The sequence below is a fragment of the Proteus sp. G2300 genome (assembly GCF_009915965.1).
In the GTDB taxonomy this organism is placed as follows: Bacteria; Pseudomonadota; Gammaproteobacteria; order Enterobacterales; family Enterobacteriaceae; genus Proteus; species Proteus vulgaris.
The window spans coordinates 403,701-456,243 of sequence record NZ_JAABNK010000005.1; the positions used below are offsets into that span (position 1 = coordinate 403,701).

The 52,543-nt window shown below is 35.4% G+C and carries 41 protein-coding genes and 1 pseudogene; 25 read left to right on the forward strand and 17 right to left on the reverse strand.

What is annotated here, in order from left to right:
* Positions 1-266: 266 nt before the first annotated feature.
* From tkt to fbaA, 4 genes are all read left to right on the forward strand, one after another.
* Positions 267-2,261, forward strand: a complete 1,995-nt coding sequence (gene tkt / locus GWI97_RS04060; RefSeq protein ID WP_087803018.1) for a transketolase — start codon at positions 267-269, stop codon at positions 2,259-2,261.
* Positions 2,262-2,518: 257 nt separating this feature from the next.
* Positions 2,519-3,538 (forward strand): erythrose-4-phosphate dehydrogenase, encoded by a 1,020-nt coding sequence (gene epd / locus GWI97_RS04065; RefSeq protein ID WP_036932701.1) that lies wholly within the window; start codon positions 2,519-2,521, stop codon positions 3,536-3,538.
* 87 nt (positions 3,539-3,625) lie between these two features.
* Positions 3,626-4,789, forward strand: coding sequence for a phosphoglycerate kinase (gene pgk, locus GWI97_RS04070; protein WP_036932700.1), 1,164 nt, complete (start codon positions 3,626-3,628; stop codon positions 4,787-4,789).
* Positions 4,790-4,854: 65 nt separating this feature from the next.
* Positions 4,855-5,934, forward strand: a complete 1,080-nt coding sequence (gene fbaA / locus GWI97_RS04075; RefSeq protein ID WP_036932699.1) for a class II fructose-bisphosphate aldolase — start codon at positions 4,855-4,857, stop codon at positions 5,932-5,934.
* A 262-nt stretch (positions 5,935-6,196) separates the two neighbouring features.
* Here fbaA and dtpB read toward each other — a convergent pair whose 3' ends face one another.
* Together dtpB and hpaC are read right to left on the reverse strand one after the other, a co-directional pair.
* Entirely contained in the window at positions 6,197-7,684 is a 1,488-nt protein-coding gene (gene dtpB, locus GWI97_RS04080; protein ID WP_161681120.1) for a dipeptide/tripeptide permease DtpB, read from the reverse strand.
* A 598-nt stretch (positions 7,685-8,282) separates the two neighbouring features.
* Positions 8,283-8,801 carry a 4-hydroxyphenylacetate 3-monooxygenase, reductase component gene (gene hpaC, locus GWI97_RS04085; protein WP_036932697.1) on the reverse strand — a complete coding sequence of 173 codons (519 nt, stop codon included), beginning with the start codon at positions 8,799-8,801 and terminating at the stop codon, positions 8,283-8,285.
* 591 nt (positions 8,802-9,392) lie between these two features.
* Between hpaC and hpaR the strand changes: the two genes are divergently transcribed.
* A complete protein-coding gene (gene hpaR, locus GWI97_RS04090) occupies positions 9,393-9,830 on the forward strand; it encodes a homoprotocatechuate degradation operon regulator HpaR (protein ID WP_087803020.1) in 438 nt (145 codons plus the stop codon).
* Positions 9,831-9,904: 74 nt separating this feature from the next.
* Here the strand turns inward: hpaR and betT are convergent, their stop codons facing one another.
* Both betT and GWI97_RS04100 read right to left on the reverse strand, forming a co-directional pair.
* Positions 9,905-11,908: a choline BCCT transporter BetT gene (gene betT, locus GWI97_RS04095; protein ID WP_087803022.1), complete on the reverse strand. Its 2,004-nt coding sequence runs from the start codon at positions 11,906-11,908 to the stop codon at positions 9,905-9,907.
* Between the two features lie 359 nt (positions 11,909-12,267).
* Positions 12,268-12,903 (reverse strand): hypothetical protein, encoded by a 636-nt coding sequence (locus GWI97_RS04100; RefSeq protein ID WP_036932694.1) that lies wholly within the window; start codon positions 12,901-12,903, stop codon positions 12,268-12,270.
* Positions 12,904-13,170: 267 nt separating this feature from the next.
* Between GWI97_RS04100 and GWI97_RS04105 the strand changes: the two genes are divergently transcribed.
* Positions 13,171-13,845, forward strand: a complete 675-nt coding sequence (locus tag GWI97_RS04105) for a DUF421 domain-containing protein (protein WP_036932693.1) — start codon at positions 13,171-13,173, stop codon at positions 13,843-13,845.
* A gap of 84 nt (positions 13,846-13,929) precedes the next feature.
* On the opposite strand, the gene rnz is transcribed toward GWI97_RS04105, so the two are convergent.
* Together rnz and rtcR are read right to left on the reverse strand one after the other, a co-directional pair.
* Entirely contained in the window at positions 13,930-14,847 is a 918-nt protein-coding gene (rnz, locus tag GWI97_RS04110; protein WP_036932692.1) for a ribonuclease Z, read from the reverse strand.
* A 9-nt stretch (positions 14,848-14,856) separates the two neighbouring features.
* A complete protein-coding gene (rtcR, locus tag GWI97_RS04115; RefSeq protein ID WP_036932691.1) occupies positions 14,857-16,446 on the reverse strand; it encodes an RNA repair transcriptional activator RtcR in 1,590 nt (529 codons plus the stop codon).
* Positions 16,447-16,994: 548 nt separating this feature from the next.
* On the opposite strand from rtcR, the gene GWI97_RS04120 reads away from it, so the two are divergent.
* Together GWI97_RS04120 and GWI97_RS04125 are read left to right on the forward strand one after the other, a co-directional pair.
* Positions 16,995-18,134: a slipin family protein gene (locus GWI97_RS04120; protein WP_373364695.1), complete on the forward strand. Its 1,140-nt coding sequence runs from the start codon at positions 16,995-16,997 to the stop codon at positions 18,132-18,134.
* Entirely contained in the window at positions 18,131-19,354 is a 1,224-nt protein-coding gene (locus tag GWI97_RS04125) for an RtcB family protein (RefSeq protein ID WP_087803026.1), read from the forward strand. The genes GWI97_RS04120 and GWI97_RS04125 overlap by 4 nt, the downstream gene beginning before the upstream one ends.
* A 427-nt stretch (positions 19,355-19,781) precedes the next feature.
* Here the strand turns inward: GWI97_RS04125 and mrpI are convergent, their stop codons facing one another.
* A complete protein-coding gene (mrpI, locus tag GWI97_RS04130) occupies positions 19,782-20,342 on the reverse strand; it encodes a phase variation DNA invertase MrpI (protein WP_161751849.1) in 561 nt (186 codons plus the stop codon).
* Between the two features lie 676 nt (positions 20,343-21,018).
* On the opposite strand from mrpI, the gene mrpA reads away from it, so the two are divergent.
* The 10 genes from mrpA to GWI97_RS04180 all read left to right on the forward strand — a co-directional run bounded on the left by mrpA (position 21,019) and on the right by GWI97_RS04180 (position 30,620).
* Positions 21,019-21,546, forward strand: coding sequence for an MR/P fimbria major subunit MrpA (gene mrpA, locus GWI97_RS04135; protein ID WP_036932684.1), 528 nt, complete (start codon positions 21,019-21,021; stop codon positions 21,544-21,546).
* A 96-nt stretch (positions 21,547-21,642) separates the two neighbouring features.
* The gene (locus GWI97_RS04140; RefSeq protein WP_141124310.1) at positions 21,643-22,191 is read left to right on the forward strand and encodes a fimbrial protein; all 549 of its coding nucleotides are present in this window, start codon (positions 21,643-21,645) and stop codon (positions 22,189-22,191) included.
* Between the two features lie 21 nt (positions 22,192-22,212).
* Positions 22,213-24,828, forward strand: a complete 2,616-nt coding sequence (locus GWI97_RS04145) for an outer membrane usher protein (protein WP_036932680.1) — start codon at positions 22,213-22,215, stop codon at positions 24,826-24,828.
* A gap of 54 nt (positions 24,829-24,882) precedes the next feature.
* Positions 24,883-25,641, forward strand: a complete 759-nt coding sequence (locus GWI97_RS04150) for a fimbria/pilus periplasmic chaperone (RefSeq protein ID WP_036932679.1) — start codon at positions 24,883-24,885, stop codon at positions 25,639-25,641.
* Between the two features lie 13 nt (positions 25,642-25,654).
* Positions 25,655-26,200 carry a fimbrial protein gene (locus GWI97_RS04155; RefSeq protein ID WP_036932678.1) on the forward strand — a complete coding sequence of 182 codons (546 nt, stop codon included), beginning with the start codon at positions 25,655-25,657 and terminating at the stop codon, positions 26,198-26,200.
* An 11-nt stretch (positions 26,201-26,211) separates the two neighbouring features.
* Positions 26,212-26,697 carry a fimbrial protein gene (locus GWI97_RS04160; protein WP_036938661.1) on the forward strand — a complete coding sequence of 162 codons (486 nt, stop codon included), beginning with the start codon at positions 26,212-26,214 and terminating at the stop codon, positions 26,695-26,697.
* Positions 26,698-26,707: 10 nt separating this feature from the next.
* Positions 26,708-27,256, forward strand: coding sequence for a fimbrial protein (locus GWI97_RS04165; RefSeq protein ID WP_036932677.1), 549 nt, complete (start codon positions 26,708-26,710; stop codon positions 27,254-27,256).
* A 21-nt stretch (positions 27,257-27,277) separates the two neighbouring features.
* Positions 27,278-28,105 carry an MrpH family fimbial adhesin gene (locus GWI97_RS04170; RefSeq protein WP_087803028.1) on the forward strand — a complete coding sequence of 276 codons (828 nt, stop codon included), beginning with the start codon at positions 27,278-27,280 and terminating at the stop codon, positions 28,103-28,105.
* 20 nt (positions 28,106-28,125) lie between these two features.
* Positions 28,126-28,446 (forward strand): helix-turn-helix domain-containing protein, encoded by a 321-nt coding sequence (locus GWI97_RS04175; protein WP_036932674.1) that lies wholly within the window; start codon positions 28,126-28,128, stop codon positions 28,444-28,446.
* 599 nt (positions 28,447-29,045) lie between these two features.
* Positions 29,046-30,620 carry an AbgT family transporter gene (locus GWI97_RS04180; RefSeq protein ID WP_036932673.1) on the forward strand — a complete coding sequence of 525 codons (1,575 nt, stop codon included), beginning with the start codon at positions 29,046-29,048 and terminating at the stop codon, positions 30,618-30,620.
* Between the two features lie 58 nt (positions 30,621-30,678).
* On the opposite strand, the gene GWI97_RS04185 is transcribed toward GWI97_RS04180, so the two are convergent.
* A complete protein-coding gene (locus tag GWI97_RS04185; protein ID WP_123821944.1) occupies positions 30,679-31,062 on the reverse strand; it encodes a DUF1992 domain-containing protein in 384 nt (127 codons plus the stop codon).
* A 133-nt stretch (positions 31,063-31,195) separates the two neighbouring features.
* Between GWI97_RS04185 and GWI97_RS04190 the strand changes: the two genes are divergently transcribed.
* Both GWI97_RS04190 and arnT read left to right on the forward strand, forming a co-directional pair.
* The gene (locus GWI97_RS04190) at positions 31,196-31,534 is read left to right on the forward strand and encodes a carboxymuconolactone decarboxylase family protein (RefSeq protein WP_036932670.1); all 339 of its coding nucleotides are present in this window, start codon (positions 31,196-31,198) and stop codon (positions 31,532-31,534) included.
* 395 nt (positions 31,535-31,929) lie between these two features.
* A complete protein-coding gene (gene arnT, locus GWI97_RS04195; protein ID WP_036932669.1) occupies positions 31,930-33,576 on the forward strand; it encodes a lipid IV(A) 4-amino-4-deoxy-L-arabinosyltransferase in 1,647 nt (548 codons plus the stop codon).
* Between the two features lie 461 nt (positions 33,577-34,037).
* Here the strand turns inward: arnT and GWI97_RS04200 are convergent, their stop codons facing one another.
* The 7 genes from GWI97_RS04200 to GWI97_RS04230 form a co-directional block, all read right to left on the reverse strand.
* On the reverse strand, positions 34,038-35,390 hold the full coding sequence (locus tag GWI97_RS04200; protein WP_036932666.1) for a TolC family outer membrane protein: 1,353 nt from the start codon (positions 35,388-35,390) through the stop codon (positions 34,038-34,040).
* A complete protein-coding gene (locus GWI97_RS04205; protein ID WP_226905401.1) occupies positions 35,390-36,718 on the reverse strand; it encodes an HlyD family type I secretion periplasmic adaptor subunit in 1,329 nt (442 codons plus the stop codon). The genes GWI97_RS04200 and GWI97_RS04205 overlap by 1 nt, the downstream gene beginning before the upstream one ends.
* A 13-nt stretch (positions 36,719-36,731) precedes the next feature.
* The gene (locus tag GWI97_RS04210) at positions 36,732-38,471 is read right to left on the reverse strand and encodes a type I secretion system permease/ATPase (RefSeq protein ID WP_087803032.1); all 1,740 of its coding nucleotides are present in this window, start codon (positions 38,469-38,471) and stop codon (positions 36,732-36,734) included.
* A 165-nt stretch (positions 38,472-38,636) separates the two neighbouring features.
* Complete coding sequence (locus tag GWI97_RS04215; RefSeq protein ID WP_103005068.1) at positions 38,637-40,037, reverse strand: serralysin family metalloprotease; 1,401 nt, start codon at positions 40,035-40,037, stop codon at positions 38,637-38,639.
* Between the two features lie 312 nt (positions 40,038-40,349).
* Complete coding sequence (locus tag GWI97_RS04220) at positions 40,350-41,960, reverse strand: M10 family metallopeptidase C-terminal domain-containing protein (RefSeq protein WP_115370437.1); 1,611 nt, start codon at positions 41,958-41,960, stop codon at positions 40,350-40,352.
* A 186-nt stretch (positions 41,961-42,146) separates the two neighbouring features.
* The gene (locus GWI97_RS04225; protein ID WP_036932663.1) at positions 42,147-43,379 is read right to left on the reverse strand and encodes a nucleoside permease; all 1,233 of its coding nucleotides are present in this window, start codon (positions 43,377-43,379) and stop codon (positions 42,147-42,149) included.
* 84 nt (positions 43,380-43,463) lie between these two features.
* Positions 43,464-44,282: a purine-nucleoside phosphorylase gene (locus GWI97_RS04230; RefSeq protein WP_103005071.1), complete on the reverse strand. Its 819-nt coding sequence runs from the start codon at positions 44,280-44,282 to the stop codon at positions 43,464-43,466.
* A 206-nt stretch (positions 44,283-44,488) separates the two neighbouring features.
* Here GWI97_RS04230 and GWI97_RS04235 point away from each other — a divergent pair, with 206 nt between their 5' ends.
* Together GWI97_RS04235 and GWI97_RS04240 are read left to right on the forward strand one after the other, a co-directional pair.
* A complete protein-coding gene (locus GWI97_RS04235; protein WP_036932661.1) occupies positions 44,489-45,685 on the forward strand; it encodes an ROK family protein in 1,197 nt (398 codons plus the stop codon).
* A gap of 273 nt (positions 45,686-45,958) precedes the next feature.
* Complete coding sequence (locus tag GWI97_RS04240; protein ID WP_036932660.1) at positions 45,959-46,843, forward strand: helix-turn-helix domain-containing protein; 885 nt, start codon at positions 45,959-45,961, stop codon at positions 46,841-46,843.
* Here the strand turns inward: GWI97_RS04240 and GWI97_RS04245 are convergent.
* On the reverse strand, positions 46,837-48,093 hold the full coding sequence (locus tag GWI97_RS04245) for a M20 family metallo-hydrolase (RefSeq protein ID WP_036932658.1): 1,257 nt from the start codon (positions 48,091-48,093) through the stop codon (positions 46,837-46,839). The genes GWI97_RS04240 and GWI97_RS04245 overlap by 7 nt on opposite strands.
* Positions 48,094-48,749: 656 nt before the next feature.
* On the opposite strand from GWI97_RS04245, the gene GWI97_RS18320 reads away from it, so the two are divergent.
* Positions 48,750-49,205, forward strand: a complete 456-nt coding sequence (locus tag GWI97_RS18320) for a helix-turn-helix domain-containing protein (RefSeq protein ID WP_237585380.1) — start codon at positions 48,750-48,752, stop codon at positions 49,203-49,205.
* 23 nt (positions 49,206-49,228) lie between these two features.
* Complete coding sequence (locus GWI97_RS18325) at positions 49,229-49,603, forward strand: hypothetical protein (protein WP_237585381.1); 375 nt, start codon at positions 49,229-49,231, stop codon at positions 49,601-49,603.
* Here GWI97_RS18325 and GWI97_RS04255 read toward each other — a convergent pair.
* Positions 49,582-50,373: a helix-turn-helix domain-containing protein gene (locus GWI97_RS04255; protein WP_036932656.1), complete on the reverse strand. Its 792-nt coding sequence runs from the start codon at positions 50,371-50,373 to the stop codon at positions 49,582-49,584. The two genes, GWI97_RS18325 and GWI97_RS04255, sit on opposite strands and share 22 nt — an antisense overlap.
* A gap of 838 nt (positions 50,374-51,211) precedes the next feature.
* On the opposite strand from GWI97_RS04255, the pseudogene GWI97_RS18180 reads away from it, so the two are divergent.
* Positions 51,212-52,543, forward strand: a pseudogene (locus GWI97_RS18180) (beta strand repeat-containing protein); the annotation flags it as partial.

The window sequence follows — 52,543 nt, forward strand, 5'->3', positions numbered from 1 at the left end:
TTATCTTGATTAGTCACATCAAGCTAAGGTTTAATAGCTGCTTCTCAATTGCGCAAATAATTATGTTTTTTGTTTTTTGTTGCGCAATAATGCAGTGATGTAATGTTATTTTCCGCTTTTATCGTAAAAAATGCTGTGTAAATCAAAGAATTATTGTTTTAAGCTAATTACGATAACCACCTTTGTGGATTTTTTATATTGCGGTTTTTTGCCTGCATTGAGAGAATCAGCTATCTAGATGCTTTTTATCCGACTTGGAGTAGAAAATGACCACTCGTAAAACCCTTGCTAATGCGATCCGTTTTTTAAGTATGGATGCTGTGCAAAAAGCGAAATCAGGACACCCTGGCGCCCCTATGGGTATGGCTGATATTGCAGAAGTATTATGGCGTGATTTTTTAAATCATAACCCGACTAACCCTAACTGGGCTGATCGTGACCGTTTTGTATTATCTAACGGCCATGCTTCAATGCTGATTTATAGCTTACTGCACCTGTCTGGTTATCAAGTTTCTTTAGATGATTTGAAAAACTTCCGTCAATTGCATTCTAAAACACCAGGTCACCCAGAATATGGTTATACCCCGGGTGTTGAAACAACAACGGGTCCTTTAGGTCAAGGTATTGCAAATGCAGTGGGTTTTGCAATTGCAGAACGTACATTAGCGGCTCAATTTAACCGTCCTGGTCATGATATCGTTGACCACTACACCTACGCCTTTATGGGTGATGGTTGTATGATGGAAGGTATCTCTCACGAAGCGTGTTCTTTAGCTGGAACATTACAGTTAGGTAAACTGATCGCATTTTATGATGACAATGGTATCTCTATTGATGGTCAAGTGCATGGTTGGTTTACCGATAATACAGCAGAGCGTTTTGACGCTTATGGTTGGCATGTCATCAGTGGTATTGATGGTCACGATGCAGCAAGCATCAAAGCAGCTATTGAAACTGCAAAACAGATCACTGACAAACCTTCACTGCTGATTTGTAAAACCACTATCGGTTTTGGTTCTCCTCATAAAGCAGGTACTGCAGATTCTCACGGTTCTCCATTAGGTGATGCAGAAATCGCTGAAACACGCAAAGCGTTAGGTTGGGAATACGGCGCATTCGAAATTCCACAAGAAATTTATAAAGAGTGGGATGCGAAAGAAGCAGGTAAAGCAAAAGAAGCAGCATGGGATACTAAATTTGCAGCCTACGCAGCACAGTTCCCTGAATTAGCGGCTGAATTCAAACGTCGTATTTCTGGTGAATTGCCAGCTAATTGGGAAAAAGATTCCAAAGCATTTATTGAAAATCTGCAACAAAACCCTTCAAGCATTGCAAGCCGTAAAGCGTCTCAAAATGCATTAGAAGCATTTGGTAAAGTATTACCAGAATTCATGGGTGGTTCTGCGGACTTAGCACCAAGTAACCTGACTATGTGGTCTGGTTCTAAAGCATTAAACGAAGATAAAGCGGGTAACTACATCCATTACGGTGTACGTGAATTCGGTATGTCTGCAATCATGAACGGTATTGCATTACACGGCGGTTTTGTTCCTTACGGCGCAACCTTCTTGATGTTTATGGAATATGCACGTAATGCTGTACGTATGGCTGCTCTGATGAAGATCCGCAGTATCTTTGTTTATACTCATGACTCTATCGGTCTGGGTGAAGATGGCCCAACTCACCAACCTGTTGAGCAAATGGCAAGTCTGCGTGTAACACCAAACGTGAGCACATGGCGTCCATGTGACCAAGTTGAATCAGCTGTTGCATGGAAATATGCAATTGATCGTAAAGATGGCCCAACAGCTCTGATTTTCTCTCGTCAAAATCTTGCACAGCAACCACGCACTCAAGAGCAATTGGCAAACATCGAGAAGGGTGGTTACATCCTGAAAGATTGTGACGGTACGCCAGAGCTTATCTTTATCGCTACGGGTTCAGAGGTTGAACTAGCCGTCAATGCTTACGATCAATTAACTGCAGAAGGTCGTAAAGTTCGAGTGGTTTCAATGCCAGCAACGGATGCGTTTGATAAACAAGATGCAGATTACCGTGAAGCAGTATTACCAACATCTGTGAAAGCACGTGTTGCTATCGAAGCCGGTATTGCTGACTACTGGTTCAAATATGTTGGTTTAGATGGTGCGATTGTAGGTATGCACAGTTTTGGTGAATCAGCTCCTGCAAATGAATTATTTGAAGAGTTTGGTTTCACTGTTGAAAATGTGGTCACACAAGCAAAATCTTTACTGAAATAATCAATAAGTGTTAACAAGAGCACATTTTTGGGAAGAATTTCTCAGATGTGCTCTTTTTTTATCCTTCCATCTTTGTTTACTATTGCGATCTTCTCGCATTTCTCGTAATCTGATTATCAGTAAGCTGAACCGTTTCAGTTATCTCTAAAATGTCGGTGACTGCACAATTTCTAGATTTACTTGATTTATCGTTGTTGATTAGTATCGTGCTCTATTATTCTAAGCGGTTGCAAATTACTAGTTATCAAGGAAGTCACATGACAATCAGAGTCGCTATTAACGGTTTTGGTCGTATAGGGCGTAATGTGTTAAGAGCGCTTTATGAATCAGGTAAACGGGCTGAAATAACGGTTATTGCAATAAATGAATTGGCTGATGCGCAAGGTATTGGGCATCTTCTCAAGTATGACTCCAGCCACGGACGTTTTGCTTGGGATGTACGAATTAATAACGATTTATTGCAAGTAGGTGATGATACTATTCGTCTCTTTCATCACGCTGATATTACTGATTTACCTTGGGGTGAACTTGGTATCGATGTCGTACTTGATTGTAGTGGTGCTTACGGCTCTCGTGTTGATGGCGAAGCGCATATTGCACAAGGTGCCAAAAAAGTGCTCTTTTCTCATCCCGGCACAACAGATTTAGATGCAACAGTGGTTTTTGGTGTTAATCAACATGAACTTAAAAAAGAGCATCGTATTGTTTCAAATGCATCTTGTACAACAAATTGCATTATTCCCATCATTAAAATGATGGATGATGCGTTTAATATAGAATCAGGAACAGTAACAACAATCCATGCAGCCATGAACGATCAACCCGTGATTGATGCATATCATAAGGATTTACGCCGTACTCGTGCCGCAGGACAATCTATTATTCCTGTTGATACGAAATTGGCCGCAGGAATTACTCGGATTTTCCCAAAATTTAAGGATCATTTTGAGGCAATTTCTGTACGAGTTCCTACAATTAATGTGACGGCAATTGATTTAAGTGTGACTGTAAAAACAGCTGTAAATGTGTTAGATGTCAATCGGTTAATTCAAAAATCAGCAACTGGCGCATTTCGTGGTATAGTGGATTACACAGAATTGCCATTAGTCTCAACTGATTTTAACCACGATCCTCATAGTGCTATCGTTGATGGCACACAAACAAGGGTCAGTGGGCAACACCTGATCAAGACGTTAGTCTGGTGTGATAATGAATGGGGCTTTGCTAATAGAATGCTTGATACAACGTTAGCTATGGCTGCAACTGGTTTTAAATAATCATGTTTTAATGACGGTGTCGCGTAATATTACAACGCACTGAACAGAAGATTACTAAATTTTAGAGAATCAATGAGAGGATTCATCATGTCTGTAATTAAGATGACCGATTTAGACCTAGCGGGTAAACGAGTTCTTATCCGTGCTGACCTGAACGTTCCAGTTAAAGATGGTAAAGTGACTTCAGATGCGCGTATCCGTGCTTCTTTACCAACAATTGAAGCCGCGTTAAAACAAGGCGCTAAAGTGATGGTAACTTCTCACTTAGGTCGTCCTACTGAAGGTGAGTACAACGAAGAGTTCTCTTTAAAACCAGTTGTTGACTATCTGAAAGACAAATTAACCGCACCAGTTAGCCTTGCTAAAGACTATTTAAATGGTGTTGAAGTCAATGCAGGTGAGTTAGTTGTTCTTGAAAACGTTCGTTTTAACAAAGGCGAAAAGAAAGACGACGAAACACTGTCTAAACAATACGCTGCATTATGTGATGTATTCGTAATGGATGCATTCGGTACGGCTCACCGTGCTCAAGCATCAACTCATGGTGTAGCTAAATTTGCACAAGTTGCTTGCGCGGGTCCACTGTTATCAGCAGAGCTTGAAGCATTAGGTAAAGCATTAGACAAACCAGCTCGCCCAATGGTTGCGATTGTTGGTGGTTCTAAAGTTTCAACTAAACTGACTGTATTAGATTCTTTATCAAAAATTGCTGACCAATTAATTGTTGGTGGTGGTATTGCAAATACCTTTATCGCAGCAGAAGGTCATCCAGTAGGCCGCTCTTTATATGAAGCAGACCTTGTTGATGATGCCAAAAAGCTAATGGAAAAATGTGATATTCCAGTACCAAGCGATGTTCGTGTTGCGACAGAATTCTCTGAAACAGCTGAAGCTGTTTTAAAATCAGCAAGTGACATCAAAGATGATGAACAAGTACTGGATATCGGTGATGTAACAGCTGAACGTTTAGCTGAAATTCTGAAAAATGCAAAAACTATCCTGTGGAATGGTCCTGTAGGTGTGTTTGAATTCCCTAACTTCCGCAAAGGGACAGAAATTATCGCGAATGCGATCGCAGAAAGTGAAGCGTTCTCTATCGCTGGTGGTGGTGATACGCTGGCTGCGATTGATTTATTTGATATTGCAGACAAAATCTCTTACATTTCAACCGGTGGTGGTGCTTTCTTAGAGTTCGTTGAAGGGAAAAAACTGCCCGCTGTTGCAATGTTAGAAGAACGCGCTAAACAGTAATTAAGTCAGCTCATTTACAGGTAGAAAGTTACTTTCTACCTGTTCCAAATATAGGATCTTATTACATGTCTAAAGTTTTTGATTTCGTGAAACCGGGTGTCATCACGGGTGATGATGTACAAAAAGTATTTGCAGTAGCAAAAGAAAATAAATTTGCTCTACCTGCGGTTAACTGTGTAGGTACTGACTCAATTAATGCTGTGTTAGAAGCTGCGGCGAAAGTTCGTTCTCCTGTTATTGTACAGTTCTCTAACGGTGGTGCTGCATTTATCGCAGGTAAAGGCCTTAAATCAGATGTACCACAGCAAGCTGCTATTTTAGGCGCAATTTCTGGTGCGCATCATGTACACCAAATGGCTGAATATTACGGTGTGCCTGTTATTTTGCATACTGACCACTGTGCAAAAAAATTATTACCATGGATTGATGGTTTGTTAGATGCAGGTGAAAAACACTACGCGAAAACAGGTAAACCTCTGTTCTCTTCTCATATGATTGACTTATCAGAAGAGTCATTAGAAGAAAACATTGAAATCTGTGCTAAATATTTAGCGCGTATGGCTAAAATCGATATGACTTTAGAAATCGAATTAGGCTGTACTGGTGGTGAAGAAGACGGTGTTGATAACACGGGGATGGATAGCTCAGCGCTTTATACTCAACCAGAAGATGTTGCTTACGCATACGAAAAACTGAGTGCAGTAAGTCCTCGCTTCACTATCGCTGCTTCTTTCGGTAACGTTCACGGTGTTTATAAACCAGGTAACGTTCAGTTAACGCCAAAAATTCTCCGTAATTCACAAGACTACGTATCAGAGAAATTCAACCTGCCACACAATAGTTTAGATTTTGTTTTCCACGGCGGTTCGGGTTCTTCAGCAGAAGAAATCAAAGAAGCAGTTGATTACGGTGTTATCAAAATGAATATCGATACTGATACTCAGTGGGCAACTTGGGATGGTATTTTACAGTTCTACAAAAAGAACGAAGGCTATCTACAAGGTCAGTTAGGTAACCCAGAAGGTGCAGATAAACCTAACAAGAAATACTACGATCCACGTAACTGGTTACGCCAAGCACAATCATCTATGGTTGTTCGCTTAGAGCAAGCATTTAAAGAATTGAATGCGATTGATGTTCTGTAATTAATTCGTTCTTTGAAATGAAAAAAAACCCGCTTATTTTGCGGGTTTTTTATGCTTGATAGAAAGTTATCAGGTAGCCTGGCTATGATGACATTTATATTCAAAAATTAGGTATGAAATTGTGTCGATAACCAATATCTTTAGTCTCTAGTCGTGATATTTGACCCACACGAAAGAAGATCTAATATTGAGATAAAGCAGACATAAAAAAGCGCCTATCAATAAATAGACGCTTAAATTTAGTAATCTATTAACTGAAAGATTAGCCCGTGACTTTAACGCCTTTGCTTTCTTCTTTCATCATTCGGTTAAGTAGAGGCACTGTTGCCCACATAACCAGACCTACAATTAAGGTCACCATACCAATTTTACCAAATACATCGGTATAAATAGGTAAAGTCTGTAGCGGATCTGTAATACCTTCTGGTGCAGCGGTGAAGGTGGCAACATAACCACCTAATAAATAGGCTGTTGCTTGAGTCAAGAACCACATACCTAAAATAAAGCCCATCATATATTGCGGTACGAAAGCCGCAACCATAGCTAAGCCTAACGCACTGATCATTAGCTCACCTAAACTCTGGAATAAATAAACCAGAACGATAAACCAAGGTGATGTTAAGCCTTGAGCATCTGCAAACCACATCCCCGATGCAGCAGCTGTAAGGAATCCTAACGAGCACAGAAGCATACCTGCGGTAAACTTCGCTGGCATTGAGAAGTCTTTGCCTTTCGCGCCTAAACGGCTATATATGATCGCTAAGATTGGGCTCGCAATAATAATCCAGAATGGGTTTAAAGCTTGGAAGCTTACAGGATGGATCTCAAAACCCAATAAATTATGATGAACGTTGTGAATAGCAAAGAAGTTTAGTGAGGTTGGCATTTGTGCGTAAAGGATGTAGAAAATAACGGCTTCTAACATCAGAACAAAGGCAACATACATTTTATTGCGCGCAACTCTGTCTTTTTGTTTAAAGGCTTCACGGAAATAAATGAAGACAACAATAATAGACAAGCTAACTAAAACAATATTCGCAATCATTACGTTGTGCAGTAACCATGCACAAGCAAATACCATAGCTACAGAGCCCGCGATGACTAATAGCAGTTTGTTGTAATTCATTGGTAAATGGTCTGGTTCAGACCCAATATTTGCCACCATCTTACGACAGAAGAAATAAACCAATAAAGCGATAATCAAGCCAATACCACAAATATTATAAGTCAGGCTATATCCATAACGATCGGCAAGCACTGGCGCAATAGATAAAGAGATTAGTGAGCCGACATTTATCGACATATAAAATAGTGTAAATGCACCATCAAGACGAGGATCTTTAGGGGGATAGCATTTTGCTAATAAGCTTGCAGGATTAGCTTTAAATAAACCGTTACCTACAGCGATAGTTCCTAATGCGTAGAAAATTAAATTAGGGTACATGATTGACATACCCGTCATGAAATAACCGATAGCCAGAACAATAGCACCTAAAACAATTGTTCGTTTTGTTCCTAATAAGTGATCACCAACATAGCCACCAATAGAAATAAGCCCATAAACCAGTGCTGAGAATGCACCAAAAGTAATAAAAGCTTGTTCTTGAGAGAAACCGAGTTTACTAACAAAATAAACGGCAAGAATACCTTGTACGCCGTAGTAACCAAAACGTTCCCATAATTCTACAAAGAAAATCATAAAGAATGGTTTAGGTTGTTGTAATAAACCGACTTGAGCGGGTTTATCCATATCTGTAATGCCCCTAATTATTATTTATTTTCAACAACGATGTTATTTACTCAAACTGATGAGATATGTTACACGACGATAACATTATCTGCCGTATTTAGAGTGATGTTTGCAAATTTAAGAAGGTAATCAGCAAGTCGAGTAGACTAATATATTGATAGAATGACTTCTCAAAGGTTGATCACACTGTAAGGAAGATTAATACCAGATTGAAAAAAATATTCATTAATTTATTTTCAAATAAAGTCATTTAATGGATTTTTGGTATAAAATATCACCTGTAAGATTATTCTTTGTGCATGTTTTAATCTGATCAAATTAAATAGAGATGAATGATTAAAGCGAAAAGAAAATATTTTTTATGATATGACTGATTGATTATAAGAAGAATTTTTTCATTATAATTAAAATATATTCTTTTATAACAAACGGATGTTAATAAAAGTTTAATAAAGACTAAAAAATTAGGAATCATTACTTAAATAAATAAGTATTCACTTATTTTAGATAAATATTTATTTTTATAAAGACATTAATAAAAATAAAAAACGCCCTTATTAAAAGCGCGTTTTCATCTTGAGCCAGAAATAGTCCACGTTTAAATGGAGATAGGCACCAATTCATTTTTAACAGAATGGAAACGACGTTTAAAATAAATGAGTCCGTCACCATCTTCACGTACAGCAATATTTTTAATTTCAGCCATATAAACAAAATGTGTGCCAACTTGGCGAACATCATAAATATCGCCTTCTAAGCAGGCGAGTGCATTTGTTAATACCGGTTGTTGTAATTGACCGTTTTGCCATCCTGGTTGGGTAAAACGTTCTGCCATCGCAAGCCCAGTCATTCCGGCGAAATGACAGGCCATTTCTTCCTGTTCATGATTCAATATATTAATGCTTAATTTTCCATTTTCTTGAAAAATGGTATTCATCTGACTTTTACTGTTGATACAAACCATCACGGTTGGTGGGGTGTCAGTCACTGAGCATACTGCTGTTGCGGTTAAACCACAGCACCCAGCATGGCCATTTGTTGCAACGATATTGACCGCAGCACCTAAGCTTGCCATTGCATCCCGAAAAAGTGGGTTAGCCTGTTTTTCCTCAGACATTCTCTACTCCTACTGCCAGACTTCTCGTCTGTGGGCGTCTTCACTTAAAATAATGATTAGTTAAGGTCGTTAAAACATGTTCTAACGACTTCGCTTAACAAAGTTGTTATGAACGCTGGTTTCTTTGCTACACGAGTTTAAAGCCGTAACGCTACCGCGCATAAACAAAGATAGCAATCTTTCTTTGTTACAACCTGTTAACTTTATCTCAAAAAAACGTGAGTCAACCTTATCGCTATGATTATTATTCCTAATTTATCGCTAAGGTAATAGGTAAATTAGGCGACTTTTTTTGATTGAGAGAGGAATAACACAAATTGCAAACTAATAATAATTGCAGATAAGCCAAATGGTTGTGAAAAGAGGAGTTAAAATCAATAAAAGGAAAGGGTGATAAATTGCACAAAGAGAATAAAATTGCAAAAATTGAGTCAACTTTATTTATTTGTTAATATGAATAATTGTAACAAATAGTTTATTCTTAGAATATAGTCATTTTTATAAACCATAAATAGCGGTACTTTTTCACTGTCTATACTGAGTGATTTTTCGTCCATTCACCTATAGCACCATATAAAGAGCTTCTTGATTATGCATGAATCATTAACTATCGCGCTATTGCAAGCTCGGGAATCTGCGATGGGGTTTTTTCGACCTGTTCTTAAAGAGCATAATCTGACAGAACAACAATGGCGGATTATTCGAGTGCTTGCTGATAAGCGTTCTATTGATTTTCACGAATTAGCACAAAAATCGTGTATTCTTCGACCAAGTTTAACGGGTATTCTTATTCGAATGGAAAGAGATGAGCTTATTTGTCGACTAAAACCCGTTAGTGACCAACGAAAGCTTTTTGTTTCACTTTCTACCAACGGTCAGAACTTATACGATAAAATTCAACCTAAAATTGAAGAAGGTTATCAATTACTTGAGCAAAAGTTTTCAACTGAAAAGTTACAACAGTTATCAGGATTATTAAAAGAGCTGATGGCACTTAATTCAGATAGTGTAGAACGTTCAGAAAAATAAAAGATTGAGAGTTGATTGATAATAAAAAGGAGATGCTAGAGCATCTCCTTTTTTGCTTTTTCATGTAGATAAAATTATTGCTTACCTAACACATGTAAAAAGTGAATGTGTTTTTCATACTGATCAAGAATATCGTGAATGATTTGTTCTTTTGTCCAACCCATGACATCGTAATCTTGTCCACCTTCTTTTAAGTGGATTTCCGCACGATAATATTTATGTTCTTCGTCTCTTTCTTCATCACTTAATCCAGCTAAAGCAAAGGCTGGTTGGGTATAAAAACGCAGACGAACTTCATAGAAGAAATTCATGTCATCGCCTAAATCGACTTCGAAGCCAATGCGATCATCTTCTTCATTATGTATATAGCATTGAGTTGCTTGTTTGCTTAATTCAGCAGAGACCATTTCCATTGAAGGTTGAATTACTTCATCCATAAAACGTTTTACATGGGAACGTTTTGGAAAATAAGCAATATTTCTTAAACGACGTTGCCAAGGAATTGGATTACGGCTTGCTGGTGGTGCAATCGTAGTTAACTGTTGGCTGTCTCGTTTATACACATCAACTCTTAGTGCTTTTATTAACCCATAAATAGAAGCGAGTAATACAATAGAGAAAGGTAATGCACTTGCAATCGTAACAGTTTGAAGTGCCGTTAATCCACCCGCTAATAATAAGGTGATGGCTGAAATACCCATTAAGGCAGCCCAGAAAATACGTTGCCATACAGGTGTTTCACTATCTCCCCCTGATGCTAACGTGTCTACAACCATAGCTCCAGAGTCCGCAGATGTTACAAAAAATACAATGACCATCAGCATCGCAACAAAGGATAATACGGTTGAAAATGGAAAATAGTTTAAGAACTCAAATAAAGCCAAGGAAACATCTTGTTGCACAATATTGGCAAGTGTTTCGGCACCTTTGTCTTTGATTAAATGGATTGCTGTGTTACCAAACACTGTCATCCAAAGTAAAGTAAAGCCAGCAGGAACAAACAGAACACCGACAACAAATTCGCGGATAGTACGGCCACGAGAAATACGAGCAATAAACATACCGACAAATGGGGACCATGATAACCACCAACCCCAATAAAGTAGTGTCCATCCTCCTAACCAATCGCTCGATTTTGGTTCATAAGCATAAAGATTAAAGGTTTTACTCACAATTTCAGATAAATATCCACCAGTATTTTCAACAAATGATTTTAATATCAATACTGTTGGGCCGAGAATGATCACTAATAAAAGAAGAATAACGGCTAAACCTAAGTTGAGCTCGGATAAAAAGCGGATCCCTTTTTCTAATCCAGACACAACGGAAATAGTAGCAAGAGCCGTGATTACAACAATTAAAATAACTTGAACAGTTGGATTAATCGGAACACCAAAAAGGTGATTTAAACCGGCATTCACCTGTAAAACACCAAAACCCAGAGAGGTTGCAACACCAAATACCGTTCCCATAACAGCAAAAATATCTACAGCATGGCCAATAGGGCCATGTATGCGATCACCAATAATAGGATAAAGTGCTGAACGTAATGTTAATGGCAAACCATGGCGATAAGAGAAAAAAGCCAAGATTAAAGCGACAATGGCATAAATAGCCCATGCATGTAATCCCCAGTGGAAAAAAGTAAGTCGCATAGCTTCTTTGGCTGCTTCTATGGTTTGGGCATCGCCAGTAGGAGGCATTAAATAATGCATGACGGGTTCAGCCACACCAAAGAACATTAATCCAATACCCATTCCCGCAGAAAAGAGCATGGCAAACCAGGCAAAATAGCTAAAGTGAGGGCGTGCATGATCGGGACCTAGTTTTATTTGACCAAAACGGGAAAGACCTAAATAAGTCACACTCAGCAAAACCAATGCTACGGCTAGAATGTAGAACCAACTTGCATTCGTGAAGAGGTTTTCCTGAAGATGACCTAATTTATCATTAGCCAGCTCTGGAAATAACGCAGAGAAGCCAACGACCAATAAAATTAACAGCGCTGATGTATAAAAAACGGGAGGATTAATTTTCATCCTAACTTTTTGAGGGGTTATATCGTTTTGTTGACTCATAGTTAACCTATTTTTTGTTATCTTCCTACAAATAAACTTTCCACTATCTGATTGCTTACGTTATCAGAAAAGAAAAGTTCATAAGAAAATTTGAATAAAATATCAAATCAATCTGATATTTTATAAAAGAACGGAAATAAATTGTTTTTTCCGTAAGGTGAAGAAAACTATATTTAAAATCAATTAATTACTATTGTTGTGATATAAGTGCTTTCGCTCTTTAATAGGTTTCTCCTGTTGAAAAAAGGATAACATGGTTACATTTTTTGCTTAATCGATCAACCCTTGTCTTTTTTTTGCACAAAAAAAACCAGTGGAGAACCACTGGCTTTCAATTCATCAAAAATTCTGAAATCTGATTATTTGTTCTCAGCTTTTAAATCATCAATTTTTTGTTTTGCTTGATCGGTCAATTGATCAGCTTTATCAAGTGCTTGATTTTCTGTCTCTTGAGCTTGTTGCTTTATATCGCCACTTGTTTTTGAAGCATCACTTTTTAGCTGATCAACTTTATTGTCAGCTTCTTGCATTAGGTTATCAGCTGTTTTGCTGGCGTCTTGTTTTAGCTCCGCAGCTTTTTCAGAGAGTTTATTACTTTCAGCTTCTAGACTTTGTTTGATCTCTTCCACTTTTGTTGCACTTGTATCTTTTAATTCATCTGTTTTTTGTGAAATATTCTCTTTTAGCGCATCTGTTTTTTCATCAGCTTGTGCTTTTAATTCTGCAGCTTTTTGTTCTGCCTTATCTTTGAGCTCTTGAGCTTGTTGTGATAATTCATCAGCTTTTGCTGATGCATCCTCTTTCAAGTCGGTTGCTTTATCTTTTGCTTGCTCTGTCAACTCGTTGGCTTTATCTTGCGCTGTTTCAGTGACTTGAGTTGCTGTTTCTTTTGCCTTATCAATACCTTCATCCACTTTTTTAGATGAATCATCACAGCCTGCTGTGATAGTAACAAGACCCGCTAGAACCAATGAAGTAAGTAGTTTTTTATTCATTTTTTTCTCCAAAATGTGTGTTCAAAAACAATTCAGTGATATCCCGCGTAAGTAGTAGAAAAGGCGAGAAGCTATTACGCTGATAGTAAGATATTACAGTCAAACTATCGTAATAAGTATAGTGTCAGTCTTAAAATCAACAAACCTTAAGTATATTAAGTGTTTCTTCTTAGTCAAATATCATGAAAAATAATTTGAATTTTATCAGGATAGCGTTTTCTGCTTTATAATAATGAGGGCAGACATTATTGAAAATGTGAGATACAAATGGAATATTACTTTCTGGTTATTATTAAATTTATTATTGGTTTCACTATTATATTAGTTCATATGAATTTATCAGGTAAAACACAACTTTCTCAATTAACTCCCATTGATTTTATTGGTAATTTTGTTCTGGGGGGAATTATGGGAGGGGTGATCTATACGGATGCTATTCCTCTTTATCAATATATTACTGTCTTTTTAATTGGTGTTTGTTTTATTTCTTTGCTCAATTATATCAGCAAACGATTCAATTTTTTTCGTGCAGTTGCGATTGGAAACCCCATTCCCATAATAAAGAAGGGGGAATTTATTATGGAAAATATTACGGAAAAGAAAAATAAAATAGATATTCTTAATATTACTTCACGTCTTCATGCTCAAGGTATTCATACATTTCAAGAAGTTAATTACGCACAAATCGAACCTGACGGACAAATCACCGTAGTGTGTGATGGGGCAAAAATGCCTTCCTTGATTGTGATGAAAGACGGCATTATTCGTACTTCAGAATTAGTACAAATAGAAAAAGATGAAGCATGGTTACAAGAAGAGATGAAAAAACAACATATTGATAAACCTGAAGATGTTTTTTTAGCTGAGTTTTGGGATGGAAAAGTGAACTTTATTTTGCAAGATGGCAAGATAAAACGTACCGCATCACTGCAGGAGCATTAACGAAAATACAAGCGATGCTCCTGTGCTTTGTGTAGAGTAACAACGGCAACATCATGTCGCTATTGTTACTGTGTGATTGTAAAGCTACAACCTAAAAATGGCAAAATCAGACGCAATTTCCGTATGGCTAAAAACGTGTTGGCTTTCTTTGAGTAACTCAACATAATCTTCTGGTAAATAACGGCTACTAATATGCGTAAGAATCAACTTTTTGACATTCGCGTTTTTTGCTAACGTTGCTGCTTGTACTGTTGTTGAATGCCCACGGCTATTTGCTTGCTCTGCCATTTCATGCTTGAACGTTGCTTCATGCACAATGACATCTGCATTATTGGCAAGATTTAATGCATTTGGTGTGGGTTGCGTATCACCAAAAATAGCAATACATCGTCCTTTTATTTCGGGGCCAATATACGCTTTGCCATCAATGGCTCTTCCATCTGGCAATGTAATGGTTTTACCTTGTTTTAAATCTTGTAACCAAGGGCCAGTCGGAATATTTTCAGCTTTTAGCTTCTGGGCATCGAGTTTACCCGGACTATTTTTTTCTTCTAAGCGATAACCAAAACAAGGAACGGGATGAGAAAGCGCTTCACAACTGACTTTTATGCCTTCTTCATCAAAAAGAAAACCAGCATCTTCTATTTCCATAATATCAAGAGGATAAGTCAGATAAGATTGGCTTAATGTCAGGGCTGTTTCTATAAAGGCTTTTATACCTTTAGGGCCATATACCGTTAAGCGAGTCTCAGTTCCTCCCATTGAACGACTACACAGTAATCCTGGCAAACCAAAAATATGATCACCATGTAAGTGGGTAATAAAAATTTTATTTAAACGCGGTAATTTCACGCGGGTATGCAATATCTGATGCTGTGTGGCCTCACCACAATCAAACATCCACATACTTTTTTGTTTATTTTGTAAATCAAGTACCATACTGGTGACGTTACGATCTTTAGAAGGTACACCTGCATTAGTGCCTAAGAAGATAAGCTCCATAATGATATATTATTCTCCATGTTGAATTTGTTCCCAGCTTAAGCCAAATTTTGCAAGGTATTTGCGTAAGCGATCGGCATCGTTGGGTTGTTTTTTGTTTTGCCTTGATACAGCGAAAAGTTTTCTACCAGCCTCTGAGAGCGTTGATGATTGCTGGCAAGTTTGGATAACCGTATTCAGTTGACTGAGATCGAAAAGATCGATATCCGAGTCCTTTAATAAAGAAGAGCTTATTCCCCAATTATGTTTTAAACGGCCAATTTCTTCCTCAACAAGTGTTAGAGTAATACGACCATTTTCGGCAAGTGTTGCCATTCGCGTTATGCTCGCACTTAGTTCACGAAAATTACCACGCCATAATGCCTGCTCAGATGTAGCAAACCGAATATAGTGAGATTTTGCATCTGAATTAAAGCGGATCGCTTTTTGATAGTGTGTTGCAAAATGATGTAGTTCATAGTCAATATTGGGTTCAATATCCTCTTTGCGATCGACTAATCCTGGTAGTGAAAAAGACCACATATTAATCCTTGCATAGAGATCTTCGCGAAAAAGCCCTTCCTTAATGTGCTTATCCATATTTCGATGTGTACCTGCTATCAACTGGAAATCGCTTTGTACTTCAGTATCTGAGCCATACGGATAAAACGATTTTTCTTCTATTGCTTTCAGTAACATCGCTTGCTCATCAAGCCCTAATTCTGCAATTTCATCCAGAAATAAAATCCCTTTATCGGCTTCTCTTAATAATCCTTGTCTTGCTTGTAATGCGCCTGTAAATGCGCCTTTGACATGGCCAAATAAGGTAGACATGGCATTATCACCACGCAATGTTGCACAGTTAACAGCAATAAAACGCCCTTTTACAAAATGGCGAGATTGCCGTAATTCATAAATACGTTGAGCAAGAAATGATTTTCCTGCACCGGTTGGGCCTGTTAATAAAATGGGGGCAAAAGAGCGCAATGCGACTCGTTCAATTTGAGCAATTAAGGTATTGAATCGTTCATTACGTGTGGCAATCCCCGATTTTAAGAAAGAGAGTGACTCTTTATGGTAGTGTTCAAATCGGCTCGTTAATTTTGTATAACGACTTAAATCGAGATCAATAACAGCATAACTGCCTGTGGCTGACGGTATGGTTTTGACACCGTCTTTATTGTCTACTTTAGAGGAGGGAGAGGTTTGTAATAGTTTTGCTGGTAAGTAATGTGCTTCTGTCAGTAAAAACCAACAAATTTGAGCAATATGTGTTCCCGTTGTGATATGCACATAATATTCTTCATTTTCAGTATCAAATGGATAATTTACTGCAAAATCAAGAAAATGGCTGTAAACCTCTTCAAGATCCCACGGATCACAAATAGCAATTTCATAAGGACACACCTCAGTATTAGGCGAGATAGTATGGATATCTTGTGTAATTTTAGATGCTAGCATTGTGTCATTAGGCTGGTGGATCATCACTAATCGGCTAACAGGGAAATCCTTTTGATGACAAATGGAAATTGTTGGGCGCCATGAGTTCCACCTTTTATGGCTTTTGCCTCTTTTATCTAATGTTGTGCCTAAAACACCAATCACGACTTTACGTTTCATTAAGTTATCCCTACTTATCTTTTTATCTATTTTTATAAATATATAGATAAAAAGATAGTGATCTGTTGTTTTTAATTTAATAGGTAAATATCTAAAAATAGGCATTCAAATATTTTTGTCAATAAAAACAATAAATTAAAAATATTTTTTGTGTGTTTTAAAAATTGGCACGATATTGGCAATGTTATGACTGTCTTGAGCAGATTTTAAATCTGGTAGGCACATAAAGAACACGCTGTGGTGTTATCCAAATGTGTTCCTCCACATCGAGACTCTGTAGGTGAAGAGGGTTATTTTCAGGTTCGATTCCTGACACCAAAACCATTACAAATCCAAATGTAAAATTAACGATAAAAAACCGTTGTGACAGCAGTACCGTCACCTTACTTATCCACCAGTAGCTGAGCCGGGTTGAAAGCAGAAGAAGAGACAAACAAAGTATCGTTCCTCTCTTGTTTACCTTTCAGTTTCGCAAAGCTTGCCCGTGGAAAAGTAAGTTACGATAAATTGCACGATATAAAGAAGAAAAGAAGAAGGAACGAAAAATGATAAAAACAACAATAGTAGTAAAACAGGGGCAATTAGCACTTCTAAAGAAAAGAGATGAGTATATTGATGTGCTAATGGCAGGTGAACATAAATTTTTTGATTTAGGGCGTCAGCTCAGTGCGGATATTTTCCCTTTAAATGGTGGGGCATTAGAAAGTGAGAAAGCAGAATTTTTGCGTCAATATTATCCTCAATGGGTGACTGAGTATGGTTTTGATATCGTGTTATCGGATGAAGAAATTGGTCTTTTATATGAAAACGGCTCTTTAAAAGAGATCTTAGCGCCGGGAACGCGACGTTTATATTGGCGTTATGCTGACCGTTATTTGGAAATTGTATCTATCGATGAACTTGAAGTATCTGCAACATTGATGAAAAAACTTCAGCATCCCAAATTACGAAATCAAGTCATAAAGGGAAGCGAAGGGGTACTCAATGTGGATATACCTGCTTGGCACGCAGGTATTATTCGAATCGACGGTGAAACGCAAGCTTTATTGCCACCAGGATCAAAAGGCTATTGGCGTTATCAGCATAAAGTGGATGTTGAAGTAGTCGATATGCGTTTACAAACACTGGATGTTAGTGGGCAGGAGATCCTAACGAAAGACAAAGTGACACTGCGTATTAATTTATCAGCTAACTGGCGTTATAGCGAGGTGCTTTTAGCATATCAACAACTAACTTCACCGTTGGAGTTCTTATATAAAGAGTTGCAATTTGCTTTACGTGAAGCAGTAGGAACAAGGACGCTTGATGAATTATTAGAAAATAAAAGCCTGATAGATAGTTTAGTCAGTGAAAAAATCAGTGAAGTCACTCAAGGATATGGTATTGAAGTGGCTTCATTAGGGGTAAAAGATATCGTTTTACCCGGTGAAATGAAAACGATTTTAGCGCAAGTCGTTGAAGCGGAAAAATCAGCACAAGCTAATGTTATTCGTCGAAGAGAAGAGACATCGGCAACACGTTCTTTATTAAATACCGCGAAAGTGATGGAAAATAACCCGGTCGCTTTACGACTAAAAGAGCTAGAAACGGTGGAACGTATTGCAGAACGTATTGATAAGATCTCCGTTTATGGCGGTTTAGATCAAGTATTAAACGGATTAGTCCAAATTAAAGGAGCACAAGCATGATATTGGATCACCAAATAGTAAAAGAAGCAGGGACTGCTGAAATAAAAATGTGGACGAATGGTGTGCCTGTTGAAGTAGATGCTCTAAAGCAGCTTATTAATACCGCCAAGATGCCATTTATCTTTAAACATATGGCAGTCATGCCTGATGTTCATTTAGGTAAAGGTTCAACAATAGGGAGTGTTATTCCAACCAAAGGGGCGATTATTCCTGCCGCTGTTGGTGTGGATATCGGTTGTGGAATGATTGCCGTAAAAACATCATTACACGCAAATGATCTACCTGATAATTTATTTGCCATAAGAACGGCAATAGAGCAAGCCGTTCCTCATGGAAGAACAAGTTATCATTCAGGGAATGATCGTGGTTCATGGAAGGAGCCACCTAATATTGTCGATCAACATTGGCAACAGCTTGAAGGGCGTTTTAACGCTTTAACCGATAAGTATCCATGTTTACGTAATACCAATAACTATCGTCATCTCGGTACGTTAGGAACAGGAAACCATTTTATTGAATTGTGTCTTGATGAATCGGATAACGTTTGGGTAATGCTACATAGTGGGTCTCGTGGTGTTGGTAATGCGATTGGTACGTTATTTATACAAATGGCGCAAGACGATATGAGAGAACATATCGCTAATTTGCCAGATAAAAACTTAGCGTACTTAAAAGAAGGAACACTTTTCTATGATGACTATATAGAAGCGGTCGAATGGGCACAGGATTTTGCGCGACATAATCGAGAAATCATGATGGAACGCGTGTTAGTTGCATTATCAACACAAATTGCTAAACCTTTCACGACACAGCAACAAGCTGTCAATTGTCACCATAACTATGTGCAAAAGGAAATGCATTTTGGTGAGGAAGTACTGGTAACACGAAAAGGGGCTGTTTCAGCGCAGCGTGGTGAAATGGGGATCATTCCAGGTTCAATGGGGGCTAAGAGCTTTATTGTAAGAGGAAAAGGAAATGCCGAAAGCTTCTGTTCATGTAGTCATGGTGCCGGACGCGTAATGAGTCGAACGGCTGCGAAAAAAGCTTTTAGTGTTGAAGACCAAATTCGAGCTACAGCGCATGTGGAATGTCGAAAAGATAAAGATGTCATTGACGAAATTCCAATGGCTTATAAGGACATTGACGCTGTTATGAAGGCACAATCATCATTAGTTGAAATTGTTCATACTCTAAGACAGGTAGTTTGTGTGAAAGGATAACAAGGCGTTACACGAAATAATTACATAACTATCCCCAAACAATTATGTAGGGGATAGTGAGATATGATAGCGTGTGCATGAAATGCAAATGAATAAAAATTTTAAGAATGGAATTTTTCTTTAAATAAGATCCTTATTTTTTTGATTAAAAATCAAACAAAGAATGTTTAGTATTATTAATAAATAAAGATTGATATTAAATTTATTTCTCTCAAATAAAGATAATCAAAAATAGAATACTAATATTGAATTACTCTTTAATTAGAGAAAGATTATTAATAACAATAATCGTGATTATTTATTTAGTATAAAACAATTCCTAATTTTCTTAATTATATTAAAATTAACTTTATTCTTATTGAAAAAGTATAGCCTACTCTATTTAGTGTATTAATTTTCAGCGAGTATATTAATTAAACACTACTTGTTAATTCCTTGCATCCCAAATGTGAACAAAACATTTTGAATTACTTGCAGTATAGATAACAGTATGTGAAATATTTCGATGTCCCAAGTAATCTTGAATTAAACGGGTATCTCTACCTAAATCTGCTAGTGCATAGCCACATGCATGGCGTAGCATATGGGGATGAGGAGAAATGGATACATTAGCATCTTTACCTAAACGGCGTAGTAATCCGTATACTTGTTGACGAGAGATTGGACCTGTTTTTTGGGATAAAAAGACCCATTCTGAATCTGATTCTCGCCATGTTTCCCTTTTTTTCAACCAGTTAACTAATGCTTCATATTCCTCTTCTATAATTGGTTGTGTTGTTGATAACCCCCCTTTTAAGCGCCTGACATAGAGTATTCGACTTTCTAAATCAATGTCGCTTAAGGTTAATCTGCATAACTCACTCACGCGAAATCCATGTAAAAAACACATTAAAAACATGCAGTAATCTCTTTCTGGATACCGGCCTTCCTTTGCTTGCTTCAAAATAGAATTGATCTCAAAACGTGTAAGAAACTTTCGTTGCTTCATTTTCATAACCTTTTCAATGAGATAACAAGGAACAAACGTCAATTGGTGCATCACTATAACAAGTAATATACATCAATAAAGAGTTGTGTTTTTTTTATGCATTTACTTTTACTTGTTCATTTTAAACAAGTTTATTGAAAGTTTATTTGTTTTTAGAAAATGAAAGTGATTGATAAAAAAGTGAAAAATGACTATTGATAGGAGTTTGGTCATCTTTAGAGAAATAAACAGAATACACCAAATTGTTTACTATTATTCTCTGGCTTCTCACTTAAGTCAAATTTAATGTTAATCACATATCTTCATTTATTTAACATATTGATATTTATCATAATTCTAAAAAACAAACACGATTGGTTACTTTGTTTAAAATCCAGAAATAATTTTTTTTACTTTTTTCACAAATTATAGTATTTGCACTTAGAATTATAAACTCTTTTTCTGTCATTTAAAGTTTGATTATCTAAATACGTTTAATTTCGAGATGAAAATTTTTAACAAAACAATTTGGTGTATTTTGTTTTGTTTCTAACGATATTTAATTTCGTTTAGGGCGGGCAAAAGTATACCAAAATTCAAAAACTCAATAAATGAGTCATTCAATTAGGAATAATTCATTCCTAATGAATTTATTATTTTTAATGTCTTCGTCCTTTATATTTTAGGAAACAAAAAGATGAAATTAAATAAATTAGCGTTAGTTCTTGGCTTAGGTTTATCTGTTGCTGCGGGTTCTGCATTTGCTGCTGATCAAGGTCACGGTACTGTTAAATTTGTTGGTTCAATTATTGATGCTCCTTGCTCAATTACTCCAGATACAGAAAATCAAACAGTTCCATTAGGTCAAATTTCTACTGCTGCATTAAAAGATGGTGGTCGTAGTAATTCTCGTGACTTTAAAATTTCTTTAGAAAATTGCACAACTGAAACTTATAAAACAGTTCAAACAACCTTCACTGGTTCAGAAGATGCAGACATTTTAGCAGGCTCTTTAGGTATTGAAGGTATCGCTAAAAATGCTGCTGTTGTTATCACTGATGCGGGTGGTAAACAAATCAAATTAGGCACACCAAGTGCTGCTCAAAACTTACGTGATGGTAATAACGATCTGAACTTTGCTGCTTACTTACAAGGTTCTTCTGCAGAAGCTGCTGTTCCTGGTGACTTCACTGCAATCGCAACTTTCGCACTGACTTATCAGTAAGAAAAAATAAGTTCTGTACAGGGATGTACAGAGCTTTATTTCCTGTGTCTATTTTTAAACGATTTTTTTCTTACGGAGAAAAATATGAATCGCAAGATGACACCACTATGGCTATGCCTTATTGCCAGCTTACTGACAACATCGGTAATAGCAAGTGATGTAAAACAAGATAAAAACATGCATCAGCGATTTGGGGTACTTAATCTTTCAGGTTCTATCTTAGAACCCTCTTGTACGATTGCAGCAGGAAGTGGTGAACAAGTTATTCCACTGACAACGGTGTCTATTCCAATGCTAGTGACTGAAGGACAAGGGCCTATTGAGTATTTTTCTATCAGATTAACGGAATGTACGCTAATTGAACAAAAAGGTCAGGAAGCGGACAACCCTCGTTTTATTGCAACGTTTGAAGGACCTTCTAACGAAAATGGTAATTTTGCACTTTCTGGTGAAGCAAGAGGTGCGTCATTAGCGATAGCTGATCGTTATGGTAGACAAGCTATTCCAGGGCAACCATTGCCTCCTGTTGGTATTGATTCGAAATCAATGGCGTTACTTTATCAAGCGCGAATAGTCAAAAATAACGAAATACCCAAAGCAGGGAATTACCGTACAACGCTGCGATTTAAGCTGGAATACTATTAAATGGATCGGGTTGGATAATTTATGGCGAGATCATTCAAAACCGTTGGTTTAGGGACGGGAAAAAAGAAAAAACAACATACTATTCGGCCTGTTGCTGTACTGATCTATTTAATTCTTACTGGGGCTTCCAGTATTTCAAGTTCAGCTTTAGCAAATAGTGATATTGAATTTAATGCCGATATTCTGGATCTAAAAGATAAGCAAAATATTGACTTATCAGATTTCTCTCGTGCAGGCTATATTATGCCTGGCCGATATGAGTTTGTTGTTCGTGTTAATAATAATGAACTCCCTGAACTTTATAATATTAGTTATGTAGTGCCTGCCAATGATCCTAAAGGTAGTGAACCTTGCTTGCCTCCAGAATTGATCCATCAAATAGGGCTCAAACCTGAATGGGCTGAAAAAGTTAAATATCAAGATAATGGAAGTTGCCTTGATATCTCGTCCATTCCAGGAATGACGGTAAGTGCAAGCTTGGGAAGTGGCAATCTTATTTTGACTATTCCTCAAGCTTATCTTGAATATTCAGCACCAAACTGGGATCCACCTTCTCGTTGGGATCACGGTATATCTGGAGTACTTTTTGACTATAACGTCAATGCTAACGTGACAGACCCTGCTAAAGGGAAACAACGTCAACAAGTGACAGGCTTAGGAACCGTGGGAGCAAACCTGGGGGTTTGGCGTTTCCGTGCTGATTGGCAAGCGAGCTATCAGCACACAACGGGTCTTCCTGATAGTACTGAAAATAATTGGAAATGGAACCAACTCTATCTTTATAGAGCAATCACCCAATTGGGTGCTCGTCTTGTTATGGGGGAAACCTTCTCGCGTTCTGATATTTTTGATAACTTCCGCTTTACTGGGATTAATTTATCCACAGATGACAACATGTTACCACCTAATTTAAGGGGGTATGCACCTGAAGTTACTGGTGTTGCGAAAACAAATGCCAAAGTCACCATCAGTCAACAAGGTCGTGTAATTTATGAAACACAAGTTGCACCGGGACCGTTTCGAATTCAAGACATTAATGATGCGGTGAGTGGCAAATTAAATGTTCGTGTCGAAGAGCAAGATGGCTCAGTCCAAGAATTTCAAATGGATACAGCGAGTATTCCTTATTTAACACGCCCTGGACGAGTGCAGTATAAGCTATCTGCGGGTAAACCGTCTGATATGAATCGCAACACAGAAGGCCCCGTTTTTGGTATGGGTGAGTTCTCGTGGGGGATTAGTAACGGTTGGTCACTTTATGGTGGTTCATTAGTGTCTGGCGACTATAACTCAGTGTCTGCTGGTATTGGCCGTGATCTAATGATGTTTGGTGCTATCTCTTTTGATGCCACACACTCTTGGGCCAAAATCCCAAGTGATAATAAACGTTATCACGGTGGTTCTTATCGTTTAAGTTACTCAAAACGCTTTGAAGAAATAAATAGCCAAGTAACCTTCGCAGGCTATCGATTCTCTGAGCGTGACTTTATGAGTATGAATCAGTATTTAGACCGTCGTTATCGTGATGGTGAAGAAGATAACAATAAAGAACTGTACACCATTATGTTCAGTAAGCAATTTCCTGAATGGGGATTAAGTGCTTACTTAAACTATAGCCATCAAACTTATTGGAATAAACCTAATAACGATAACTATAACTTGTCGTTAGCAAAAACAATGGATATTGGTGATTTTAAAAACATCAATCTCAGTTTGTCGGCATTTCGTAATAAATTCAATGGCACTAATGATAATGGTGTTTATATGAATGTCAGTATGCCTTGGAGTGATCGCGCAACAATTAGCTATAACACTGTGATCAATAAACACGGTAATTCACATAATGTCAGCTATTACGATCGTATTGATAACAATAGTAGCTATCGTGTTGGTGCGGGTTTAAGCAGTAATGGTAAGCCATCAGCAGATGCTTATCTCATGCATTATGCCGATACCGCATTAGTGACAGCCAGTGCGAGCCATATTACTGGTGAATACACTTCTGCAACATTATCACTACAAGGTGGAGCAACAATTACACCAAAAGGTGGTGCTTTACACCGTACCAGTCGTACAGGTAGTACTCGTTTACTTATTGATACAGATGGTATTTCTGATGTACCAGTGAAAAGTATCGGTGCTATTACTCGTACTAATGCTTTTGGTAAAGCAGTATTGCCTGATATCAATGATTACTATCGTAGTAGTGCCAGTATCGACCTTGATCAAATGCCAGATAATGTTGAAGCATTACGCTCAATTCAACAATTAACACTCACTGAAGGTGCTATAGGTTACCGTCATTTTGATGTGGTTTCAGGACAAAAAGCGATGGCTGTTATTCGCTTGAAAGATGGTTCTAATCCTCCGTTTGGCGCCACTGTGACAACAGAGAAAGGACGTGAGTTGGGTATTGTGAATGATGGCGGAAATGTTTATCTGACAGGTATTAATACTGGTGATGTATTAAGTGTGCGTTGGAATGGAGAAGAACAGTGTAAAGTCCGCATTCCTGCCTTAGTTGAAGGGCAAGTCCTCTCTTCATTTTTGCTGACCTGTGGTGATGGCGATATCGCGCCATCAACCTCTAATCCAAGAACCGAACCCTTACCTCAACCTCAATTGATCACTAAATAAGGTTAGGAAAAAGGGAAAGATAAAAATAATTTCAGACAAAAAGAGTAATTTAAAATGATGTTATTAAAGCGCTTATTTGTTGTAACAACCACTTTATTAACTGGAATGATGTTTACTAGTCAAGCCATTGCTGCGATTGCTTTAGATAGAACTCGCGTCATTTTCAATGGTGCGGATAAATCGATTAGCTTAAATGTCAGTAATCAAAATAAAGAATTACCTTATTTGGCACAAGGTTGGATGGAAAATGAGAATGGGGAACGTATCGATTCTCCATTGCTGGTTTTACCACCGATCCAACGTATTGAACCTGGTGATAAAAGCCAAGTAAAAGTGCAGTCATTGCCAGATATTGCCAAGTTACCCCAAGATAGAGAAAGCGTTTTCTATTTTAATTTGCGTGAGATCCCACCTCGCAGTGACAAACCCAATGTGTTGCAAATTGCATTACAAACACGAATTAAATTGTTTTATCGCCCAGCAGCGATTTATGCCACTCAAACAGATTTGACTCATCCTTGGCAAGAAAAAATCATCTTAACCAAAAAAGGGGATCGTTACGAAGTGAATAACCCGACACCTTATTATGTGACATTGGTTGATGGATTAACGGGATTACAAGGAAAAAGCCTTGATGGTTTTCAGCCATTAATGATAGCACCTAAAAGCACAGGAACGATAAATCTAAATGCCTCTGCATTTGGTGCATCACCAGTATTAAGTTACATCAATGATTATGGTGGACGTCCACAGATGAAATTTAGCTGCAATGGCAATGAATGCAAAGTGACAGAAACATCAGCAGGATACTAAATAGGTCTATTTTATGAAAATGGAACAGCGGTTTAGCCCAAGCAAAGCAGTGTTGATTTTTATTCTGGCAACATTTACTGGAGGCCTAAGTTTTACTGCTGTTGCGAATTTACCCGCGAGAGCGGTGAACAATGCTATTCCTGGAATTGTTTATATCAATATTACTGGAAATGTTATTGCACCACCGCCTTGCTTGATCAATGACGGCAAAATGATTGAGGTAAATTTTGGCGAGGTGATGAGCACGCGTATTGATGGCACCAATTATAAACAGCCAGTTCATTATACAGCGACGTGTCAAAAAATGCCGACAAATGCGATGAAGGTTTATATCACTGGTAGCGCAACGGGATTCGATTCAAATGCACTACAAACAGATATTACGGGATTAGGGGTGCGTATTTTATATAAAGGCCAACTATTAGATTTAGGTAAAGCGATTAATTTTACCTATCCTAATTTGCCTGATTTAGAAGCGATCCCTGTTCGTGATCAGAGTGCCACATTAATTGGTGGTGATTTTGTCGCCAGTGGCACACTGCATGTGGATTATCAGTGAGAGGTCAGAAAATGAATAAATTAAAATACATGTGTCTGATTATATTACTGAATTCTTACTCTGTTATGAGTGCTGACACACCAAATATGAAATTATTTGGCACATTATTAGTACCACCACCTTGTGTTATCAGTAATAACGAACTGATTGATGTCTATTTTGGGCACAACGTAGGTATTCATAAAGTGGATGGCATTAATTATACCGAATCAGTGAACTATCAATTGGTGTGTGACCCAAATTTAAAAGGTTGGGATTTGGGACTTTCTATTATTGGTCCCAAGACACAATTTGACGAGGCTGCATTACAAACCAATATTCCCGATTTAGGTATTCATCTCACTCAGGATGGTCAGCCTTTTAAATTAAATGAACGCATTGCGATATCTCCGGATAAGCCACCGGTGATCCAGGCCGTACCTGTTAAAAGACCGGGAAGTACTTTACCCGAGGGTGCATTTGAAGTTTCAGCAACACTTCTTGCTGAATACCAATAGGAGCGCATTGATGAAAATAAAAAGATTGTCGATCCCGTTCGTTTTGGGTTTAGCCACATTTATGGGATTAACACCAACTGCGTTCTCTGCACCAGACAATATGTACTTTCACGGGATATTAGTTGATGAACCTTGCACCATAAAACCGGGTGATGAAACCGTTGAATTAGATTTTGGCAATATTCCCGATAAGAACCTTTATGCGTATCAAAGAACACCGAGCAAATTATTTCAAATTCGCTTATCTGAGTGTGATTTAACGATTGGTAAGAGTGTCAAAATTACCTTTAAAGGTGATGAAAATCAAGCCATGGCAGGACAAGGCTTTTTAGCTATCAGTCCAAGTAGTCAAGCAGCAGGCATTGCGGTTGGATTGGAGTCTGAAAATGGAAATGCGTTACCTGTTAATAAAGAGACAGACAAACTTTCATTAAATGCAGATGACACGATTTTGAATTTTTATGCCTTTATTCAAGGTGAGCCGGATGCGATTGCCAACCAATCCATAAAACGCGGTCCATTTAGTGCAATAGCCACATTCCATTTGAATTATGACTAATTAGTAGGATTGAGGTTTTACATGTTGATATTAAAACGATTTCCGGCTCTATGTATCGCATTAGGCTTGTTATTTTCAGCGCCTGCGATGGCATCTATTTTTTCTTATATTACACATTCTGAAGGTGAACCTGCTCACGCCACTTATACCTATGTTATTCAGCGTTGGGATCCCGAAGATCCCTATACCCCAAATCCTTGTTATGGATGGAGTAAATGTTGGATAACAATTAACCATAAGCATGATGCAAATGGTTCCCCAGGTTCTGCGGTAAGAAGTATTGTTCGCGTTGAAAAAGAACGCTATTTAGCGGGGGTTCGTGATGCGGTCATGAGGGTTGAAAGTTTTCCAATACAAGGAACTGCGCGACATGATGGTGATCCACTGACCTCAAACCAAGAATGTGTCGGGCTATTTTATGAATCAAGGGAAGGGGGATGGTCTCCAAATGGACGCTTATTACCGGGATCATTATGTGGTATTGCTCCGCCACCTGTAGGGGCCTGCAAAATAACGGAAGGAGCTGTAAACCTTAATTACGGGGATATTGACGAAGCAAGTTTAGACAATGCAGCTCGTGCTCAAAATATTAATGTGACTTGTAACTTAGCAATGAAAGTTTTGGTTATTGCATCAGGCTCAGACAGTGGCCGAGTTCCATTACGACCAGATAACAGTCTCTATGCTGATTTATTTCTTGATGGTTATCCTGGTGAAAAAGGCTCCGTTATTAATGTACCTAAAAATGGAACAATACCCGTAGAGGTTAAATCAATTCTACACACCAATGGCCGAGTTGCACCGGGCTATTTCTCTGGTTCTGGCTCAATTATTTTAACAATGCCTTAATCATGATAATGGATGAATATATGAAGAATTACGATTTTACAGATATTGATGTTAATGCGTTAGTTGGCAAAAGAATTCAGAAAAAACGTAAAGAATTAGGTTATACCGGTGTGCAGATTGCTGAGAAAATCGGTGTAAGCCAACAGCAATTTTCTCGCTATGAGCGCGGGATGAATAAAATAGATTTAAGTTATCTCGTTTTGTTGGCGAATTACCTTAATACGCCTATTTATTGGTTTTTTGAAGACTGTTTTATACCAAAGACCTCATCTGAAAATCAGCGTATTGATAAACGCAGTAGTATTATTGCGGAAGCGACGCCTGATGTTTTTTTATACTAATACATACCACTAGTGCGATCTAAACTTGGTGTTTTAGTGTGTATGTATTTCTTTGATTGATTACCTGATTGGTAAGGCAAGGGAGACCTTGCCCTTTTTTTATCGTTACTCTTTAAGATTATTGTGTTTTTATGTTTTTCATATTAATACGTTTAATTTCTGCCATAAAACCACGAGTTAATGTTACAAAAAAGCTAAAATTTTAACCTGTCATGACCATTTATTTGTCATTATTTCCTCTTTAATAGTAATTACAACCGTTACTATCAGGTTTGGCAGAGTGTTTAATCGTTTCTGAGTATTTATTCAAGAGATTTCTAGCGATAAAAGGTTAGTAAATAATCACAATAATGTTAAAAAATGTTATCTTGTGCACATTTTTTAATTTTAGATGTTATTAATTAGTTTTTATATAAGTGATTTGTAATTGAATTATTTTGTTTTATCTTATTGTTTTTTAACTTAATAAATAATTTATTTGCTCTGTTTATTCCTATGATTATCTTAAATAACCTATTAATAATTGGTATTAACAGATAGTCATAATAAAAAAGCTTGTGTACTGTGCATTTTCTGTTTTTTTATAAAAAGGATAAATGATGCAAACAAAAAAACAGGGAGGCAGTCGCTTTCTACGCACAGTGGAATGGTTAGGAAATGCGCTACCCCATCCCGTTATTTTATTTATTATTTTAATTGCTATATTACTTGTCTCTTCAGCGGTTGGTGAATATTTTGGTGTAACAGTACAAGATCCTCGACCTGAAGGCGCTAAAGGCCGTGCAGAAGATGGCTATATTCATATTATTAGCTTGTTAGATGCTGATGGTATTCGTCGCATATTAGCCAATGTTGTCACGAACTTTACAGGATTTGCCCCTTTAGGTACGGTGCTGGTGGCATTATTAGGTGTCGGTATTGCCGAACGTGCAGGTTTATTATCTGCAGTTATGCGTTTAGTCGTCATGAAAGCACCTCGTAAAATGACCACGATGGCCATTGTATTTGCGGGTATTATGTCAAATACTGCTGCTGAATTAGGTTATGTGGTATTAATTCCACTATCCGCGATTATCTTCCATTCGTTGGGACGACATCCTTTAGCAGGTCTTGCCGCTGCATTTGCGGGGGTTTCTGGAGGTTACTCTGCAAACTTGCTCTTAGGTACGATAGATCCATTGTTATCGGGTATTACACAGCAAGCAGCGCGTATTATTGATCCAACCTATATCGTGGGTGCTGAAGCGAACTGGTATTTTATGTTTGTCAGTACATTCCTAATCACTTTCTTAGGTTACTTCATCACAGAAAAAATCGTTGAACCTCAATTGGGGCCATATAACGGTAATGAACTTGATGAAGAAGAAAATGATTTAAGGAATGCAGCAGAAGTTACACCACTAGAAAAGAAAGCGTTATGGGCTGCCACAGGTACATTCATTGTTATGGGCGTGATTTTGGCGCTCACTGTTGTTCCTGAAAATGGTATATTAAGAAACCAAGAAACAGGACTAATTGGTAACTCACCTTTCTTAAAATCTATCGTTGTCTTTATTTTCTTGTTCTTCGCAATCCCGGGTATTATTTATGGGTGGATTGCTAAGACAATGCGTACCGATAAAGACATTGTTGATGCTATGGCGAATTCAATGAGTACACTTGGGCTCTATTTAGTGATCATTTTCTTTGCCGCTCAGTTTGTTGCTTTCTTTGGCTGGACAAACATAGGACAGGTTATTGCTGTTAAAGGTGCCGCATTACTTAACAGTATTGATATGCCAAGTGGTTTGTTGTTCTTAGGGTTTATTTTAATCTGTGCCTTCATTAATTTAATGATTGGTTCTGCATCAGCACAGTGGGCGGTAACTGCCCCTATTTTTGTCCCCATGCTAATGCTTGCAGGTTATGCACCAGAAACAATTCAAGCCGCATATCGAATAGGAGATTCTGTCACTAATATCATCACACCAATGATGAGCTATTTTGGTTTGATATTAGCGGTTGCGACAAAATATAAGAAAGACACAGGTATTGGCACCATGATCTCTATGATGCTACCTTATTCTGTCATTTTCCTCATTGGTTGGTCACTCTTATTCTATTTATGGGTATTTGTATTCCATTTACCAGTAGGACCCGGTTCACCAATCTATTACACACCAACAGCAGGTTAAATATCTGCTTATGCCTGAAGCTTATACAGGGATGTATAGGCTTTATTCTTTTTGTTTTTTACTCATTTCTTTTTTTGTGATTTGCCAATTTTTCAGTTAGTTGAATGGCATAGTCTGCATGTAAAAATTGAGTATCTAAACCTGCTTGTTGTAGTTTCAACTCAAGTAATGCTAAACGCTTTTGTAGTGATTCCTTCTCTTCTCCTGTTTCATTTAGCGTGCTTAGGATTTCGGCTAGCGATAATGCGTCTTTTCTATCTTGCATTTCAGGTGGCAAAAAACCTGTATTTTTTAATAAATGATAACTTGCTCTAAGTGACTCTGGGACATGGCTATTATCATCAAGGATCAGTGGTTTTCCTTCACCTTTAAGTGATGATAGCTCACCTTTTTGTAGCGCTTGTTCAATATGGCGTTCAGCCCATTCATCAATAATTGACATTGTAAACCTCGTTGTTTTGAGATTGTTTTAAAGAAAAAAGATCACACATACACAATTTACCTTGATTAGATTATATTGTTTGATATTATATTTTTATATTATATAAAAATATATATTAACTAAGGGATAGCTAATGAGCAAGTACAAAGAAATAGTAACAGACATTGCAAATAATATGGGCGCACTGTCTCAAAATATTCCAGAAGTGATGAAAGCTTTTATGAGCACCACTAAAGCAGGGGGAAAAGAGGGGGCATTAGATGTAAAAACAAAAGAATTGATTGCTATTGCAATTGCTGTTGCCAATCGTTGCGATGGTTGTATTGGATTCCATACTAAAACATTAGTGGAACTGGGTATTACGGAACAAGAACTAGCCGAAGCATTAGGCGTTGCTATTTATATGGGCGGTGGCCCTTCAGTGATGTATGCTGCTAACACCATGGGCGCTTTTAAAGAGTTTAGTCAATAAGATATTTATTATAATATAATTAAATCGAGTAATAAAAAAACCAGAATAAGTTCATTCTGGTTTTTTTATTTATTGTTGTTTGTTGATTTTCTGTTTAATCTAAGCGTTTATTCTTTAATAAAGAATAAACTACTGACAAAGTCATAAAGTAAGAAATATTTATTATTAAAAATAGATTAATAATAAATTTAAGTATTATTTTAAAAGCAAAAATATATATTTTTTATATGGTTATATGATTATTTGATAAAAACAAAAGGGTTGCATATTTTGTTTTTATCAAGAAGTTACATACCATTTAATTATAAATTAATAAATAATAATTGAATTTTTTATAAGATAACTCTTCTAAGTACTAGTTTGTGTAAGGCGAATTTTATTTTAATGAGGAATGTATGAGCGTCAATTTTGTAGAAAGGTACAAATGGTTTCTACTTTTTATTTTTATATTATTAACTTATTTCATTCCTTTAGAAACACGATTATTGTGGCAACCAGACGAAATTCGTTATGCTGAAATTAGTCGAGAAATGTTGGCATCAGGTAATTGGTCTGTACCTTATTTACTTGATATTCGCTATTTTGAAAAGCCTGTTTTAGGTTATTGGCTAAACAGTGTTGCACAGTGGTTATTTGGATCGGGGCATTTTTCCGTTCGCCTTGTTGTTGTCACTTCAACATTGTTAACAGGTCTATTTGTTTATCGGGTAGCTTTGTTAGTTTGGCATAATCAAGCGCTCGCTTTTAATGCATTAGTAGTGTTTTTATCTTCATTTCTCGTGTTGTCTATTGGCACTTATAATATCCTTGACCCCATTGTGACCATGTTTGTTACTGTGGCAATGTATTATTTTTTAAGTGGATTATTGGCAACAGATAAAAAATCAAAAATTTATACTTCTGTTTTAGTGGGTATTTTTTGTGGGCTAGGTTTTTTAACTAAGGGGTTTATTGCTGTTGTACTACCCGCATTAGTTTTTGTGGTTACGGCAATTAGTCTTTCTCGATTTAAAGAAGTACTTTGTTATGCCCCTATTGCATTTATGGCTATGTTGTTTATCGCTGCACCTTGGGTAATATCCGTTGCGCTTCAAGCACCTGATTATTGGCATTACTTTTTTTGGATTGAACATGTTCAGCGCTTTATCGCAAAAGGATCAGCAAGATCACAACCTATATGGTTTTATTTACCTATTGTTATTTTAGGTATTTTGCCTTGGTTGGGATTTTTATTCGGTGCACTTAAATCGGCACTTTTTTTGAAAAAAGGTACTCTCTATTTTTCATTTTGGTTATTTCTCTTTTTTACGTTCTTTTCCGCTTCAAGTGGCAAGCTATTAACTTATATGTTGCCTTGTTTTGTTCCATTATCGATTTTGATTGCGAGCTACATGGAAGAGTTGAAAAGTAAATCAAATGAAAAAATTCATACTCTAAATGCAATAATAAATACAGTTTTTGGAGTAATAGGTGTTTCTATTATTATCTATTCACTTTATTCCTCTCGATTTACACTATATGAAGCCGATGAGCAATATAAAGCACTGCTGGCGATAGGGGGATTTCTTGTATGGAGCATGATGGGAATTATTTCATTCTTTAAATCAACACGTTTGTTAACTTTATTTTGTTCTATTGGATTAAGTCTTGTTATTGGTTATGCCATTCCTCATAAAATTGAAAGTAAAAATACGCCTGAAAAAGTGATAAATGACTATTATAGCGAGTTGGTAGATAAGCCTTATATTTTAACGGATGAAGTCGGCATTGGAACCTCACTCGCATGGGGATTAAAGCGTACAGATATTCGTTTAACGGAGACAAAAGGGGAGCTAGCTTATGGTTTGGCATATCCTGATGTGCAAAATAAATACTATGATATTAAGCAGTTGGTCAACTTAATTGAAGAGAATAACTATCAAGGGATTGCGATTGTTTTAGTTCGGCCTGAGCGAAAAGAGATATTATCCGTTATAAGCCAATTAAAGGTAAAACCTACTGTGGAGAAACAAGATGATTTAACTTTTGTTTTCTTTAATTAGCTGATATTAAACTCTATTTTTATTTTATCAAAGGCTGAAGAAATTTAGCTTAAGCTTAGAGATGACTAAAATTTGATTTTTTGTGTTGTTTTTATGTGATCTAAGCTAAAAAATAGATTTTGTTGAGAAATATATTTTGCTCTTTTTCGTTTTAATGGTAGGTTTAAAATGTGTCCATTAAATCGGAGTTAGCTAAGCATTATATGACAAGTCACTTTACTTTATCAGAACCCCCGCCCAAACAAAATGTACTTATGAATGGGGGTAATTTATGCTGATTTTTCTTGCTGAATGTTTTATCGGTCTAGCATCAATTGCTCTTACTCACCGTGTATTAACGTTGTACGGTACTAAAAAGAAGTGATGATCCCCGCTAGCTAAAATAAGTAATCAATGATTATTTATAATATAAAGTCCTATATCTATGTATGATGTAGGACTTTTTTCTTTATATTAAAATGCTATTGAAAATAACCTTCAATGAGCTTTATTTTTTCAAAATCCAGTGTATTAGTATATTGATGTAATAATGCCCAAGCTTGAATATAATCATATTTAGCTTTCATCAAATCTTGCTGAGCACGATATAATAACTCTTCAGCATTAAGGACATCTACCATTGTTCGTTGCCCTCCAATATAGCTTTTTTGAGTCGCGTCTAATTGTAACTTAGCAGAGGAAACAGATTGTTCATATGCATTTAGTTTTATATTACTGGTCGTACAAATTTGATATTGATGATGCAACTCTTGTGTAATTTGCTGAATAATAGCATCTCGTTCAAAAGCACTCATTTGATACAATGCCGTAGATTGACGCATGGACGCTGTTGTTTTCCCACCATTAAATAAAGGTAAACTGACATAAAAACCGATATTAGCGGATTGATATTTTTGATTTACTGTATTATTACTATCGGAATTACTATTAGAGTAAGAAGCATAGAGCTGTACCGTTGGAAAAAACTCACCTCTATTTTTTTCGACTTCTTGTTTGGCAATTGCCATTTCATAGCGTGCAGTTTGAATATTGAGATTATTGTGCATTACTTCTATTTCCCAAGCTTCATAATTATTGGGAGTGATGGGTTGTAATATAAAATTTTGGTTATTTAACTTTGCAATATGTTCATCATTAGGAAGGGGAGTACCAATCATTGAACTTAGCTTATTTTTGGCATTTTCTAGTTCAAGTTGAATATCAGTATATTGAGATTGAGTTAAATATAATCGTGTTTGGATTTCTGAAATATCTGTTTTCGTTCCTTCGCCTAATTCAAATAAACGTTGGCTAGAAGTGAGCTGTTTTTTATAAATCTCTTGCTGAGAAAGATTTAATAATAATTTATCTTGTGCGTAGGCTAGTTCAACATAATGGTCAACTAATCTAATCACTAGCTCAGAGAATTTTACTTGATAGCGACTATCTGTTAATAACGTTTGTATAACTGATGATTTGTAATCACTAAATGCGGTGTAATCAAATAGAGGTTGGCTAATAATTGCACTGATAGAGTGACTTTGATAATTTTGATATTCCGTTTTTTGAATATCTCCCTGATGAGTATTAATCGGATAAACTTTACGTTGCCAATTTCGTGGATTATTTTGGTAATTGACATGTACACTAGGAAGTAACTGGGATAACCCAATATTTTCATACTCTTTACCTGCAACTTGTTCTTTTATCGCAGCATTAAAAGTGGGATCGTTTTTTACAGCTAAGAAATAGAGATCAGATAATGAGATAGCAAAAGTGTGAAAACTTAGCATCCATATAAATATAATGGCAGAGAGTTTTTTTATTAGCATCATTATTCTTCCGTCAATGAAGTATGAACTCTATCTAAAACAGGCTTGAAGAGGTAATTGAGTAATGAACGATCACCAGTGTTAATAAATACATCGACAGGCATGCCCGCCTTTAATTTGTTTTTATTACCAACAAGAAGTGTATTATCTTTTACATTAATAAATACCTGATAATAGGGTTCAGTTGTTCTTTCATCGATGAGTCTATCTGCTGAAATTAATGCGACCTCCCCTGGAATTTTAGGTGTTGTATTTTGATTAAAAGCACTAAACATTAAATCAACAGGGAGACCTGGGATCACTTTATCAATTAGGTGAGGTGCTAAGCGTGCTTCAATAATTAATTGATGATCTTGAGGAACGACTTCCATTAACGTTTGGCCCGTTCTAACAACACCACCTTGTGTAAAAACAGATAAATCCATTACGGTTCCTGAAATAGGAGCAGTAATTTGCATGTTAGCCAGTTTGTCCATTTCAATAATGAGTTGTTTTTCAGTTTCACTTATTTGTAATTGAATTTGATTCAGTTCAGTACGTGCTGATTGATAGAAATTAGCATTGCGTTGTAATATTTTCTGTTCATATTCTAGTTTTTGCTTTTCTAAGGTACTTATTTGTCCAAATGTATCATTGAGATGATTATTGTTTTCAGCTAGTTCACGTTCAACCTCTTGAAAACGATGACGAGGAATATAGCCTTCATTTGCAAGAGTACGTAAGTCTTTGATTTGATTTTGTAAACTATTAATTTGATTTTGTTTATTCTGTGTCGATCTTTTTAGATGAACTAAACGATTTGAAATTCCATCAATAATGGCTTTATAGCCATTTATTTCACTATGTAATTCAATATATTTTTCATTTAGTAATCTATTTTGTAATTGCAATAATTGATTTAGGCTTTCTGAAGATGAGTAGTATTTTTCATCAGGATCTAAAATAAATTCTGTTCTTTCATTAAGTTGAGCGTAGAGACGTTGCTGAGTAATAAGTAAATTATCATATTGATCTGATAAGGATTTTACTAAGGCTTTTGATTGAGTAGGGCTTAACTGAATCAGTGTTTGACCTTTAGTTACACTATCACCATTTTTCACTAAAATATCAGTGATAATACCTTCTACAGATGCTTGAACACTTTTTTTATTGCCTGAAATTGAAACGTTACCCGTAGCTGATACACCTTTATCTAAAGGTGCAAATGCAGCCCAAAAAATAAATATAGTTAAACCTAAAAGAATTACAGACCATCCTATTATTAAGAATTTTCTAGGATCATCGGAAATGTTTTTGGTTATATCGATTTCATTTTTTTCTGTGATCATCATTATTTTCTCAATATTAAGAATTACTTTGAGTAATAGGTGTACTTGGTGATGTTGGCGTGTTTTTTATTATTGATGAGTTATTTAATTCAGCAATAACAGCGGTTGTGGAACCGAATAATTTAGAGTGCCCATCAAAAAGAACTAAGAGTTTATTGGTCACGGAGAGCAATTGTTTTTGATGAGTAATTAAAATGACTGTTTTTTTATTTTGCTTGAGCGTTTGAATTGCCTGTATTAATGCCTTAATACCTAAATCATCTAAATTAGAATTAGGTTCATCTAAAACGATTAATGCAGGATTTCCATATAATGCACGAGCTAACGCAATACGTTGTCGTTGTCCACCCGATAAACCTTCACCATGAGCGCCAATAACGGTTTCATAACCTTCAGGAAAACGTAAAATCATTTCATGAACATTGGCCATTGTGGCGGCTTGGATAACTTTTTGTGAGTCTATTTCTGAAAAACGAGCAATATTCTCGGCGATAGTACCTGGAAAAAGAGCTATTTCTTGAGGTAGGTATCCAATATATTGGCCTACTTCATTTTTATTCCATTGATATATATCTGCATTATCAAGACGTATGGAACCTGTTTTAACTTCCCATATACCCACAATAAATTTAGCTAAAGAGGATTTACCTGAAGCACTAGGACCTATCACACCCAACACGTCACCTGGGCTTAGTGAGAAATGAATATTATTTAATAGTGTCCGCTCTGTTTGAGGGTAATGCGCCTGATTAATATTAACGACTAATTCACCTTTAGGTGCAGGTAACGCCATTTTTTTATTTTCTTTAGGATAGGTTTGTAATAATGCCGTCAATCTTTTATAGGCTTCTTTACTGCTATCCCAGTTTTTCCAGACGCCAATAACTTGTTCAATCGGTGCGAGAGCTCGACCTAATAATATGGAGCCTGCAATCATCATTCCTGGGCTAATCGTATTGTCTATTGCAAGCCATCCTCCTAGGCCTAACATCAAGGATTGTAATGCCATACGAGTGACTTTAGTTATTGCATTAACACTCGCAGCATTATCACTTGCATGAGTTTGTGCTTGTAGATATTTAAAATGGGCAATTTGCCATTGGTTACGTAAATGTCCCAGCATACCCATTGCTTCAATGGGTTGTGGATGTTCAAAATGATGCCCCTGTATTATTTGTGCCTGATTAGCAAATTTGTTGGCTTCTTTTAATGATGATCTGGATAAATACTCATTAAGAATAGCTAATGAAAATAAAATGAGTGCACCACAAAATGCAAATAATCCTAACCAAGGGTTAAATAAAGCAATAACGAGAAGATAAATAGGAAACCAAGGTAAGTCAAAAAAGGCAAAAATAGCATGGCTTGTAATAAATTGGCGAATTGTGACTAAATCATTAAAAGCTAAGGAAGAGTCAATTCCCTGTGTTTTATTTAATTTAGCTTGATATGCGGCAGTATAAATACGTGAATTAAGTGATAAATCAAGCTTATTACTCATTCTAATTACAATAATGCTTCTTAAATATTCTAATCCTCCCATAAAAATAAAGAGAGCTAACATAATAAGAGTTAGCATCAATAATGTCATTTCATTACCAGAAGGTAATACGCGATCATAAACTTGCAACATATAGATTGAAGGAACTAGCATTAAAATATTTATTAGCGCTGTAAATATACCAATAGAAAGAAACACTTTCTTTCTTTCTTTTATAATACTGGTTATTTCATTGTTATGTTTTCTTTCTGGCATAATGTTATTCCTGATTTTATTTTTATCTACTTGTTTATACTTGTGATTTTTTATCTATACGCATGATAATTTATATTTATTTTTTTTAAAAAATATAAAAATAACTCCATGTAAGTAAAAAAGAGGGCAGGAGAATACTATTTCTCCAACCCAATAAATCACGACTTAAACAATAAAATCAGTTTCGTAATTAACAAATCCTACAATATCAATTTTGAAATCAGCGCTAGAGTCATAACCATAAGCATTAATAGCGAGTTCACTTGAGTTTGTTGATTGATTATATTTTATGGTTGCCTCACCTGAGTGACCTGTAAATTTATCAACAAAATTAAGGAATTTATGACTGAAGGTATTTTCGATTAGCTCTGATAGATCAATCTTATCAATGCCTGATTTGAAATCCATTATCTTGTCCGCGGCTGAGACTAGAGAGTCGGAGATTTCTTTATAGACAAAGGTATTGCTACCTGTACCGCCCCATAATGTATCTTGGCCGCCACCGCCGATGAGAATATTATCAGCATCATTTCCATAGATAATATCATTACCAGAGCCACCGATTGCGTTTTCTATTGTAACGCCTTGGGCAATAGAAACGTTTTTCTGTAGTCCGCCAACATCAGAGAAATGACCCTCACGTAAATCAATCACTTGATCTTGATAATATCCTGAGAAGTCAAATGTATCGTTACCACCACTGTCCCAAACGGAGAATATTAATTTATCGTTACTGCTTGTTGCAGTGTAATAATCAATACCCGTATTTGAGTTGAAGCCGTAAACATCATCACCTGTTCTGGTTGTTGTATTTGCACCATAGAGGTATTGCATTGCTGAAATATCATGAAGTAAAGGAGCACCAGCATAAGCACCTTGGAAGTGTGCACCAGTTTCATATTCATCCCAATAACTCATTACAGTATATTGGCGACTATCTTCAGCATAATCAGATTTTAAATAACCCGGTACGTTTTCTCCTGCGTTATAATCTCCAGGATGCATTAAACCAAGTGCATGACCAATTTCATGAATAATAGTTAAGCGACCATAATTTCCTAATTCAGGCGTTGTATTACCCGCATAATAATAATCACTAAACCAAGCTTGGCCTGAAACATCACGCCCATAATAATCATGAGTGTTTGGTAATGTTGCATAAGCTTGGAAATTGCCATATGGATCAGTAATGTTCCCAAAAGTAATGTCTGATTTTACATTTGGCCCTACTTCTGTAAATTTAATATTTGCGATATCAGACCATGCATCTAAAGATTGTCTTGCATGTTCTTTCTGGGTTGAATTAAATCCATAGGGATTTTTATCACCAAAATCATTAAACTTTTTACCCGCCCAAGTTGGGAATGAATACGTCACTTCAGCCGCTTTTCCAATAACATATTTTCCATTCCATGTGGAATTTTCGCGTGCAATATGTTTTCCTGCGGTATCATAATCAAAAGAAGGTAGAGTTTTAGTTGAAAAATTATAAAAAATTCCACTTTTATCTAATAAATCAGAAATATTAGATAATCCAGCTGCTTTTTTTAATAAAGAAGAACCCATAATATCCTCCGGATATCAAGTTTAGCTTAAGTTTATTTTCATGTTGAAAATAGTTTATTATCTGGCGAGCGCCAGCGATAATAAAGATAGCTATTTATTGATATTAATCTAGAGGGGGAAAATATGTTTTTAAATAATTGTGAAGTGAGGTGTGTTTTAAGTCAGAATAATTTAAATAAGTAAATAGAATTAAAGTTACTTTTCCGGATGGTATTTTTTTCATTGTTATTATTTTTTTTGTTATCTCTATTTAAAAAATGAATATAACTTAAATTCTATAATTTAGTCATCTAAGTTATATCATTAAGTTATTTACAGGTTGAATATTTCATTAAAAGAAAAATTTCCAATAAGATCTATAGTGTGAAAAAATTTTGTAGATTGGGTTTCTTTTACAATGAATAGATGAGTGGTATTATTTGTATTGTGATAATTACTTGATATTACAACATTATTGTTTTTAATAAAATCTTTAATATTAAAGACATCCTTATTATTATCAGTAAAGAATATAAAATCCTCGTCTTTATCAAAGTCCATAATTTTATTATGGCTACTAGTATTATTAAGATTTATGATAAATATGTCTTTTCCTTTACCACCGCTGAGTTGGTTATATCCATTGCCTGCCCAGAGGATATCTTTTCCATCAGAACCGTACAGAATGTCATCTCCTTCACCACCATAAAGCCAATCGCTTCCTTTTCCACCATAAAGTACATCATTGCCACTATCACCATAAATCATATCGTTGCCATCGTTACCATAAAGATAATTATTAGCACTGTTACCAAGAATAATATCATTATTACTACCACCAATAGCATTTTCAATGACAGTACCATAAGCGATAGATACGTTACCTCGTAATCCTCCTATATCAGAAAAAGCGCCTTCATTTAAATCTATCTTCTGTTTTTTAGTATATTTATGAAAATTAAGGGTATCAATTCCTCCTGCATCCCATATACAACTGATGATAATATCATCTGGCGAATTTAAACTATAAAAGTCTCTTTGTGTGTTAGAATCAAAACCATAAATAGTATCATCATTTCTCGTAGTCATATTAGCTCCATAGAATTTTTGGATGATATATATATCGATTAATAATGGAGACATAGGAAAAAATCCATTAAAATTAGCATCTTCTATTTTTGGATATCGGTATGCCATTACTGAGTATTTGAAACTATTTTCTTCAATATCAGGATCATTTGAATTATTATTAAAGATATGAGGTAAACCTAGAGCATGTGCTGTTTCATGTATATAATTTTTAGTTTCTCCATTTCCTTTTTCTAATGTTATTGATTGATTATTTATATGCCCATCCATATTTGTATTTTTATATAAATTAATATGTAAATCTGTTTCTATAAAATAATATTTTATATTGTCTGATAGTTTCTTAAATAAATTTACTTTGTATTTTTGCTCTTCAGTCATATCATTTTTATTAAATTTTTTGATAAGTACTGTTGAAGATATATTGATCCAAACTTGCCCACTATTACTGTAATCAGTAATCTTCTCTATTCTTTTATTTTGTTTTATATTATTAACCGGATATGTTGCAACTCCACTGACTAAGTGAGAAGTATCTTTTGTTATTTCATTTATATTATTATAAACACCAAATTTAATATTAGTATCATAGTTATTTTCTTTTTTTATGAATTTAATATTTGCGACATCTGACCATTGTTGTAACGTTTTTTCTGCAATATTTTGTTGTGACTTATTTAATGTGGTGAGAGTTTTATATTCTTTTCCTCTTAACTTACTCCAATCAGGAAAACTATATGATATTTCTGTAAAAATATCTTCTTTATTTTTTTTACTCCATCTTTTAAAAGGTGATTTGGTTTTTATTACATCAATAATAATACCTACTCCAGGTGAATATTTATGATGAGACATTTTACTTCCTTTTTAAAAATCTATTTTTGTATATATATACTATATGCTAGTCATTATTTTTCTTTTAAAAAAAGAAGTAATTCAACATGTGTTAAATTTAAAATTTAACTGTAAATGAAAATGATAATAAATCCTTTATAGATTTATTATCATTAATATAAGGTAGTAAGTGATTTATGATAATTATCAGTAAGCTATTTTTTTATTCTCTTTAAATGCAAATACAAAGATAATGGCTAATATTAATGTATATGATGCAAAAATTAACCAAATAGATTGCCAATCTTTCATTCCATTTATTGTAAAATGATCTACCACCATACCACTTAAAATAGAACCCGCGTACGCACCGACGCCATTTACCATGGTCATAAATAACCCTTGAGCACTAGCTCTTATTTCAGGTTTAACTTCATTTTCTATATAAATAGACCCTGAAATATTAAAGAAATCAAACGCACAACCATAAACAATCATTGAAAGCATTAGCAATACAAAACCCCAAGGTGAAGGATCACCATATGCAAATAATCCAAAACGTAAAGTCCATGCAACCATACTAATTAGCATGACCTTTTTAATACCAAAGCGTTTTAGGAAGAAGGGAATAGCTAAGATAAAAGCGACTTCAGCCATTTGTGATACGGATAATAAAATTGATGGGTATTGTACAATTAAACTATCTGCAAATTCAGGATTTTTAGCAAAATCGTGAATAAATGGGCTGCCGAAGGTATTTGTAATTTGAAGCACAGCACCTAATAACATTGCAAATAAAAAGAATATTGCCATGACAGGTTTTTTAAATAAGACAAATGCATCTAATCCTAAACGGGAAGCCCAAGATGTCGATTGTTTATGCTGTACTGTTGGAATTTTAGGTAAACAGAATGAGTAGAGTGCTAAGCAAAGCGATGCAACGGATGCAATATATAATTGAGTATTGCTAAGCTCTAATCTAAATAAGCTGACACACCACATTGCAATAATAAAGCCTATCGTACCAAATACACGAATAGGGGGAAAATGAGCAACTGAATCTAGTTTATGTTTATTTAAGCAAAAATAGCCAATGGAGTTTGAAAGTGCAATGGTTGGCATAAATGCTAATGCATTAATAAACATGACCCAAAACATAATAGTTGGATCAGTGACTGAAGCCGCAAAGAATAAAGCAGTAGCACAAATAAGATGACAAATAATATATAAGCGATTTGCAGGAATAAATTTGTCGGCAATGATGCCTAATAAACCAGGCATAATTAGGGCAGCAATACCTTTAGATCCATAAACCAATCCAACTTCAATTCCAGTGAAATTCAATGTTTGCATCATGTATGCACCCAGGGTAATTAACCAACTTCCCCAGATAAAATATTGCATAAACATCATGCCTTTGAGCTGTATTTTTATACCCATAACAATCTCCACTGTTGGGGATATTGATTTAAGTGGATCATAGGCAGCTATCTATGATCCATTTTTTCTTTTATTGATAAAAAGTTATAAGCGAGCGATCACTTCGCTGATAAGTTTTAAAAAGGTAGATTTTACGCGTTCTGCGGTTTCAATGACTTCATCATGGCTAAGAGGTTGTTCTAAAATGCCACAGGCCATATTGGTTAAGCATGAAATACCAATGGTATCAATGCCTGAATGGCGAGCAATGAGTGCTTCTGGAACCGTTGACATGCCCACAGCATCGGCACCTAATGTTCTTATCATGCGAATTTCTGCTGGTGTTTCGTAAGTTGGACCTGTCCACCATGCATAGACACCTTGACGTAAGGTAATGTCTTGTTCTTTAGCTGTATCAATAACAATTTGGCGCATTGTTTTATTATAAACTTGACTAACATCTAGAAAACGAACACCAAGATCAGGATTATTTGGTCCAATAAGTGGGTTATTAGCAGTGAGGTTAATGTGATCTGTAATTAGCATGAGATCGCCCGGATTAAATTCAGTATTTACTGCACCACATGCGTTAGTGATAATCAGTTTTTCAACTCCCAGTGCTTTCATTACACGAACAGGGAAGGTGACTTCATCGAGTGAGACGCCTTCGTAGTAATGAAAACGACCTTTCATAGCTACAACTGTTTTTCCTGCAATTTTACCAATTACTAATTCATTAGCATGCCCCACGGCACCAGATGCGGCAAAATAAGGAATGGTGTGGTAAGGAATATGTACAGCATCTTCTAATGTATCGGCAAAAGAGCCTAAACCTGATCCTAAAATGATCCCAACCGTTGGTTTTTCTGTCGTTTTAGATTGAACAAATTCTTTTGCTTTATTGATTTCGGAAACCTGATGCATGGCTTTCTCCTGTATAAACCGTCATTACATTTTAAATAGTGGTTGAGAATACTTTGCCTGATAAACAGAAATGAACAACTCACTTTTTCTCATTTTGAGATTAAGATCATGTTGTTTGTTTTGATTAAGGAACTATTGCTTTTTTTACAGTAAGATAGCGGTATTCTTCTCTTTTGCTACCCAATAATTAAATAAAGGAAGTCGCTATGCTATTGAAAAATTTAAAAGAACTTCAGTCTTCTAAGACTTCAAAAGCATTGAAACTTAAAAGTCTTTATAAATTAGTGGCAGAAAATGGTCCGATAAAAACAGAAACATTAACCGAATTAGCACAAATGAAGCCTGCGACTTGTGCTCGATTATTGGATGAATTAAATGCTCTTCAATTAATTACAACTGCAGAATTAGGGGAGTCAACCGGTGGACGAAAACCTATTTTGTATAATATTAATACAGAAGGTGTGTTTTTAGTTGGTATTGAATTAAGTAAAGTCTATTCAACGATTGTTTTAATGGATTTAAAGCTCAATATGCTGGACAAAATTAAAATATCACCAGAGCCTTACTTATCTGCATATGAAATGACAGAAAAGCTATTACCTAAAGTTGATGCCTTATTATTAAAAAATAAAATCAGCTATGAAAAAGTTTTAGGATTAGGTATTTCTATTGAGCATGTTGTCGAACATCAATTGGCTTCAAAATCCCTTGATGAAGAATTTTGTGAATTAGAAACGTTATTACGTAAAAAAGTTCCTACTTACGTTACCGTAGGAAGCGGCGTCCATTTTGCCGCTTTAGCCGAATATCGTTTATATTATCGCCAAAAAACACAACGATTTTTATTTACCTCTTGTGATACCGAAGTAAGAGGATGTGCCATTATTGGTAATCAGTTTCTAACTGATACCTCAGCAACGATGAACTGTTTTGGTCATATGACGATTGATGTAAAAGGGCCATTGTGTGAATGTGGCTCTTATGGTTGTTTAAATACATTGTGTTCTTTAGATGCCATAAAAAATAATATCATTCATCAAATAAGACGAGGAAAGCATTCTCTATTAACTTCTCTGGTAAGTACTGATGATGAAATTAACTATCACACTATTTTTCAAGCAATAGAAATGCGAGATCCTTTATGCATTGATGCATTAGAAGAAGCCGCTTATTACTACGGGCTTGCTATTGCAAATACGATTTTAATACTCCGACCTGATATTGTTGTTTGTGGTGGAACATTAATACCTAAATATACGTTTTTTGATACCGTTAAAAAAACGATTGAAACTAAACTCGCACTTTTCCCAAATATAAAAACAGATGTTTATTCAGCAAGTCATGCCTATGAAATAGTTTCTCAAGGCGCTGGTGCTATGGTATTAGAGCATTTAGTTAATTAAATAATGAAAAAGGCGCTGCAATATCAATTACAACGCCTTTTCGTTTTTTATTGTTGTTTGTTTTTACTGCTTTAACCCTGGTGAGGTTACCTGCTAGGAGACAGGTTTATTGATATAGACTAACTTTTTACTGCAAACTTTTTTTATTTACCTCATTGTGAGGAAGGTGATTCTTTTTATTTTTGGTTTAATTTAAACTATCTGAACTAACATCTTATTGTTGTGCCGTTACTTTACCCTGGTACTTTGTGCATTTGGGAGCCAATTATAAATATGCCTTACATACCTAGAGAAAAAATAGATTATCAAGCCATTGGCTATCGCTTGCGTGCTTATCGCATAGCCTCTTCATTAAAAGCGGAAGATGTCGCAGAAAGCCTGGGTATTTCTCGCGCTGCTGTATATCGGTTAGAAAAAGGCGAAATTGTTAAAATTGAGACGCTTGACAATCTTGCTCGATTATTAAATACCTCGTTAACGAGTTTATTGGGTATTAATACGGAATATTATTCAAGTGCAAATGGCTTTTTTGAACGAATGCGCCAACTTGAATCTCAATCTTCACATATTTACACCCACTTCGAACCTTTCTCTTACTTATTAACTTCAGATTGTTATGATAAAACATTGGTTGAAATGCTAACAGAAGCATCGCCTGTAAATCTTTTATCTGAAAAACAACAAGAAGTTTTGTCTATTTTAAAAGAGCGTAAGAAACATCAGTCCTTACATTCACCTCATATTTATAACCTTATTAGCCAACAGCAAATTGAAAAATTTCTTTATGTTGGTATGTTAGGTTCCGTTAATTTAACGAAAACATTGCAACAAGAAAGAAAACAGCGAGCAAAAAGCGAAATTCTTCATTTAATTGAAAAGCTAGAGCAAAAAAATAATTATCTTAATATTGCAATTATTTCAGATACTATGCCGTCTTTAACTTTCCAATTGTTTTATCAAGATAAAGTACCTCTTTCTTTAGCCGTTAGCCCGTTCCGTTTAGGTGAATTTCCTAATGTCAGTACGGGCATTGCCACCGTAACTTCTTCAACTGAGGCGATATTTCAATATCAATCTCTCTTTGATAAATTATGGTTAAAAGCGACCAAAGGGGATGATGCAATTAACCTTTTAAAACAAATAGTCAGTCATTATTGATTTGCTAATGTGCCTAGTGTTTCTGCTAATAAATCTGCAGCGACAGCAATATCACTAAACTCGGTAAATTCATCAGGATGATGACTAATACCGGCAACTGAAGGTGTAAAGATCATCGCAGTTGGATAAAGTGACGCCATATTCATTGAATCGTGGCCTGCACCGCTTAACATTGTCATATAGTCGATATTGTGTTTTTGGCACAAATTTTCAATAACTTGGCAAATTGAATCATCTAATTTTACTGGCGATTCAGCAGAAATTGGTTGAACATCAATAGCAACACCAAAATCTTTTTCTGCTTTTTCAACACTGTTATTTAAACGTTGTACAACACGCTGAATACTTTCAGTATCAATACCACGAATATCAACAGAGAATTTTACTTGCCCTGGAATGACGTTCATGGAGTTCGGAACAACGTTGAGTTTACCCACTGTACCTACAGTGCCATAAACGGCTTCAGTACATGCTGCACGGTTGATATCGGTAATAATCCCCGCACTTGCCACTAACGCATCTTGACGTTGATACATCGGAGTTGCACCAGAGTGATCCGCATGACCATTAACAGTGACTGAAAAACGTGTCGGTGCTGCAATACCATTAACAATACCTATGGTTTTCTTGTCATTTTCGAGGCGTTTACCTTGTTCAATATGAAGCTCAACAAAAGCACTATAACGATCCTCTTTGACTAAACAACTATCCAAATTATCGTGCTGATAACCTAATAACTTCAAAACGTCAAAGAAGTTATTGCCATCATCATCTCTATTTTGTTCCCAGCGTGTTCTATCTATTTTTCCTGTTAATACTTTACTGCCAATACATGAAAAGCCAAAACGACTAGATTCTTCCGCACGGAACACAACGAGTTCAAGATCACGTTTAAGCTGTTGTGGCTTGTATTGCATTAAAGCATAAAAGCCCGCAATCACACCTAAAGCGCCATCATAAGCACCACCTTGAGGCACAGTGTCGAGGTGAGAGCCTGTTCCTACTGCGGGTAATGAGCGATCTTTACCTGGTAAACGTGCATAAAGAGTTCCAATACCATCACGATAAACTTCAAGGCCCGCTTCTTTCATTAAACCCGCAAGATACAAGTGTGCGGCTTCATCTTCTTCACCATAGGCAATACGTGTGATCCCTTTGCCACTGTTGTCTTTTTTATAAATTTGCATTGTTTCAATTAATGTTTTCATATCATCAATTGAGTAATGAATTGCTGTATCTTGTTGAGTCATAAGAGAATTCTCCCGTGGTTTCAGTAATATCTCTTTGTCTAAAAAATGAGACAATTTAAGGATTAAAAAAGCCATCTTCAAAGATGGTCACTGTTTTTATAATCATTGCTTATTATATTTACTGCTGTAGCTATATTTCGTCAATGACAATTAAGGTGAATTTCATATTTTGTGAGGTAGGTATTAATTAAAAGGAGATATATATATGGAGTATTTCTTAAATGAACCTAATTTGTATGATAAATGTTATAAAAGCGATCTTTTTTATTTTAAATATATAAAAACTTATATGTTTAAAATTTCAAATAAAAAAAGAATTAGTATTAATATTGCTTCTTTACTTTCATTAGGGTTCTAAAAATAATAAAAATATCAATGTATTACTGTATTCTGTTGCCACTTTTATTTTATATAATAGAAATCTTTATTTTCTGTATAAAAGGAGAGTTAGAATTTATTTGCCAATAAAATATTGATGTTTAAGTTTATTTTTATTTTTATTTAAATAATAATATTAAAAATAATCCAATATACCGTTGAGCATTTATCTCATTATCGTATATGAAAATATATGATATCAATTTTTATTTATATAATAAATATTTTATTTATGGTAAAATTACAGATTGAATACCACTAATGGGTTGGGTAACTAATTGAAAAATAATATAATAAGGATTATTTTAGATTGGATAGAAAAAAACATAAACAGTCCATTATCTCAAGATGATGTAATAAATAAGTCTGGGTATAGCAAAAGACATTTTCAAGATATTTTTTATAATGAAACGGGAAATACGATTGCTCGATATATTTTACTTAGGCGATTATCACTATCTGCAACCTTATTAAGATTAACAAGCTTATCTATATTGGAAATATCTGTTAATTATCAATTTAATTCTCAGCAAAGTTTTTCTAGAGCTTTTAAACGTCACTTTAAAGTGACTCCTATTGTTTATAGAAAAGATGCATATTGGGATTTTACATATTATCTTCCTCAGTATAATTATTTTGACTTTAAAAAATTAGAATCTAAAAAAGTTTTATTGATATTGCTTTTAAAAAAAGTAAAGAGAAAATTTTTCATGTTAATATTCCTTTTGAGCTAACTGCATTAATATCAAGAACAGGAATGGGATTTAAAAATAAAGATGGAATAATTAAATTAAAAAATCTCATTAAAATGAACCAATATGAATATTTAAATATATATTATCGTTATGAAAAATCGCCATTCACTAAAAATATTTTAACTGTTTTTGACTATTATGAAAGTATGCATGCAATCGACTCTATTTTTTCTGAAAATGGAGATAAATATTATAAGTTTTCATTTTATGGTACCTGGGATGAATATTTAAACCTATCAAACGTAATCTATTCTAGAGAGCTTTCTAAATTGAAAGCTAAAAAGAGAAACGGATACGATATTGAAATATTTAACATTAAAGATATGAAGAGTAATAACAATATATGTTCATTAGATTATTTTATCCCAATTCTATGATTTTTTAATAATTTTTTAGGTGTTGATTTGTAATATTCTTTGAATTTTTTTATAAAATATGAGGTTGTTTTATAACCTAATTTATTTGAAATAGTATTGATGTTTAGATTTGTCGTTGTTAATAAATTTATTGCGTGCTCCATTCTTGTTTTTGTTAATATTCTTGTAAAGCTTGTTTTTTCTGTCTCTAGTTTTTTTCTGAGAGATGATGTTCCAATGTATAGCCTTTTACTAATGTCTTTTATTGTCCATTCATAACTTAAATCCTCACTAATAATATTAATTATTTTTTCTGTATATGAGGAGTTATACATCTCATATATAAAACTCATAATATTTATTTCTAATCCACTTAATAGATATGCCAATTTTAATATATGGCTATGCTCTATTTTTTCAGATGTAATAATTTCGTTGTTAAATTTACTTTTCAATTTATTAAATAGCAAGATATCTTCTGGTTGTGCTTTTTTTATTAAAATATTATTTTCAATGCTGTTTTTGTTTTCTTTTATTTTAAGATGATTAGAGGCAAGGTTTATTTTTAATGCATCTCTAAGCGTATCACAAGATAAATAAATCAAAGTAGGTTTGTTTATATTCGAAAAATACACATCAAATTTTATATCTTTTGATATTAAAGCAATACTATTTTTATCTATTGTTTTTTTTAGGCTATTAGTTTCTATTCGTATCTCACTATCTTTTGTTAAGAGCATAATGTAGTTTGATAGAGTTAAGTTTTTTAAATGAAAATAAGAATTTTCCATATAAATAGACTCACTTTAATCTGGGTTTTATGAATAAAATAGTAATTAAAATTATTAATAATCAGTCTATGATTTTATTTTTATAAATGAAATTGTATTTATTACCATGTGATTAATAGTAATACTTTTTTATCTTTTAGTGTTATTTTTCATTGGAATCATCATGTTCAAAGACTAATGACGATATTTAATTTTATGCGCGTAAGTATAACGTTTCTCATACGAATGGATTTTAACATTTTTGGCAATTTAATTAAGTTTTATGGTTGTTTTTATTTTTTTCTTTGATTGTATTTTATTGATAAATACCAAATTTATCATTTTGTGTTATTTATTTATTTCTTTGTTTGATTTGAGGCGTGATGCTAAATGATACACTGAACTTAAGTAAAATTATTTCTGTAATGTTTTTATCTCCATCCCTTATATCGGGCAGGAGTTAAGGTGCATAGATTGAATATTAATTATGTAATAGGAAGTGAGGTTAAAGCTATAAGGAAGGCGAGGTGTCTGACTGGGCTTAATATGTCAAAGAAGATGAATATAAGTCAACAGCATTATTCTCGCCTTGAACGAGGAGACGTTAAATGGTGTGTTTCTACATTAGTAGAAGTTTGCTTTATTTTAAACATTTCTATACTTCACTTTATAAAAATATTAGATAGCAAAAAGAAAATAATTATTGATTGTAATTGTGATTACGTTTGTAAAGAAGAAATAATGTAAGGAGAATAAAGAACAAATTAATTTCGTAACTTATTGTTAAAAAATGTTTTTAAATAGGTAGGTGCTTCTCTATACATGTATAGAAGTTCTATTTTAACGCTAGGTAATTATTATGAGATTTATTTTTTCTGAAAAAAATTCAGATACACAAGTGCAGTTAAATCCTAATGTAAAGCACACCGTAACTGCAAAACCAAATGAAGTTTATCAATTAATTGATACTGAAACCAATCTTTCACCATTAGATATTAAAGCAACTCGTAAATCGGATGATCTTATTTTATCGAGTAAAGAACAAGAACTTGAAGTTGTCATTAAAGACTTCTGGGAGGAGTGCAAACCAGGAGAAGAGCAGTGTTATGCAACTTTAAATGTATTAGATCAAAATGGGGTAATGGGGGAAGTCACTCTTACTCAAGATGGTCCTGTTTTAGAGCATTTAGTTGCTGGTGAAACAGGGACTCTTTCTGATAACGAGGATGGAATCGGCCTATTTTTATGGGTTGCTGGTTCTATCGGCAGTGCATTAGCAATCTTTTTAGCTAATAGAAATCATGGTGGTGACAATAAAGGTGATGAGGCTGATGTTACTGCGCCAAGTAAACCAGGATTAACCGCTGAAGATGACGGTTCTGTTTCTATTGATTTACCAAAAGATGCAAACAAAGGTGATTCTGTAGATGTTACTTTTGAGGATGAAGAGGGGAACTCAAATACTGTCACATTAGAGAAAGGTGATAATGGCTGGACATCGAGTAATCCAGACTTAATTCCTGATACAGATAACGATAAAGTCACGATTCCTAATGACAAGATAAAAGATAATAGTGATGTTACTGCAAGTGCGAAAGATCCAAGTGGTAATAAAAGTGATGAAGTTACTGTAACTGCAAAACCAGATCCTGTAACGGATATGCCTATTTTAAGTATTCCTGAAGTGGCTGATGGTTATGCGAATGCTGATGAACTGAAAGATGGTTTACAAGCTGAGGTGACACTGCCAGCAGGTACTGTAGAAGGCGCTGAAATTACGCTAACAATTACTCGTCCGGATAAATCCACTGAAACGGTTACACATACTGTCACTAAAGATGAAGCGACAGTGGGTAAAGTATCAATAGATATTCCGAAAGACGCGGTACAAAATGGTCAAAACAGTGTTGATGTTAGCTTAACGCAAGGCAGTAACCCAGCCAAACCAGGGAATAAAGTTGAATTTACCGTTGATGGACAAATTCCAGGTGATACGGATGGTGACGGTGTGGTAGATACAACACCTGTGGTCACAATTCCTGAAGCGACTAACGGCGTAAATGCTGAAGAGCTAAAAGACGGTGTACAAACTGAAGTCACTGTGCCGGGAGGTAGTGCTGAAGGTGATACATTGACGCTGACTATCACTAAACCAGATGGTAAGACAGAAACAGTTGAGCACACACTGACT

What these genes read in the sequence shown, in the direction of transcription:
- tkt (WP_087803018.1), top strand. Translation starts at nt 267, where the DNA reads ATGACCACTCGTAAAACCCTTGCTAATGCGATCCGTTTTTTAAGTATG.
- epd (WP_036932701.1), top strand. Translation starts at nt 2,519, where the DNA reads ATGACAATCAGAGTCGCTATTAACGGTTTTGGTCGTATAGGGCGTAAT.
- pgk (WP_036932700.1), top strand. Translation starts at nt 3,626, where the DNA reads ATGTCTGTAATTAAGATGACCGATTTAGACCTAGCGGGTAAACGAGTT.
- fbaA (WP_036932699.1), top strand. Translation starts at nt 4,855, where the DNA reads ATGTCTAAAGTTTTTGATTTCGTGAAACCGGGTGTCATCACGGGTGAT.
- dtpB (WP_161681120.1), bottom strand. Translation starts at nt 7,684, where the DNA reads ATGGATAAACCCGCTCAAGTCGGTTTATTACAACAACCTAAACCATTC.
- hpaC (WP_036932697.1), bottom strand. Translation starts at nt 8,801, where the DNA reads ATGTCTGAGGAAAAACAGGCTAACCCACTTTTTCGGGATGCAATGGCA.
- hpaR (WP_087803020.1), top strand. Translation starts at nt 9,393, where the DNA reads ATGCATGAATCATTAACTATCGCGCTATTGCAAGCTCGGGAATCTGCG.
- betT (WP_087803022.1), bottom strand. Translation starts at nt 11,908, where the DNA reads ATGAGTCAACAAAACGATATAACCCCTCAAAAAGTTAGGATGAAAATT.
- GWI97_RS04100 (WP_036932694.1), bottom strand. Translation starts at nt 12,903, where the DNA reads ATGAATAAAAAACTACTTACTTCATTGGTTCTAGCGGGTCTTGTTACT.
- GWI97_RS04105 (WP_036932693.1), top strand. Translation starts at nt 13,171, where the DNA reads ATGGAATATTACTTTCTGGTTATTATTAAATTTATTATTGGTTTCACT.
- rnz (WP_036932692.1), bottom strand. Translation starts at nt 14,847, where the DNA reads ATGGAGCTTATCTTCTTAGGCACTAATGCAGGTGTACCTTCTAAAGAT.
- rtcR (WP_036932691.1), bottom strand. Translation starts at nt 16,446, where the DNA reads ATGAAACGTAAAGTCGTGATTGGTGTTTTAGGCACAACATTAGATAAA.
- GWI97_RS04125 (WP_087803026.1), top strand. Translation starts at nt 18,131, where the DNA reads ATGATATTGGATCACCAAATAGTAAAAGAAGCAGGGACTGCTGAAATA.
- mrpI (WP_161751849.1), bottom strand. Translation starts at nt 20,342, where the DNA reads ATGAAGCAACGAAAGTTTCTTACACGTTTTGAGATCAATTCTATTTTG.
- mrpA (WP_036932684.1), top strand. Translation starts at nt 21,019, where the DNA reads ATGAAATTAAATAAATTAGCGTTAGTTCTTGGCTTAGGTTTATCTGTT.
- GWI97_RS04140 (WP_141124310.1), top strand. Translation starts at nt 21,643, where the DNA reads ATGACACCACTATGGCTATGCCTTATTGCCAGCTTACTGACAACATCG.
- GWI97_RS04145 (WP_036932680.1), top strand. Translation starts at nt 22,213, where the DNA reads ATGGCGAGATCATTCAAAACCGTTGGTTTAGGGACGGGAAAAAAGAAA.
- GWI97_RS04150 (WP_036932679.1), top strand. Translation starts at nt 24,883, where the DNA reads ATGATGTTATTAAAGCGCTTATTTGTTGTAACAACCACTTTATTAACT.
- GWI97_RS04155 (WP_036932678.1), top strand. Translation starts at nt 25,655, where the DNA reads ATGAAAATGGAACAGCGGTTTAGCCCAAGCAAAGCAGTGTTGATTTTT.
- GWI97_RS04160 (WP_036938661.1), top strand. Translation starts at nt 26,212, where the DNA reads ATGAATAAATTAAAATACATGTGTCTGATTATATTACTGAATTCTTAC.
- GWI97_RS04165 (WP_036932677.1), top strand. Translation starts at nt 26,708, where the DNA reads ATGAAAATAAAAAGATTGTCGATCCCGTTCGTTTTGGGTTTAGCCACA.
- GWI97_RS04170 (WP_087803028.1), top strand. Translation starts at nt 27,278, where the DNA reads ATGTTGATATTAAAACGATTTCCGGCTCTATGTATCGCATTAGGCTTG.
- GWI97_RS04175 (WP_036932674.1), top strand. Translation starts at nt 28,126, where the DNA reads ATGAAGAATTACGATTTTACAGATATTGATGTTAATGCGTTAGTTGGC.
- GWI97_RS04180 (WP_036932673.1), top strand. Translation starts at nt 29,046, where the DNA reads ATGCAAACAAAAAAACAGGGAGGCAGTCGCTTTCTACGCACAGTGGAA.
- GWI97_RS04185 (WP_123821944.1), bottom strand. Translation starts at nt 31,062, where the DNA reads ATGTCAATTATTGATGAATGGGCTGAACGCCATATTGAACAAGCGCTA.
- GWI97_RS04190 (WP_036932670.1), top strand. Translation starts at nt 31,196, where the DNA reads ATGAGCAAGTACAAAGAAATAGTAACAGACATTGCAAATAATATGGGC.
- arnT (WP_036932669.1), top strand. Translation starts at nt 31,930, where the DNA reads ATGAGCGTCAATTTTGTAGAAAGGTACAAATGGTTTCTACTTTTTATT.
- GWI97_RS04200 (WP_036932666.1), bottom strand. Translation starts at nt 35,390, where the DNA reads ATGATGCTAATAAAAAAACTCTCTGCCATTATATTTATATGGATGCTA.
- GWI97_RS04205 (WP_226905401.1), bottom strand. Translation starts at nt 36,718, where the DNA reads ATGATGATCACAGAAAAAAATGAAATCGATATAACCAAAAACATTTCC.
- GWI97_RS04210 (WP_087803032.1), bottom strand. Translation starts at nt 38,471, where the DNA reads ATGCCAGAAAGAAAACATAACAATGAAATAACCAGTATTATAAAAGAA.
- GWI97_RS04215 (WP_103005068.1), bottom strand. Translation starts at nt 40,037, where the DNA reads ATGGGTTCTTCTTTATTAAAAAAAGCAGCTGGATTATCTAATATTTCT.
- GWI97_RS04220 (WP_115370437.1), bottom strand. Translation starts at nt 41,960, where the DNA reads ATGTCTCATCATAAATATTCACCTGGAGTAGGTATTATTATTGATGTA.
- GWI97_RS04225 (WP_036932663.1), bottom strand. Translation starts at nt 43,379, where the DNA reads ATGGGTATAAAAATACAGCTCAAAGGCATGATGTTTATGCAATATTTT.
- GWI97_RS04230 (WP_103005071.1), bottom strand. Translation starts at nt 44,282, where the DNA reads ATGCATCAGGTTTCCGAAATCAATAAAGCAAAAGAATTTGTTCAATCT.
- GWI97_RS04235 (WP_036932661.1), top strand. Translation starts at nt 44,489, where the DNA reads ATGCTATTGAAAAATTTAAAAGAACTTCAGTCTTCTAAGACTTCAAAA.
- GWI97_RS04240 (WP_036932660.1), top strand. Translation starts at nt 45,959, where the DNA reads ATGCCTTACATACCTAGAGAAAAAATAGATTATCAAGCCATTGGCTAT.
- GWI97_RS04245 (WP_036932658.1), bottom strand. Translation starts at nt 48,093, where the DNA reads ATGACTCAACAAGATACAGCAATTCATTACTCAATTGATGATATGAAA.
- GWI97_RS18325 (WP_237585381.1), top strand. Translation starts at nt 49,229, where the DNA reads ATGGGATTTAAAAATAAAGATGGAATAATTAAATTAAAAAATCTCATT.
- GWI97_RS04255 (WP_036932656.1), bottom strand. Translation starts at nt 50,373, where the DNA reads ATGGAAAATTCTTATTTTCATTTAAAAAACTTAACTCTATCAAACTAC.